At 40.4% G+C, this 57,671-nt stretch carries 50 protein-coding genes, 4 tRNA genes and 4 pseudogenes (1 of these 58 running past the window's edge); 36 read left to right on the top strand and 22 right to left on the bottom strand.

Annotated elements, in window-relative coordinates; genetic code table 11:
• Positions 1–502: the 5' end (the start) of an asparagine--tRNA ligase gene (gene asnS / locus Xbud_RS04255; protein WP_099134892.1), read on the bottom strand. 899 nt of this gene lie to the left of the window's left edge; 502 of the gene's 1,401 nt are visible here — the first part of the coding sequence; its start codon is at positions 500–502; the stop codon falls past the left edge of the window.
• Positions 503–726: 224 nt separating this feature from the next.
• The gene (gene pncB / locus Xbud_RS04250; RefSeq protein ID WP_099134891.1) at positions 727–1,941 is read right to left on the bottom strand and encodes a nicotinate phosphoribosyltransferase; all 1,215 of its coding nucleotides are present in this window, start codon (positions 1,939–1,941) and stop codon (positions 727–729) included.
• Positions 1,942–2,265: 324 nt separating this feature from the next.
• Here pncB and pepN point away from each other — a divergent pair, with 324 nt between their 5' ends.
• The 3 genes from pepN (at position 2,266) to Xbud_RS04235 (ending at position 6,843) form a co-directional block, all read left to right on the top strand.
• A complete protein-coding gene (gene pepN / locus Xbud_RS04245) occupies positions 2,266–4,884 on the top strand; it encodes an aminopeptidase N (protein WP_099134890.1) in 2,619 nt (872 codons plus the stop codon).
• 228 nt (positions 4,885–5,112) lie between these two features.
• On the top strand, positions 5,113–6,123 hold the full coding sequence (pyrD, locus tag Xbud_RS04240; RefSeq protein ID WP_099134889.1) for a quinone-dependent dihydroorotate dehydrogenase: 1,011 nt from the start codon (positions 5,113–5,115) through the stop codon (positions 6,121–6,123).
• A 168-nt stretch (positions 6,124–6,291) separates the two neighbouring features.
• A complete protein-coding gene (locus tag Xbud_RS04235; protein ID WP_099134888.1) occupies positions 6,292–6,843 on the top strand; it encodes a cell division protein ZapC in 552 nt (183 codons plus the stop codon).
• Positions 6,844–6,894: 51 nt separating this feature from the next.
• Here the strand turns inward: Xbud_RS04235 and Xbud_RS21270 are convergent.
• Positions 6,895–7,038: pseudogene (locus Xbud_RS21270) on the bottom strand (type II toxin-antitoxin system Phd/YefM family antitoxin); the annotation flags it as partial.
• 100 nt (positions 7,039–7,138) lie between these two features.
• On the opposite strand from Xbud_RS21270, the gene rlmKL reads away from it, so the two are divergent.
• The 6 genes from rlmKL (at position 7,139) to rmf (ending at position 15,229) form a co-directional block, all read left to right on the top strand.
• Positions 7,139–9,292: a bifunctional 23S rRNA (guanine(2069)-N(7))-methyltransferase RlmK/23S rRNA (guanine(2445)-N(2))-methyltransferase RlmL gene (gene rlmKL, locus Xbud_RS04225; protein ID WP_099134886.1), complete on the top strand. Its 2,154-nt coding sequence runs from the start codon at positions 7,139–7,141 to the stop codon at positions 9,290–9,292.
• 4 nt (positions 9,293–9,296) lie between these two features.
• Positions 9,297–11,207 (top strand): ABC transporter ATP-binding protein, encoded by a 1,911-nt coding sequence (locus Xbud_RS04220; protein ID WP_099134885.1) that lies wholly within the window; start codon positions 9,297–9,299, stop codon positions 11,205–11,207.
• Positions 11,208–11,316: 109 nt separating this feature from the next.
• Entirely contained in the window at positions 11,317–12,585 is a 1,269-nt protein-coding gene (pqiA, locus tag Xbud_RS04215) for a membrane integrity-associated transporter subunit PqiA (RefSeq protein ID WP_099134884.1), read from the top strand.
• Position 12,586: 1 nt separating this feature from the next.
• Positions 12,587–14,236 carry an intermembrane transport protein PqiB gene (gene pqiB / locus Xbud_RS04210; protein ID WP_099134883.1) on the top strand — a complete coding sequence of 550 codons (1,650 nt, stop codon included), beginning with the start codon at positions 12,587–12,589 and terminating at the stop codon, positions 14,234–14,236.
• Positions 14,236–14,838, top strand: a complete 603-nt coding sequence (pqiC, locus tag Xbud_RS04205) for a membrane integrity-associated transporter subunit PqiC (protein WP_099134882.1) — start codon at positions 14,236–14,238, stop codon at positions 14,836–14,838. The genes pqiB and pqiC overlap by 1 nt, the downstream gene beginning before the upstream one ends.
• Positions 14,839–15,070: 232 nt before the next feature.
• Complete coding sequence (gene rmf / locus Xbud_RS04200) at positions 15,071–15,229, top strand: ribosome modulation factor (protein ID WP_099134881.1); 159 nt, start codon at positions 15,071–15,073, stop codon at positions 15,227–15,229.
• A gap of 94 nt (positions 15,230–15,323) precedes the next feature.
• Here the strand turns inward: rmf and fabA are convergent, their stop codons facing one another.
• Both fabA and Xbud_RS04190 read right to left on the bottom strand, forming a co-directional pair.
• Positions 15,324–15,842 carry a bifunctional 3-hydroxydecanoyl-ACP dehydratase/trans-2-decenoyl-ACP isomerase gene (gene fabA, locus Xbud_RS04195; RefSeq protein ID WP_099134880.1) on the bottom strand — a complete coding sequence of 173 codons (519 nt, stop codon included), beginning with the start codon at positions 15,840–15,842 and terminating at the stop codon, positions 15,324–15,326.
• A gap of 84 nt (positions 15,843–15,926) precedes the next feature.
• The gene (locus Xbud_RS04190) at positions 15,927–17,657 is read right to left on the bottom strand and encodes an AAA family ATPase (RefSeq protein WP_099134913.1); all 1,731 of its coding nucleotides are present in this window, start codon (positions 17,655–17,657) and stop codon (positions 15,927–15,929) included.
• 206 nt (positions 17,658–17,863) lie between these two features.
• Here Xbud_RS04190 and matP point away from each other — a divergent pair, with 206 nt between their 5' ends.
• Entirely contained in the window at positions 17,864–18,313 is a 450-nt protein-coding gene (matP, locus tag Xbud_RS04185) for a macrodomain Ter protein MatP (RefSeq protein WP_099134879.1), read from the top strand.
• A gap of 97 nt (positions 18,314–18,410) precedes the next feature.
• Here the strand turns inward: matP and ompA are convergent, their stop codons facing one another.
• Both ompA and Xbud_RS04175 read right to left on the bottom strand, forming a co-directional pair.
• Positions 18,411–19,685, bottom strand: coding sequence for a porin OmpA (gene ompA, locus Xbud_RS04180; protein ID WP_099134878.1), 1,275 nt, complete (start codon positions 19,683–19,685; stop codon positions 18,411–18,413).
• A gap of 483 nt (positions 19,686–20,168) precedes the next feature.
• Positions 20,169–20,600 (bottom strand): SulA-like leucine-rich domain-containing protein, encoded by a 432-nt coding sequence (locus Xbud_RS04175; RefSeq protein WP_422645756.1) that lies wholly within the window; start codon positions 20,598–20,600, stop codon positions 20,169–20,171.
• A gap of 133 nt (positions 20,601–20,733) precedes the next feature.
• Between Xbud_RS04175 and Xbud_RS04170 the strand changes: the two genes are divergently transcribed.
• Positions 20,734–21,450: a TfoX/Sxy family DNA transformation protein gene (locus tag Xbud_RS04170; protein WP_422645755.1), complete on the top strand. Its 717-nt coding sequence runs from the start codon at positions 20,734–20,736 to the stop codon at positions 21,448–21,450.
• Between the two features lie 166 nt (positions 21,451–21,616).
• On the opposite strand, the pseudogene Xbud_RS04165 reads toward Xbud_RS04170, so the two are convergent.
• Positions 21,617–22,584, bottom strand: a pseudogene (locus tag Xbud_RS04165) (IS110 family RNA-guided transposase).
• 540 nt (positions 22,585–23,124) lie between these two features.
• Here Xbud_RS04165 and Xbud_RS04160 point away from each other — a divergent pair.
• Positions 23,125–23,421 carry a hypothetical protein gene (locus Xbud_RS04160; RefSeq protein WP_099134877.1) on the top strand — a complete coding sequence of 99 codons (297 nt, stop codon included), beginning with the start codon at positions 23,125–23,127 and terminating at the stop codon, positions 23,419–23,421.
• 86 nt (positions 23,422–23,507) lie between these two features.
• Here Xbud_RS04160 and Xbud_RS20900 read toward each other — a convergent pair whose 3' ends face one another.
• Together Xbud_RS20900 and Xbud_RS04155 are read right to left on the bottom strand one after the other, a co-directional pair.
• The gene (locus Xbud_RS20900; RefSeq protein WP_280176100.1) at positions 23,508–23,639 is read right to left on the bottom strand and encodes a nucleoside/nucleotide kinase family protein; all 132 of its coding nucleotides are present in this window, start codon (positions 23,637–23,639) and stop codon (positions 23,508–23,510) included.
• A 140-nt stretch (positions 23,640–23,779) separates the two neighbouring features.
• A complete protein-coding gene (locus Xbud_RS04155) occupies positions 23,780–24,490 on the bottom strand; it encodes a LexA family protein (RefSeq protein ID WP_099134876.1) in 711 nt (236 codons plus the stop codon).
• Between the two features lie 98 nt (positions 24,491–24,588).
• Here Xbud_RS04155 and Xbud_RS04150 point away from each other — a divergent pair, with 98 nt between their 5' ends.
• The 5 genes from Xbud_RS04150 (at position 24,589) to lldD (ending at position 27,731) form a co-directional block, all read left to right on the top strand.
• Positions 24,589–24,783 (top strand): Cro/CI family transcriptional regulator, encoded by a 195-nt coding sequence (locus Xbud_RS04150; protein WP_099134875.1) that lies wholly within the window; start codon positions 24,589–24,591, stop codon positions 24,781–24,783.
• Positions 24,784–24,893: 110 nt separating this feature from the next.
• Positions 24,894–25,334, top strand: a complete 441-nt coding sequence (locus Xbud_RS04145; RefSeq protein ID WP_099134874.1) for a DUF2335 domain-containing protein — start codon at positions 24,894–24,896, stop codon at positions 25,332–25,334.
• A gap of 102 nt (positions 25,335–25,436) precedes the next feature.
• Positions 25,437–25,643 carry an NADAR domain-containing protein gene (locus tag Xbud_RS04140; RefSeq protein ID WP_339353665.1) on the top strand — a complete coding sequence of 69 codons (207 nt, stop codon included), beginning with the start codon at positions 25,437–25,439 and terminating at the stop codon, positions 25,641–25,643.
• Positions 25,644–25,741: 98 nt separating this feature from the next.
• Complete coding sequence (locus Xbud_RS04135; RefSeq protein ID WP_099134872.1) at positions 25,742–26,344, top strand: RBBP9/YdeN family alpha/beta hydrolase; 603 nt, start codon at positions 25,742–25,744, stop codon at positions 26,342–26,344.
• A gap of 250 nt (positions 26,345–26,594) precedes the next feature.
• On the top strand, positions 26,595–27,731 hold the full coding sequence (lldD, locus tag Xbud_RS04130) for an FMN-dependent L-lactate dehydrogenase LldD (protein WP_099134871.1): 1,137 nt from the start codon (positions 26,595–26,597) through the stop codon (positions 27,729–27,731).
• 158 nt (positions 27,732–27,889) lie between these two features.
• Here lldD and Xbud_RS20355 read toward each other — a convergent pair.
• Both Xbud_RS20355 and Xbud_RS04120 read right to left on the bottom strand, forming a co-directional pair.
• A pseudogene (locus Xbud_RS20355) lies at positions 27,890–28,006 on the bottom strand (DUF1543 domain-containing protein); the annotation flags it as partial.
• A 65-nt stretch (positions 28,007–28,071) separates the two neighbouring features.
• Positions 28,072–28,851, bottom strand: coding sequence for a PhzF family phenazine biosynthesis protein (locus tag Xbud_RS04120; RefSeq protein WP_099134870.1), 780 nt, complete (start codon positions 28,849–28,851; stop codon positions 28,072–28,074).
• A 166-nt stretch (positions 28,852–29,017) separates the two neighbouring features.
• On the opposite strand from Xbud_RS04120, the gene Xbud_RS04115 reads away from it, so the two are divergent.
• Positions 29,018–29,539, top strand: a complete 522-nt coding sequence (locus Xbud_RS04115) for a hypothetical protein (protein ID WP_099134869.1) — start codon at positions 29,018–29,020, stop codon at positions 29,537–29,539.
• Between the two features lie 97 nt (positions 29,540–29,636).
• Here the strand turns inward: Xbud_RS04115 and Xbud_RS04110 are convergent, their stop codons facing one another.
• Positions 29,637–30,572: a Kdo(2)-lipid IV(A) acyltransferase gene (locus tag Xbud_RS04110; protein ID WP_099134868.1), complete on the bottom strand. Its 936-nt coding sequence runs from the start codon at positions 30,570–30,572 to the stop codon at positions 29,637–29,639.
• A gap of 541 nt (positions 30,573–31,113) precedes the next feature.
• Between Xbud_RS04110 and trhO the strand changes: the two genes are divergently transcribed.
• Positions 31,114–32,175, top strand: coding sequence for an oxygen-dependent tRNA uridine(34) hydroxylase TrhO (trhO, locus tag Xbud_RS04105; protein WP_099134867.1), 1,062 nt, complete (start codon positions 31,114–31,116; stop codon positions 32,173–32,175).
• A 91-nt stretch (positions 32,176–32,266) separates the two neighbouring features.
• Here trhO and Xbud_RS04100 read toward each other — a convergent pair whose 3' ends face one another.
• From Xbud_RS04100 to Xbud_RS04065, 8 genes are all read right to left on the bottom strand, one after another.
• A complete protein-coding gene (locus Xbud_RS04100; protein WP_099134866.1) occupies positions 32,267–32,860 on the bottom strand; it encodes a LuxR C-terminal-related transcriptional regulator in 594 nt (197 codons plus the stop codon).
• A 214-nt stretch (positions 32,861–33,074) separates the two neighbouring features.
• Entirely contained in the window at positions 33,075–33,329 is a 255-nt protein-coding gene (bssS, locus tag Xbud_RS04095) for a biofilm formation regulator BssS (protein WP_099134865.1), read from the bottom strand.
• Positions 33,330–33,515: 186 nt separating this feature from the next.
• Positions 33,516–34,571 (bottom strand): dihydroorotase, encoded by a 1,056-nt coding sequence (pyrC, locus tag Xbud_RS04090; RefSeq protein WP_099134864.1) that lies wholly within the window; start codon positions 34,569–34,571, stop codon positions 33,516–33,518.
• Between the two features lie 227 nt (positions 34,572–34,798).
• Positions 34,799–34,874: transfer RNA gene (locus Xbud_RS04085), tRNA-Asn, on the bottom strand.
• A gap of 264 nt (positions 34,875–35,138) precedes the next feature.
• Positions 35,139–35,214, bottom strand: a tRNA-Asn gene (locus tag Xbud_RS04080).
• A 408-nt stretch (positions 35,215–35,622) separates the two neighbouring features.
• Positions 35,623–35,698 (bottom strand) — tRNA-Asn (locus Xbud_RS04075).
• 224 nt (positions 35,699–35,922) lie between these two features.
• Positions 35,923–35,998, bottom strand: a tRNA-Asn gene (locus Xbud_RS04070).
• 117 nt (positions 35,999–36,115) lie between these two features.
• Positions 36,116–36,637 (bottom strand): YlaC family protein, encoded by a 522-nt coding sequence (locus Xbud_RS04065; RefSeq protein WP_099134911.1) that lies wholly within the window; start codon positions 36,635–36,637, stop codon positions 36,116–36,118.
• Positions 36,638–37,116: 479 nt separating this feature from the next.
• Here Xbud_RS04065 and cspE point away from each other — a divergent pair, with 479 nt between their 5' ends.
• The 16 genes and pseudogenes from cspE to Xbud_RS03990 all read left to right on the top strand — a co-directional run bounded on the left by cspE (position 37,117) and on the right by Xbud_RS03990 (position 55,291).
• Complete coding sequence (gene cspE / locus Xbud_RS04060) at positions 37,117–37,323, top strand: transcription antiterminator/RNA stability regulator CspE (protein WP_038265922.1); 207 nt, start codon at positions 37,117–37,119, stop codon at positions 37,321–37,323.
• Between the two features lie 822 nt (positions 37,324–38,145).
• Positions 38,146–38,843: pseudogene (locus tag Xbud_RS04055) on the top strand (MgtC family protein).
• Positions 38,844–39,541: 698 nt separating this feature from the next.
• Positions 39,542–39,712, top strand: a complete 171-nt coding sequence (locus tag Xbud_RS19745; RefSeq protein ID WP_169923022.1) for a hypothetical protein — start codon at positions 39,542–39,544, stop codon at positions 39,710–39,712.
• Positions 39,713–42,122: 2,410 nt separating this feature from the next.
• Entirely contained in the window at positions 42,123–42,473 is a 351-nt protein-coding gene (flhD, locus tag Xbud_RS04050) for a flagellar transcriptional regulator FlhD (RefSeq protein ID WP_099134863.1), read from the top strand.
• 2 nt (positions 42,474–42,475) lie between these two features.
• Positions 42,476–43,057: a flagellar transcriptional regulator FlhC gene (gene flhC, locus Xbud_RS04045; RefSeq protein ID WP_099134862.1), complete on the top strand. Its 582-nt coding sequence runs from the start codon at positions 42,476–42,478 to the stop codon at positions 43,055–43,057.
• A gap of 136 nt (positions 43,058–43,193) precedes the next feature.
• Positions 43,194–44,075 (top strand): flagellar motor stator protein MotA, encoded by an 882-nt coding sequence (gene motA, locus Xbud_RS04040; RefSeq protein WP_099134861.1) that lies wholly within the window; start codon positions 43,194–43,196, stop codon positions 44,073–44,075.
• Between the two features lie 2 nt (positions 44,076–44,077).
• Positions 44,078–45,079 carry a flagellar motor protein MotB gene (gene motB, locus Xbud_RS04035; protein ID WP_099134860.1) on the top strand — a complete coding sequence of 334 codons (1,002 nt, stop codon included), beginning with the start codon at positions 44,078–44,080 and terminating at the stop codon, positions 45,077–45,079.
• Between the two features lie 6 nt (positions 45,080–45,085).
• Positions 45,086–47,317: a chemotaxis protein CheA gene (cheA, locus tag Xbud_RS04030; protein WP_099134859.1), complete on the top strand. Its 2,232-nt coding sequence runs from the start codon at positions 45,086–45,088 to the stop codon at positions 47,315–47,317.
• A 38-nt stretch (positions 47,318–47,355) separates the two neighbouring features.
• Positions 47,356–47,853 (top strand): chemotaxis protein CheW, encoded by a 498-nt coding sequence (gene cheW / locus Xbud_RS04025; protein ID WP_047681078.1) that lies wholly within the window; start codon positions 47,356–47,358, stop codon positions 47,851–47,853.
• Positions 47,854–48,041: 188 nt separating this feature from the next.
• Positions 48,042–49,745 (top strand): methyl-accepting chemotaxis protein, encoded by a 1,704-nt coding sequence (locus Xbud_RS04020; RefSeq protein WP_099134858.1) that lies wholly within the window; start codon positions 48,042–48,044, stop codon positions 49,743–49,745.
• A gap of 56 nt (positions 49,746–49,801) precedes the next feature.
• Positions 49,802–51,433 carry a methyl-accepting chemotaxis protein gene (locus Xbud_RS04015; RefSeq protein WP_099134857.1) on the top strand — a complete coding sequence of 544 codons (1,632 nt, stop codon included), beginning with the start codon at positions 49,802–49,804 and terminating at the stop codon, positions 51,431–51,433.
• Between the two features lie 6 nt (positions 51,434–51,439).
• On the top strand, positions 51,440–52,369 hold the full coding sequence (gene cheR / locus Xbud_RS04010; RefSeq protein WP_099134856.1) for a protein-glutamate O-methyltransferase CheR: 930 nt from the start codon (positions 51,440–51,442) through the stop codon (positions 52,367–52,369).
• Complete coding sequence (locus tag Xbud_RS04005) at positions 52,362–53,414, top strand: protein-glutamate methylesterase/protein-glutamine glutaminase (protein WP_099134855.1); 1,053 nt, start codon at positions 52,362–52,364, stop codon at positions 53,412–53,414. The genes cheR and Xbud_RS04005 overlap by 8 nt, the downstream gene beginning before the upstream one ends.
• Positions 53,415–53,528: 114 nt before the next feature.
• Positions 53,529–53,918, top strand: coding sequence for a chemotaxis response regulator CheY (cheY, locus tag Xbud_RS04000; RefSeq protein WP_099134854.1), 390 nt, complete (start codon positions 53,529–53,531; stop codon positions 53,916–53,918).
• 9 nt (positions 53,919–53,927) lie between these two features.
• Positions 53,928–54,584, top strand: a complete 657-nt coding sequence (gene cheZ, locus Xbud_RS03995; protein WP_099134853.1) for a protein phosphatase CheZ — start codon at positions 53,928–53,930, stop codon at positions 54,582–54,584.
• Positions 54,585–54,874: 290 nt separating this feature from the next.
• The gene (locus tag Xbud_RS03990; protein WP_099134852.1) at positions 54,875–55,291 is read left to right on the top strand and encodes an alpha/beta fold hydrolase; all 417 of its coding nucleotides are present in this window, start codon (positions 54,875–54,877) and stop codon (positions 55,289–55,291) included.
• Between the two features lie 18 nt (positions 55,292–55,309).
• Here Xbud_RS03990 and Xbud_RS03985 read toward each other — a convergent pair whose 3' ends face one another.
• Positions 55,310–55,888, bottom strand: a complete 579-nt coding sequence (locus Xbud_RS03985) for a recombinase family protein (protein WP_099134851.1) — start codon at positions 55,886–55,888, stop codon at positions 55,310–55,312.
• A gap of 315 nt (positions 55,889–56,203) precedes the next feature.
• Here Xbud_RS03985 and Xbud_RS03980 point away from each other — a divergent pair, with 315 nt between their 5' ends.
• Positions 56,204–57,601 (top strand): alanine/glycine:cation symporter family protein, encoded by a 1,398-nt coding sequence (locus Xbud_RS03980; RefSeq protein ID WP_099134850.1) that lies wholly within the window; start codon positions 56,204–56,206, stop codon positions 57,599–57,601.
• Positions 57,602–57,671 lie beyond the last annotated feature (70 nt).

Here is a 57,671-nt window from a genome sequence, read left to right as displayed (position 1 = left end):
AAGCAGTGATCAAGGGAGAAGATACCCAAAAGAAACCTTTCTCATGATAGAAACGATGCAGAGCTTGTGCCAGAGTGTGACGAACACGGGCAACTGCGCCAATCAGGTTGGTACGTGGGCGGAGGTGGGCCACTTCACGTAGATATTCAATGCTGTGGCGTTTCGCCGCCATTGGATATGTATCAGGATCTTCCACTATACCAACGACAACCACTTTGGTTGCTTGCAGTTCGAAACTCTGGCCTTTACCTTGTGACTCTGCTACTGTGCCGGTCACTTCCACAGAGCAGCCAGTAGTCAGATTCAGAATTTCATCCTGGTAATTAGGTAAATTATTATTAACGACGGCCTGTAATGGATTAAAGCAGGAACCGTCATGGACGGCGAGGAATGAGATACCAGCTTTAGAATCTCTCCTTGTACGTACCCAGCCGCGGACGGTGACTTCGCTGCCAACCGGAACACGGCCTTGCAGTACATCGACTACAGGCGCTACGCTCATAAATTTCTCTCTTCTTTATATATAATAGTGAAATAGATAATTGGATTTATTGTAAATAGTGTCAAATGGCACTATGGCTCTTTATCTTACTTGTCATCTCACAGGAAACAAGCAGAAATTAAGGGGATTAACGGGGAAATAAAGAGAAAAGTTATTTTTCTTCCCGGCATAACCGGGATCTATCTGGTTATGCCGGAAACAATCAGTAGAAACTATACCGGAAACTACACGGCTTTTTTCATTTCCGGTATATCAAACGCTCTGCGTAATCTATTGACAAACTCAACATCTTCACAAATGGTTTTGCCGGGGCTGTCAGATAGCTTAGCCACCGGTTTACCGTTGCATTCAACAAGTTTGATCACAATATTCAGCGGTTTTATACCCGGAATATTACAGGTTAACCGTGTGCCAATGCCAAACATAACATTGATTCGCTTGTAAAAATGTTGATAGAGAGCCAGAGATTTTTGCAGATCCAGACTGTCTGAAAATACCAACGTTTTGGTCAGTGGATTGATACCCAGTGATTGGTAGTGTGCAATTGCTTTTTCACCCCATTCGATTGGGTCACCGGAGTCATGGCGCAGGCCAATATAAGCGGTAGCAAAGGATTTATCAAAATCCCGCAGGAATGCATCCATCGTAATGCAATCTGTCAGGGCAATGCCCAACTGCTCTGGGTATTCATTCAACCAAGTCTGTAATGCTGCCCGCTGGCTGTTGGCAAGTTCAGGGCTGATTTGTTGATGTGCCTGAAACCACTCATGAGCTTGTGTGCCAAGAGGTGCCAGATCCAGCTGTTGTGCCAGTTGGTAGTTACTGGTGCCAATCAGATAAGGAAAGCTCTCTTTCAGCTCCTTGACAATGGCATACTGCACTTCATGTGAAAAACGGCGACGAGTGCCGAAATCCATCAATTTGAAACCGGACAAATCGATATTTTCTGCTGTGGCGTCTTGATGGAACAGCTCGATTAATTTTCTGAGCTGACTGACAGCCACTTCCGGTTTTATTTCAGGAGAACGGTGACGGTGAACCAGTTCACTGATTAAGGCAAGCAGCGGGACTTCCCATAGAATAACGTCACGCCATAAACCTGAAATTCTGATGGCTAACTGTCCCTTATCAGTAACAGAAACTTCGACTTGTTCTGGGTTAAAACGAAAAGTTTTGAACCAGTCCAGATAATCTTGTTTAAAGAACGGTAAACTGGAAAGATATTCAGCCTCGCGTTCTGTCAGGGCTAAATCAGCCATCATGTTAATTTGATGACGTAATTCCTCGGCATATTCACCGAGTAGCTCATCACCACGACAACGAAATTCTGCAACAACAGGAATATCATTGTAATGGTGGTACACTGCTTGCTGCATATGAAATTTATAAGCATCAGTGTCAAGCAGTGATCTGATAATCGGGGTAGCGTCTAAAGTCATGGCGCGTCAAACATCCTCGCGGAGCATTTGTGTCTGCTAAATCGATAAAGTCGGAAGAGTATACCGCGATTATTTCGTTATTAAAGCCACATAATCACATATATTTTTCCGGACAAGAGATTAAGGTTGATCAATTTATAGATGATATCATGTTAAATACAATATGAGATGATAATTAGCACAAAAGCACCAATATATCGATTACATCATTTATACCTTTATTTAATAAATTATTAACATATGAAAAAAGAGATTTCAAGATTGAAAGGATGGGATCTCTGTGGCAGCGTTAGCTTCTCAATCAAGTAATGAAAAAGGTTTCTTATGACAAAACAGCGGTTTATTAAACATCGTCTGGATTATAAAGCGCCAGATTACACGATTACAGATATTGATCTCGATTTTGTTCTGGATGCAGATAAAACAACTGTAACGGCAACCAGCCAGGTAAAACGTCTGATTAATGACATTGCACCCCTCATTTTGGATGGGGAAAATCTCACACTGAAGAGTATTCATATTAATGATACAGCGTGGGAACATTATCAGGAGCAGGATGATAAATTAATCATAGAACAATTACCCGCGCAGTTTACTTTGAAAATTGTTGTTGAAAATCATCCATCTGCTAATACCGCACTTGAAGGTCTGTATGTGTCAGGTGATGCTCTGTGTACGCAGTGTGAATCGGAAGGTTTTCGTAACATTACTTACTATCTGGACAGACCGGATGTATTGGCTCGTTTTACGACCCGTATTACCGCAGATAAATCCAAATATCCTTTCTTATTGTCTAATGGTAACCGCGTCGAGCAGGGAGAGCTTGATGATGGCCGCCATTGGGTGAAATGGCAGGATCCATTCCCGAAACCCTCTTATCTGTTCGCGTTGGTGGCAGGGGATTTTGATGTTTTGCGTGATACTTTTATTACCCGTAGTGGTCATGAAGTTGCTCTGGAGCTGTTTGTAGACCGGGGTAATTTGGATCGTGCCGATTGGGCCATGACATCACTGAAAAACTCCATGAAGTGGGATGAGACTCGCTTTGGTTTGGAGTATGACCTTGATATCTACATGATTGTCGCTGTTGATTTCTTCAATATGGGGGCGATGGAGAATAAAGGGCTAAATATCTTTAACTCAAAATATGTATTAGCTAAAACTGAAACGGCAACAGACAAAGATTATCTTGGCATTGAAGCCGTGATTGGTCATGAATATTTCCATAACTGGACGGGAAATAGGATCACCTGTCGTGATTGGTTCCAGTTAAGCCTGAAAGAAGGGTTGACGGTATTCCGTGATCAAGAATTCAGTTCTGATTTAGGTTCACGTTCTGTTAACCGTATTAATAATGTGCGTGTTATGCGCGCAGCACAGTTTGCTGAAGATGCCAGCCCAATGGCGCATCCTATCCGCCCTGATCAAGTAATGGAGATGAATAATTTCTATACGTTGACAGTCTATGAGAAAGGTTCGGAAGTGATCCGAATGATCCATACATTGTTGGGTGAGGAACAATTTCAGGCGGGAATGCAGCTTTATATTCATCGTCATGATGGTAGCGCAGCAACCTGTGATGATTTTGTTCAGGCGATGGAGGATGCTTCAAACGTTGATTTGACATTATTCCGTCGTTGGTACAGCCAATCCGGTACTCCGGTAGTGACTGTCCGCGATGAGTACGATGCAGAAAAACAGCAATATACTCTGCATGTCACTCAGATGACACCACCAACTGCCGATCAGAAAGAGAAGCTGCCACTACACATTCCGCTGGATATTGAATTGTATGATGAGGATGGCCGGGTGATCCCACTGTGTCGTGATGGTCAGTTGGTTCACTATGTCCTGAATGTTATCAATGCAGAACAATCATTTGTATTTGATGTTGTTCCGTCACAGCCAATTCCTTCTTTATTACGTGAATTCTCGGCACCGGTGAAACTGGATTATCCATATAGTGATTCCCAATTGGCTTTCTTAATGAAGCATGCACGTAATGAATTTTCCCGCTGGGATGCCGCACAAGCACTATTGGCTAATTATGTAAAACTGAATGTTGCCCGCTATCAGCAATCTCAGCCAATAGAGCTGCCAATGCATGTGATTGATGCATTCCGCGCGGTATTGTTGGATAAGGAAATTGATCCTGCGTTGGCTGCCTTGATCCTGACACTGCCTTCTGAAAATGAAATGGCAGAGTTGTTTACGGTGATTGATCCACAGGCTATTCATGAAGTGCTTTATGCTATCACGCGTAGTCTGGCTAATGAAATGGTGGATGAGTTCGCTGCTGTTTATCACAGTATTCACACAGGAACATATCGTGTGGAACATCAGGATATTGCGAAACGGGCATTACGCAATATTTGTCTGCATTATTTAGCTTTTATTGAAGATAAGGGGCAGGCAGATAAATTAATCGCGGCTCAATATTATCAGGCTGATAATATGACGGATACTATTGCTGCGTTATCTGCGGCAATGGCGGCAGAATTACCTTGCAGTTATCAGTTGATGGATGAGTTTGATCAACGTTGGCATCAAGATGGTTTGGTTATGGATAAGTGGTTTATTCTTCAGGCCACTAGCCCTGCGTTTGATGTGCTTGATAAAGTGCGTAGCTTGATGAAGCATCGTTCTTTCAGTTTGAGTAATCCGAACCGGATTTATTCGTTGCTGAGAACTTTCTTTGTCAATAATGCAGTAGCATTCCATGCTGAAGATGGGCGTGGTTATCAGTTCCTGAAAGAAGTATTGACTGATTTGAACAGCCGGAATCCACAAGTGGCGTCACGTTTGATTGAACCGTTGATTCGCCTGAAACGTTATGATGAAAAACGTCAGGCGCTGATGCGTGCTACTTTAGAAGAACTGAAAGAACTGGAAAACTTATCTGGTGACCTGTTTGAAAAAATCACCAAGGCACTTGAAAGCTAAGTTATGATATTTTCCTCCGGCAATAGCCGGAGGAGATTTTGCTGTTCAGATCTTCTTCTGTCGATAACTTGCTAACACAGCGACTTGTTAATATAGCTATTTGTTAATACAGAAATACACTGAAAAATATCTTCTTTGTAACGTTTACATTTTGACAGGATCTCTTTAAGATGCTCCGCGCTTATTTCACCGTCATCATGACCTGTCATTATGCTTGCAGGAGATTACATGTATTATCCTCTTCTAAAAAAGGCATTGTTCCAGCTTGATCCGGAACAGGCACATGAACTTACTTTCCGCCAGCTCAAACTTGTTACCGGTACTCCTTTCGAATTTCTCATCCGCCAATCAGTCGCTGCTAAACCCGTCACTTGTATGGGGTTGTCATTTAAAAATCCTCTTGGTTTAGCTGCTGGTCTTGATAAGAATGGTGATTGCGTTGATGCATTTGGCGCGATGGGCTTTGGCTTTGTTGAAATTGGTACAGTAACGCCACGCCCACAAGCCGGGAATGATAAACCGAGATTATTCCGCGTTGTTGAAGCAGAAGGCATTATTAATCGGATGGGTTTTAATAATCTTGGCGTTGATAATTTGGTTGAGAATGTAAAAAGAGCAAAATATGACGGAATTATCGGAATTAATATTGGTAAAAATAAAGATACACCAGTAGAAAATGGTAAAGATGATTATTTAATTTGCATGGATAAAGTTTATTCTCATGCAGGTTATATTACGATTAATATCTCTTCACCTAATACACCGGGCCTGAGAACATTACAGTATGGTGAAGCACTGGATGATCTCTTATCTGCGATTAAAAATAAACAAAGTGAACTACAACAAAAATATCAAAAGTATGTTCCTGTTGCTGTGAAAATTTCGCCAGACCTGACAGAAGAAGAATTAGTAAAAATCGCCGATAGTTTAATGTGCCATCACATTGATGGTGTTATTGCGACTAATACCACATTAGATAGAAATATTATTGAAGGATTGAGTCACTGTCAGCAAGCTGGTGGTTTGAGTGGTCGCCCTGTACAACTGCACAGCACAGAGATTATTCGACGTCTTTCTCAGGAATTAAAAGGTGAAATACCAATTATTGGCGTTGGTGGAATTGACTCTCTGGTTTCTGCCAGAGAAAAAATGGAAGCAGGCGCTTCATTGATTCAGATATTCTCTGGTTTTATTTATAAAGGGCCAAAGTTAATCAAAGATATTGTTAATTATATCTGAGTATTCGCTGCAATCTTGTGTTGAAGGTTTTGTGTTGGGGGTTTATTTCTGCCCCCAATTCGTCTATATTTTGTCTGACAGACTAATCTTTTAAATTCTTTTGAATTTCCATGATGGTGGTACTTATTTTTTAACAAGTAAACTATTTTGAGCATAAAAGGGTAACCAATGAGAATTAGACCTGATGATCAGTGGCGCTGGTATTTTGATGCCGAGCATAATCGTGTCATGCTCGATCTTGCTAATGGTATGGTTTTTCGTTCCCGTTTTCCTGCCAAAATGTTGACTATTTATGCGACCACAATGAAAGAAAGCTGTTTTTCTGTCGATGATGCAGCACTTTATTATACTTTCGAAGAGTATTCCCGCCGTATTAATATTGCACCAGAGCTCAGGGCTGAATTAGCGCTAAATGGATTAATTGCGTTTCGCTTTATGAAACCACAAATGCCAAAAAGCTGGTATTTTTCTGTTTTTTCTTTAATTACTAAACCGGAACAAGGAGAAATTGTTCAGGTGCGTTTACAAAACGATGGAACAGAAATTCTGTTTATGGTTGCTGAAGCTGGAGATAGTGCCAGCGTATGCTTATTAGTGCAGCAAAAATTAGATCTCGGTGATCGCGTGATGAATTTTTGCGATCCGATCAAAATAATGAATGATCGTTTAATTCCTTATTTTGAACCTGTTCAGGCGCCAATATATGACAAGGTGATTTAAGGTAATCTAACGTTATTGTATTATGGGAAGACAACAAATTAACTTTATAGCTTATAGATATTGATCTACATTAACCAAGAGCTGACTTTCCCTCTCTTTCACTATCTTAACTAATATCTTATCATCGAGAGTCTCCGGCATTTTTTCGTACAGTTCCGCAGTAACACAATAAAAAACAGGTTGATTTTTGTTCAGAGTGAGCAACCTTATGACATGTTGCTGGTATTAGCTATAATGGCAGCAATTTTTTGGTGGTATATTTTCTTGATAAATAATAGTCTTGGTGAATAATAGTATGAACTCTCTCTTTGCCAGCACGGCACGTGGACTAGAAGAACTGTTAAAAAACGAACTGGAAATGCTGGGTGCGCAATCCTGTAAGATTGCCCAAGGCGGGGTTCATTTTAAAGGCGATGAACAGGTGATGTATAAAAGCCTGCTCTGGAGCAGACTGGCATCCCGTATCCTGCTTCCACTTAATGAATTCAAGGTTTACAGTGATCTGGATCTGTATCTTGGAGTCCAATCTATTGACTGGACTGATATTTTTTCAGTAGATAGTACATTCTCAGTCCATTTCAGTGGTACAAATGAAGAAATCAGGAATACACAATATGGCGCTCTGAAAGTAAAAGACGCCATTGTTGACTGTTTTATTCGTAAAATAAAGCAACGTCCTGATGTGGCTAAGCAACAGCCGGATATCCGCATTAATGTCTTCCTGAATAAAGAAAAGGCAACTGTCTCCCTGGATTTAAGTGGCGATGGGTTACATATTCGTGGTTATCGTGATTTGGCCGGACAAGCCCCTTTAAAAGAGAATTTGGCTGCAGCGATTGTCTTGCGTTCTGGTTGGAATGCGGGAACGCCGATGGTTGATCCTATGTGTGGTTCAGGAACGTTGTTGATTGAAGCGGCAATGATAGCGGCAGATTGTGCTCCTGGTTTACGCCGTCAACATTGGGGATTCACTTCATGGCTGAAATTCAATGAAACAATCTGGCGTGAAGTTGTCACGGAAGCGCAGGTGCGTTTCCGTAAAGGACTGCAAGAAACGACTTCCCGCTTTTTTGGTATAGATATTGACCGTCGGGTTATGGATATGGCGCGCTCAAATGCCAGAAGGGCTGGAGTTTCCCAATTAATCCAGTTTCAACAGGGAGATGCGAGTAAGTTGGAAAACCCATTACTGGCAGGGGTAACAGGTACAGTATTGAGTAATCCGCCTTATGGGGAACGTCTTGAAAGTGAGCCTGCACTGATTGCTTTGCACAGTGTATTTGGCCGGATCATGAAAAGTCGTTTTCCGGGCTGGCGCTTATCTTTATTCAGTGCTTCACCAGAATTGTTGAGTTGTCTGCAATTGCGGGCTGAACGTGAGTTTAAAGCGAAAAATGGCCCTTTGGATTGTGTTCAGAAAAACTATTTTATCCAGGCAAACTCTTCCATCCAGAAAAGCGAGCAGTTATCAGACAAACCTCAATCATTGGATAGTGGTATTGCCGAAGATTATGCGAACCGTCTGCGTAAAAATGAGAAGAAGCTGAGTAAATGGGCTAAGCAGCAGGGTATTGATTGCTATCGATTATATGATGCAGATTTGCCGGAATATAACGTAGCAGTTGATCGCTATGCTGATAAAGTTATTGTTCAGGAATATTCACCACCTAAATCTGTTGATGCTAATAAAGCTCGTCAACGCCTATTTGATGTGATCAGTGCAACAATGAATGTGCTCGGATTACAATCTAATCAGTTGATCCTGAAAACCCGTCAGCGTCAGAAAGGCAAAAATCAATACGAAAAACTCGCTGAGAAGAAAGAATTCTTTTTGGTGAATGAGTATGGGGCGAAATTCTGGGTTAACCTGACAGATTATCTGGATACAGGACTATTCCTCGATCACCGTATTGCCCGTCGGAAATTGGGAGAAATGAGTCAAGGGAAAGATTTCCTCAATTTATTTGCCTATACCGGTTCAGCAACAGTTCATGCCGGATTGGGAGGAGCGCGCTCGACGACCACAGTAGATATGTCCCGCACTTACCTTGAGTGGGCTGAGAAAAACTTGCAGGTAAATGGTCTGACTGGTCGTCAGCATCGTTTGATTCAGGCTGATTGTTTGGGTTGGCTTGCGCAGACACGTGAACAATTTGATCTGATTTTTATTGACCCTCCGACATTCTCCAATTCCAAACGTATGGAAGATACATTCGATGTTCAACGTGATCACATTGCCTTAATGAAACAGCTAAAATGCTTGCTTCGTCGTGGCGGAACTTTAATGTTCTCTAACAATAAGCGTGGTTTCAAAATTGATTTTGCTGAACTGGAGAAATTAGGTCTGGTTGCGGAAGAAATCACAGAAAAAACTTTATCTCAAGATTTTGCCCGTAACCGCCAGATCCACAATTGCTGGCTGCTGCGTCACGTTGGCGAGGAAAAATAATATTATGTCATTGATTAGTTTATCTGGTGCCTGGTTATCATTCAGTGATGCGCCGTTATTGGATAACGCTGAGCTGCATATCGAAGAAAATGAGAGAGTGTGTCTGGTTGGCCGCAATGGGGCAGGGAAATCTACCTTATTGCGTGTACTGGCGAAAGAACAAATGCTGGATGACGGGCAAGTTACCTATGAGCAGGATCTGATTGTCGCCCGTTTGCAACAAGATCCTCCCAGTGATGTGGAAGGAACGGTATTTGATTTTGTTGCTGAAGGCGTGAAAGAGCAGGCGGAATATATCAAGGAGTTTCATCACGCATCATGCTTGGTAGAAACGGATCCCAGCGACAAAAACCTCAACCGATTGGCTGAATTACAGGAAGTGTTAGATATTCGCGGTCTTTGGTCACTGGACAGCCGGATTAATGATGTATTAAAACAGCTTTCTTTACCCGCCGAGGCGAAATTATCTTCTCTGTCGGGAGGCTGGTTACGTAAAGCTGCTTTAGGAAGAGCTTTGGTCAGTTCACCAAAAGTTCTCTTTCTTGATGAACCAACTAACCATCTTGATATTGATACGATTGAGTGGTTGGAAAATTTCCTGAAAGATTTTAATGGCAGCTTAGTTTTTATTTCCCATGACCGTTCATTTATCCGCAGTATGGCGACCCGAATTGTCGATTTGGATCGTGGAAAACTGACTTCATGGCCAGGAAATTATGATAAATACCTTGAAGGCAAAGAAGAAGTTTTACGGGTTGAAGAACTACAGCATGCTGAATTTGATAAAAAACTGGCTCAGGAAGAAGTTTGGATCCGTCAGGGTATTAAAGCCCGCCGTACCCGCAATGAAGGGCGGGTAAGGGCACTGAAAGCATTGCGTGCAGAACGCTCTGAACGCCGTAACGTTATGGGCACGGCAAAAATGCAGGTCGAAGAAGCGACACGCTCTGGTAAAATTGTGTTCGAACTAGAAAATGTTAATTACCAGATTGGTGATAAGACATTAGTCAAGAATTTTTCGGCTCAAATTCAACGTGGTGACAAAATTGCTTTAGTTGGGCCGAATGGTTGCGGTAAAACAACACTATTGAAGCTGATGTTGGGAGATTTGTCGGCAGATAGTGGTCGAATCCATTGTGGAACAAAACTTGGAGTTGCTTATTTTGATCAGCATCGTGCAGCTCTTGATCCAGACAAAACGGTGATGGATAACCTTGCCGAAGGTAAACAGGAAGTGGTAGTGAACGGGCACCCACGTCATGTTTTGGGCTATCTGCAAGACTTCCTTTTCCATCCTAAACGGGCAATGACACCAGTTCGGGCACTTTCAGGTGGTGAACGTAACCGCCTGTTGTTAGCGCGTTTGTTCCTGAAACCCAGCAATTTGCTTATTCTTGATGAGCCTACCAATGATCTCGACGTTGAAACGTTGGAGTTACTGGAAGAACTCGTGGATGGCTATAGTGGTACAGTGATTTTGGTAAGCCATGACCGTCAGTTTGTTGATAATTCAGTAGCAGAATGTTGGATTTTTGAAGGTAATGGAGAGATCAACAACTATGTTGGAGGATACTTTGATGCTCAGCAGCAACGGGTACAAACAATCTCTTTACGCCAGCCTTCCGTGAAAAGGGAGAAAGCGGAAGCCAAACCAGTTAAAGCTAAGGAAACTACGAAACGTTCAAACAATAAGATAAGTTACCGTTTACTCAGGGAGTTAGAGCAACTACCATCATTATTGGAAACGTTAGAACAAGAAATAGAACAGCTACAAACTCAGGTCAGTGATCCAGAATTTTTTAATCAACCACACGCAATCACACAAAACGTGTTGCAAGAGTTGGCAGATAAAGAGCAAGAATTAGAAAAAGCTTTTGATCGCTGGCAGGAGCTGGAAATGATGAAAAATGGATGATATTTGCTGCATATATATCCGATAGTGTACAAATTGCCGCTAATATAGCGGCAATTTACAGGGCTAAATAAGATAAAAAGCGGCATTGATTTGTTACAGGAGAGGCACTTTGTGTTCTGACAATCATCAGCATGACAAGCTGGTTTTATGCTCCCAATGCGACATGCTGGTGGCCTTACCTGATTTGGAGGAAGGAAATAAGGCTGTTTGTCCACGATGTGATACTTTACTGACTGCAAAGTGGAAAGAACCACGTAATCAACCGACAGGCTATGCAGTAAGTTCATTATTAATGTTATTTCTTGCTTGCCTGTTTCCTTTCGTCAGTATGAATGTTGCCGGTATTGTCAGTGAAATTACTCTGACAGAGATCCCAGAGGTCATGTTCAGTGAAGATTATTCGAGCATAGCTGTATTCTTCTTGATCTTTGTACAGCTTGTGCCCGCATTCTGCATGGTTTCCATTATCTTTTTATGTCAGAACATTAAAATAGCGCACCGACTGAAAATTGAGTTGGCACGTATTTTGTTTCAGATGAAAACTTGGTGTATGGCAGAGATCTTTTTAGCCGGGGTGCTGGTTAGTTTCGTTAAACTTATGGCTTATGGAGATATTGCGGTTGGCCTGAGTTTTCTGCCTTACTGTCTTTTTTGCCTATTTCAGGTCAGAGCGTTCCAATGCCTTGACAGATATTGGATTTGGAATGATATAGATTCTGCACCCAAAGTGTGTATACCTCTGCAAGCGGGTAAACCTGGTTTAGTTCAGGGCATCAGATTGTGTCAATGTTGTACTGCTATTTTGCCTGCTCAACAACATCAATGTCCTCGTTGTCACTCAAAAGGGCATGCTCGCCGTCACTATAGTCTTCAATGGACTATGGCACTATTAGTCACATCAGCCATACTTTATATTCCGGCGAATGCGTTACCGATCATGGTGACTCAAACATTAGGAAGTCACATTAACTCAACCATTTTGGAAGGCATTATTTTGCTCTGGAATGCTGGCTCTTATCCGGTTGCTTTGGTTATTTTTATTGCCAGTATTATGGTGCCTTTGCTGAAAATGATCTCTATCTGTTGGTTATGCTGGGATGCTAAAAGTTACGGCAGATATAACTCGGAAACTATGCATTTGATTTACGAAGTGGTGGAATTTGTTGGGCGCTGGTCAATGATTGATGTTTTTGTTATTGCTGTTTTATCAACATTAGTACGCATGGGGCAGTTCATGAGTGTCTATCCCGCAACAGGAGCAATATTGTTTGCTTTGGTGGTGATTTTGACAATGTTTGCGTCAATGACATTTGATCCGCGCTTAACCTGGGATAAAGCTAATAAGAAATTTGAGTTACAGAAGAATGAGGAATCGTAAGGTGACGGATAAAGAAGAAAATCTGACTCAGGCCAGGATCAGTAAACTTAAGAGTTGGTCACCTATATGGATCGTACCGATTGTTACTGTGCTTATTGGAGCCTGGATATTATTTTATCACTTTAGCCATCAAGGGCCCGAAGTCACTCTGACAACGTCTAATGCTGAAGGTATTGAAGCCGGAAAAACGAAAATAAAAAGCCGCAGTGTTAATGTTGGTGTGGTTGAAAGAGTGTCACTAAGCGATAACTTAGGTGAAGTGATTATCAAAGCGCGCTTAAATGATGGTATGGAGAGGTTATTACATAAAGATACTGCATTTTGGGTCGTAAAACCCCAAATTGGTCGAGAAGGAGTTTCTGGCCTGAGTACATTGTTATCTGGGGTATTTATTGAATTACAACCCGGAAATGAAGGTAGTGAAGAAAGGAAATTTTCATTATTAGATGCACCACCTTTGGCATCACCTGATGCTAAAGGTATTCGGTTAGTTTTAACCAGCGAAAAAGCAGGGCGATTATCCCCCAGTGATCCGGTTTTATTTCGTGGATATCGTGTTGGTTCAGTGGAAACAAGTACTTTTGATCCTAAATCTCGCTTAGCCAAATATCAGATTTTTGTTAATGCTCCTTATGATGGACTATTGACAACTAATGTCCGGTTTTGGAAAGACAGCGGTATTGCTTTTGATGTTTCTTCACAGGGGTTAAGAGTTGAGGTAGCTGCATTATCGACTTTGTTTGCCGGAGGTGTGAGTTTTGACGTACCGAAAGGCTGGGATTTAGGTAGTCCGGTTAAAGAAAAAGAAGTTTTTAGGCTTTATGATAATGAAAAAAATATCGAAAACTCACTTTATACAGAACACAGAGATTTCTTACTATTCTTCTCTGATTCGGTCAGAGGATTACAACCGGGAGCGCCTGTCGAATTTCGTGGTATACGGGTAGGAACGGTAGCAAAAGTTCCTTTTTATACTGATGGGATCAAACAGCGCCTTGATAGCGATTTTCGCATACCTGTCTTAATTCATATGGAACCTGAACGATTTGAGAAAGAAATTGGTGATGGTTTCTATACAGATAAAGAGTTGGAGGAAATTATTTCCCGTGGTTTAAGAGCCTCTTTGAAAACAGGAAACTTACTGACAGGAGCACTGTATATTGATCTGGATTTTTATTCCGATGAGAAGGCATGGAAAGGTCCGCGAAAACTTGCCAGTTATGAAATTTTACCAACCATAAGTGGTGGATTAGCTCAAATTCAGCAAAAAGTCATCATGGCTCTAAACAAAATTAATCAAATGCCAATTGAGCCAGTTTTTATTCAGGCAACGCGAACGTTAGAAGAGAGCCAGAAAACCATCAAGGCTGCACATAAAACCATGAATGAGTTAAATAGCATTCTTGCAAGCAAAGAAGCTCAAAATCTTCCCAAAGATATACGTAATACGTTGAATAAATTAAATCACAGTATGCAGAGTATTCAACCGGGATCGCCAGTTTACAACAAACTGGTTGATAATATGCAGCGCTTGGATCAGGTCTTGCGCGAATTGCAGCCAATATTGAAGACGCTGAATAATAAGAGCAACGCATTGGTATTTGAAGCAGAAGCAACTCGAGATCCGGAACCGAAAAAGGCACGTAATTAATGAAAAAGTTGATGTTAAGATTGGCTCTTTTAATTCCTGTCAGTTTCTTGATTATGGGAAATCTATTAATTTCAGGGTGCAGTAGTAGCCAACCGAAAAAAATTTATTACCAGTTACCAGCTTCAACAATAACCTCAGAGGTAAGCAGGATAGATACCAATCAAGAGCGTCAGTTATGGGTAAAAAGGGTACACCTTGTTGATTATCTCGCATCATCTGGCATTGTTTATCAAACGGGAGATGTCACTTATAGCGATGCTTCAAATCACTTATGGGCGAGTCCGCTGGAGCAACAATTACAACAAATTTTAGTTAATCAGCTAAGTGCTGCATTTCCACAAAGGTTGGTTTCTGATCAGCCAATAGAGAAAAATGCTGATGCACTGGATGTCACAATAACAGCTTTTCATGGGCGTTATGATGGGCGAGTTATTATTCAGGGATATTGGGTTTTATCCAATCAGAAAGAAGCGGTTAAGCGAGCATTTAACTTAGAATTGAAACAAACGAAAGATGGTTATGCGGAATTAGTACGCGCTTTGGCTACGGGATATCATCAGTTGACTCAGTCCATTGCCAGCCAGATAGCTTCACAGGGTTAATCAATTATTCAGAGTAATAAAGCTATTTGATTATCAGTTAATTGAGTTTTCTTTGCTGTTTTTTTATTCTGTATTCAGCTTGTATTTTTATAGCAAAATTATGACATTTTTATGGATTTCTTTGCTTGATTTTTACCCCGTATCGGGGTATCACTAGGCGTATTCTGAATAAAAAGCACTCATTGTTTTTTATGGTAATTTTTTCTCATGGTAATTTTTGAGGAAGTAAGGCATGAAAAGACAAAAAAGAGACCGCTTGGCACGCGCCCTTTCTAAAGGTTATCAAGCTGGTATTTTGGGGCGACCACGGGAAAATTGTCCTTATCATTCATTGGATGCTCGTTCACATTGGTTGGGGGGCTGGCGTCAAGCAATGGAGGAGCGTGTTTGATGGCAGTAAATAACTTCATTTAATGGAAATCACCTCTGTGTAGTAGCGGAGGTGATTAGCATAAGTGAGGGAAGTGGTAAGTAATACAGGAAAATCAAAAGTTGTTGGTGTCTTTAAATAACCCTACTTTCAGATCTGTTGCGGTATAGATGAGTTTACCATCGACTAATACTTCACCATCAGCCAGAGCCATAATAAGTTTACGGTTAATGACACGCTTCAAATTAATACGGTAGGTAACCTTTTTAGCTGTTGGTAACACTTGTCCTGTAAACTTAACTTCTCCAACACCAAGCGCGCGGCCTTTGCCTTCACCACCAAGCCAGCCCATGAAGAAACCAACGAGTTGCCACATTGCATCAAGGCCAAGGCAACCGGGCATAACGGGGTCATTGACAAAATGGCAACCAAAAAACCAGAGGTCAGGATGAATATCGAGCTCAGCTTCGATATACCCCTTATTATAAGCGCCACCGTCTTCTGTCATCTTAATGATGCGATCCATCATTAACATATTTCCAGAAGGGAGTAGTGGCCCATTCTCACCAAATAATTGACCTTTTCCAGAGGCTAGAAGTTCTTCTTTCGTGTAGGACTCTTGTCTTTTAAACATATTTTGAAATAGCCTTATCATTGGGTAAGGCTAGAGAATAGCGTACAGTTGTACGCTGAACAACTCCGATCAGATATAGGTATATTAACCCAACCAACGTAAGAACCAAGGTAACTTAGGACGTTCTTGAATATTCACTTGCGTAATACGCTCGTATATCATAGATAACAAGTGTTCTTTTTGTGCATCATAGTAAGGAATACCGGTCAATAATGAAGCGGCTTCGGATACGTGTTTAACAGCCCAAATATGGAATTTGCCACTTTTCACAGCGCTAACAATATCCTGATGCAAACATAGGTGTTGTACATTAGTCATTGGAATAATTACACCTTGTGAACCGGTCAATTCACGGCAGTTGCACACATGGAAGAAACCTTCAATCTTTTCATTAACGCCACCAATTGGTTGAACAAAACCGAATTGGTCGACTGCACCTGTGACAGCGATTTGCTGGTCAATAGGTTGCTGTGACAGGGCACTGATTAATGCACATAATTCTGCCAATGAAGCACTGTCACCATCAACTTCACCGTAGGATTGCTCAAATACAATCGAAGCAGAGAATGGCTGTGGTTGATCCAGTTTCAATTCAGAGATCAGATAAGCCTGCATGATCATCATGCCTTTTGCATGAATATTGCCACCCAGTTCAACCTTACGCTCTACATCAATAAATTCCCCATCGCCTAAATGGGCAACACAACTGATACGAGAGGGTTCACCGATGGGGTCTGGATAGCCCGGATATTCAAGTACGGATAATCCGTTAATTTGACCAATAACAGCACCTTGGGTGCGGATCAGTATTTGGCCTTTCAGAATTTCATCTATACTACGCTCAGCCAAATACGCATGGCGCCAACGTCGATTCTCTTCTGCCTGTTGCAGAGAATAAAGTGTAATCTGATTTTCCTGCTGATAATTGGCTGCTGTTGTCAGTTTTTGGTTCAACCACTGGATATCTAAAGGCAAGCTGAATTGATCTTCAGTATAGCGGATAGCTTGTCTGAGTAATTCTGTCCATGCATCGGCACTCAAAGATGGGAATTTTTGTTGCTGAATGAGTCCGTTGACATAGCAACACCATATTGCCAGATCCGCTTCTTCATGGAATGGCATATCCAGTTCAAATTCACTGTATAAAGCGTTACTTGCCAGCTCTGGTTCAATAACGTGTAACTCTTCAAGGCTTGACCGATCTCCTACAAGAATCAGGTGTAAATCTAACGGAATTGAGGGAATTGGCAGAGGTAAGGAACGATTCTCATCATGTGATAACCAATCAAAACGGCGCTGAATGATCATTTGCTTGAGGCGAACCCACATTAGTGGTTGGGATAACAGAGTGTGCAGAGGTAAAATTAGGACTCCACCATTAACGTGATGAATAAGCCCCGGTTGTAACTGAAGCACGCCTTGATGTGTATAGATGTTACCAAACAATTGTTCCGGTTCAATCCACTCACGATAAGCAACACGCTGATTTGGTGCGAAAGGGCCTTCACCAGACGGGTGCCACGTGATGGTTTGGTGTTTAATCTGATAGTAGCCTCCAACATTGGGACGATTTTCTGGTAATAATGCAGAAATTGTATCGGACAAAAGAGCCAGATAGGCATCACTCTCCTCTGCTTTTAGCAACATAAAAGATTGACGTAAGTTGGCCTGACAAAAAAGTGTTAGCCCATTATGCAATCTGGGTTGAATTGCTTCTATAGTAATAGTAGGCAATTCAGCAACAGAATTGAAAAGTACTTGATAAGGTGCACTGTCTGGCTGTAATGATTGCCAGTCTAATTTTAGATTCGTCAAAGTGATAGCTACATGTAGTGAAAAAAGGAAACATTTATTATACAAGATTAGGCAGTGAACCAACATGTTATAATCTTTGAAAAAGATAATATTCGTGCTAACTCATTAACTGTTCATAAAATATTTCAGTATTTTGTGTTGTTATGAGCAATTTAGATAAATAATTGCTATGCTTAATTTAAGTTACGCTGTCACTGAGAGATGAAATGAAATATCAACAATTGGAAAATCTGGAATGTGGCTGGAAATGGGCTTATTTGGTGAAAAAGCATCGTGAAGGTGAGCCAATTACTAAATATATTGAAAAAAGTGCTGCTCAGGATGCGGTTAGTGAATTACTGAAACTGGAACGAGAACCGGTCAAGGTCATGCAATGGATATCACAGCACATGAATCAGGATTTATCTAATCGCATGAAACAAACCATTCGGGCACGACGCAAACGCCATTTTAATGCTGAACATCAGTATTCGCGTAAAAAGTCTATCGATTTGGATTTTCATGTCTGGCAGCGTCTTTCAAATCTCTCCCAGCGCCGAGGTAAGACGTTATCAGAAACAATAGTGCAACTATTGGAAGATGCCGAATATAAAGAAAAATATACTCACCAGATGTTGAGCTTGAAACAGGATTTGGTTGCTATTTTAGGGAAATGAATCCAACAGCTTATAGCACGATGACAGACGAAGTTTACTGCCAAATAAAACCCCATGCTCACGCATGGGGTTTGCACTTCTATTACTAATGAGCATATTACAGAGATACTTTGGATTGAGTCTGATTAATTTCCTGAGTACCTTGAATATTGATGATTACACGGCGGTCTGGTGCCAGGCAATCAATCAATTTAGCGCGAGCTTTGATGTTATTACATGCTGACCCAGTAACAGGATCTTCTTTACCGCGACCTTCAGCTTGAATACTGTTTGCAGGGATACCTTTTGCTACCAGGTAGTCTACAACGGATTGAGCACGTTTTTGAGACAGAGGCAAATTATAGCGTTGACTACCAATACGGTCAGTATAACCGATTACCAAAACATGCCCCTGAGTTGGATCAATTTTCGTTAGTTGGTTATAGAGATTATCCAGCTCATGCTTGCCTTCAAGTTTCAATGTTGATTTATTGAAGTTGAACAGAACATCAGAGCGTAGGGTAAAGCTCTTTTTCTCGATAACAGGAGTTGGAGCCGGAGTAACAGGTGCAGCAACCGGGGTTGCTTCATCCTGACCAAAACGGTAAGAAATACCAACAGTTAGCAGGCCAATATCCGGTCGGGCACCGATAGCAGCCTCACGGCCATCCAGACGTGAGTTACCATCCCCCCCTCGACCTACTTTTGGGGTCCACTGATAATCCAAACGAGTTGCCAGATTTTTGGTTAGTGCGTACTCAGCACCAATAGCTATTAATGGAGAAATGCCTGTACTACTGGTTTTCACATTTACCTTGTCTGTAGTTGGCGACCAGGCTAAGTCTGGATACGTACCATCAGCTCCCTTAATATTGAAAAATTCACCTGTATAAGATATGTCTTTAGAATTATAATGGGCTGAAACCTTTGAATGCCATACCATCCCTCCCAGGCGGGTATAAACATCTAAATCATTCGTAACCGGAACGCTTAATTTTGCTGTCAACTGTACACCCTGAGCACGAAAATCCCCATTATTGGCGGAGCTTTTATATTTTATGCTCCCTAACCAGTCATAACCCAGTTCGAAACCCAAATATGGAGTTGCCTGATAACCTATATAAGCTCCAGCACCCAATTGATTTTTGTCTGTTGCATTACCTGTTGCGGCAAACGGCTGAGTAGGGCGATAATTTGGTTGACTTTCATATGATACCCCTTTCTTGAATATTCGATACGATATTGCTGCATTAGAACCGAAATCAGTAAATTTTGTTTTATTAAACTGGGACCAACCTAACTTAGCACCAGCATACCAGGTATTCTCTTTGGGAGCTGCTTGAGCAACAGTTGCGAAAGTTGCTACTGCCACTGCGATAGCTGTCTTCTTCATTGTACGCCTCGTTATCATCCAAATAAGCAGTTAGCCTTAAAAGTTTTATTATTGGCCATTAGTTGAGATATTTAGTTGGGTATATGCACTTCTACCAATAGATGGCTCCTGAAATATAAGATTAGCAAGTACAATCCCAACTTTGTTAAAGTCTACAACGAACTTTAAAACTTACAAGTACACTATGATTCGTGACGCAAATTTTTTAAATATACAATTACAATTGCTAAATGTTACTGACGGTAATTTACGATATTTACTGTTATAATACGTTGAATTTTCTTATAAATAAGAGCAGATATTAGTGGCGGGTTGTTTACTATAAAAAATATTGAGATAAATCCTAATTTAATTCAATGATAGTAAATAGAATGAACTTTTATTGTGCTTGATAATATCTTGAGTTGGCCGGATAAATTCTGTGGACGCATAATCAAACCTAATGCTGTACCTTTATGAGCTGCCAACTGTAGTTTTTGCACCTCATATTTCAGACAATTCTGGTAGCCATCCTAAAACTACACTGTAATTGCCACTTGCTAGTGCTTTCTCCATGGCATTAGGAGAGGCAATGGGAAGGATTTGGTTTAACTGAATAATTTTACTTAAAGGTAAGCCTGAATTTATTAGCCATTGGCGGCTTAGTTTCCTATTAGGTGTAATCCAGAGTAACCATCTATTTTCATTCCCAGATTGATGTAATAAAGGGAGAAGGATTTGATTGATCGTAGGTTGTTGCTCATTGTAGAGCAATTCTCTAACCATAGAATTTGTCGCTGGTAAAGTGGACTGACCAGATTCAATAGAGAATTGTAATTTTGGAGATGTGATATTTGTCACATTATCTATTTTTTGAGCTCTATTACGGTTAATTTTATTCTCAATAAGATATTCCAAAATTAATTGAATATTCATAGTTCACCCCACCATGGATGCGTGTATATTTATACAGTACTCGGTTGTTTGTCTAAAAGCAAGGGTATTTTTTTCAAAGCGCTTCGCAAAAATTTACATAAAACAGTTTTTTTCTAACTTAATGATTGGCAGGTTGGAACAGATTGAGTATGGTTTTAATTACTTGTTCTTGTTATCTATTTCATTAATGGCAAACATGGATATAGCATATAAAATATTTAATCAGGATATAATTCATGGAGTGATAAAAATGATTTTATCTGGGACTCGTTTTGATCAATTGGAACATAGTGTATCTTCACTGGGAAAACTTAAAAAGAAGTCTCAATTTGGTGGAGTTGGATTATCAATTGATGGAGTCTTGTTCGCCCTGAGTTCTGAGGGAGAGCTTTATTTACGAGGAAATAGTCATGCAGAGGTATTATTTAAAGTCATAGGCATGGAGAAGTTTATCTATTTAAAAAGGGGCATTCCAGTGGCTTTGCGGTATTACCGAGTCGGTGAGTCGCTTTGGCAGGATCAAAAGCAATTATTTGAATATATCAACTTGGCTTATCAATGTACATTAGCAGATATCATCAGCAGGCAGAAAATACCTCTCAGGTTAAAGGATCTTCCCAATCTGGGGATAGTTCTGGAGCGTCAATTATGGAAAATAGGCATATCTAAAGTAGAAGAATTGCGCGTGTTGGGAGCAAAAGCGACTTATCTTAAATTGCAGCGAAATAGGAAAAAGATGAGTGTTAATGTATTGCTTGCGTTGGCTGGTGCAATAGAAGGTTGTCATGTCGCTGTTTTACCAGAAAAATTACGACATGATTTGTTGCTCTGGCATAAAGAATTAGAATGAAGTAATTAATTACCCTTCAGGGTAAAAATTAAAAGGGGCATAGCCCCTATCTTCAGACCGCTGACAAACCTCGTTGAAAATAACGGGGTTTGTCAGCGGTCTGAGCTTTGATCAAAGCTTACATTGTGTTTGACAGGAAACACAGTATCTGTCTTGAACGATATTTTTATGAGGTAATTTGATGGTACGGTTCATCCCATTCCTCGTTCTTTTTGACCATGGCATTCAGGATAGTTAGAAGCTTACGCATACAGGCAACGAGTGCTACTTTTGGGGCTTACCTGCCGCCAACAGGCGGTTGTAAAATATCCTGATCACCGGGTTAAAGCGGGTTGCCACAAGTGTCGACATATACAACACAGTACGCACTCGCGCTCACCCACCAAAGAGGGTTTCGTCGGCCTCACATCGTCCCTGAGTCACGGTTAACAGGAGCAACACCAATAAGGGCGCTGATATCGCGACGCGAAAGCTTACCCAGCTCAGGCACTTCTGCCAATAAAACGGCGGTTGTCGTCGTGCCAATCCCCTTAACGATGCAGAGCCTGTCAGCGAGTACTTTAAAATACGTTCTGATATGGTTATTCATATCCTTGTCGATGCGCGACAGCTCTTTTTCCAGCACTTCAATAATCACGTTAATACTTTTGTGGTTCTGTGGATAAGAAGGATGTAGACGGTTACACTCAGCGACCAGCATGGTAGTCAACGGGTGTCAGTGCACACCACCATCGCCGCCAGGACCTGACTCTTTTTCAGGCATCGCACGAATAAAACGTTCCCGCTCGGGATGACGGTTTATCACCTCCGCCATCTGAGCCAGCATTTTGGCATCAATACGGTCGGTCTTCACCTAGATACCTCATGGCACGCGCAAAGTCACGGGCTTGTCTGGAGTTGGTGACAACGACATCAAAACTTTCAGCCTGAAGCGTACAAGCGACAGCGGCTTCCAGCCCTCCGGTTGCCTCCATAAGAACCAGTGATACTGTGTGGCTTCAGTACGGACAAAATGGCATCAAAGCCATCAATGTCATTACTGGCGGTGAATTCCTTTGCTCCCGTGTTGATGGCGATGTCCAACGAAGCTTTGGCAACATCAATGCCCACACAAAGTGGATTTGGCTGACTCATATTACCCTGCCTTGCAAATACGTGATGGATGACGGACAACTGTTCGGGTTTCAGATGAGTGGCTCAATGAATGCGCCGGTTGCTCATTAACGGGCTTTAAACCCCGAGGCTCATCAGGCTGCATACACTTGTCAAATCTAATTGTATTTATTCTAACTCACTTTCAAGATACAAGAGGCTTCTGCCTCTCTCCGGAGGCCTGCCTTTGGCTGGGTAAATTCGTTCCCGACGAATTTGTCATTCCCTTGCCGCCGCGATGCAACTTGAAATCCATTTGGTATATAAGCCAATTGATATTATGGCTTGTAGTGTTCTTCCTCATCTAAAAGTGGTGCTAAAAAAGAGGGCATCCATCACGTTACTACAGTCACTCTTAATTTTTCTGTATTTTTTGATAAGTTGGCTATATTTATTAATGTCCTATCCCAAATATGTGTTCATTTTGTGTTTTGATTGAGCTCAATTCAGGCTCAAGATAGCAAATAGAACAATCTGAAGAGATAGGGGCTAAGTCTGGTTAATTTAAAACAAGGTAGTAATATGAAATATCGTCATTTCTTTATTTTTGTAGTGTTGCTGTTTGCATCTTTACCAGTTATGGCTAATGAAAAATATTGGTATTATGGGTGCCCTAAGTATTCGGAAAAGGGAGTGGAAGAGATAATGCAAAAAATAAAAAATACTTCTTTTAGAACGATTAGTGAATTGCAGGGGTATAGCAAGGGCGAAGCTGAAATGTATATAAAAAAAACAAAATGTGATTTGCGTAATTTAGATGAGTACGCACAGGAATTAAAAAAACGGATAAAAGAGGGTAAAAAATATACAGGTCGTTGAAAGACATTTTTGACAGAGTGTTTTGCGGTTTTGTGTAATCGCCATTTTATACTAAATATGACCGTTTTGGCGGTCACTTAAAAAAATTATAAAACATAATCATCAGGATATTTTGATATAGGGTCGAAATCATCCCAAGACAGCATGGCAGCATTCAGCAGGGTTGATAGCTGTTTTGATAAAGATGTTTTGCCTGAAATGGCAATGATTTTGTTCATATCTACCTATTTGATGATATTTCTCTATTAAAAGTCTATTTATCATTCTATTGGATATTTGTAGCTTACTAAAAATATCCAGCCAGCTCCTAATAAGAAATATCACAAAAAGTGTAGCAGATTCGCTGGCTGGTGGTTTTTTATGGCAACCGAGCTATTTTGGCCTCGACAACGACACCCAGAATATGAATTTTATCACTGAGAGGTATCATATTATATTGGGGATTCAGAGGTTTAAGATAAGTATCATACCCTTCTGTAATCAATTGCTTGAAAGTCAGTTTCTTTTCCCCTTCAAGCTTTGCGACGACCAAATTGTTGGCGATAGGTTTTACTTCCGGATCAACCAAGATAATCATTCCTTGCGGTATGCTCAAGCCATTTGGTGAATTCATTGAATCATCTTTTACTTCCAGCCAAAAGGCACGGTATGAACATTCAACAGAAGTGTCGTACTGTTTAATATTATTTCTATGGTATAGCGATATAGGTTCTTCGCACCAATTTCCAGCATCAGCCCAGTTGAGTAGTGGGTATTGCTTATAAGAGGTTACATCGTCAACCAAAGTCATATTATCGCCATAGACTGCGGTGAGCAGTTTCCTTGCTTGTTTGTCTAATGATGGACTGAAATCATTAATTTTAACCCCTAATTTGTTGGCGAAATCGGCTGCTATCTCCAAATTAAGGGCATTTGTGCCGTTAAGATAGTGTGAAATAGCCCCCTGACTTTTGTCAAGTTCGTCCGCGAATTTTTCCTGAGAGATACCTAACTGTTTTTTCTTTGACTCATATATGTCTTTCAAACGTTTGGCATCTGCGAGTTGTTCTGTTGTAAGTTTCTTTTTCATGAACGCATTTTAATACCAATGCTATTGAAATGATAAATACTAAAAATATTGAAATATTTAATACTTTGGATATTATTTGAGAAATACAGGAGGAAAATATGGAAAAAATACCATTATCAGAATATGTGAAACAGAATGGTCAGGCTAAAACAGCAAGTCTGATTGGTGTTCATCAAACTGCTATCAGTAAGGCATTACGGGCTGGTCGTAAAATATTTTTGATTCGTCAGGAGGATGGTAGCTATAAAGCGGAAGAGTGTCGGTCATTTCCCAGCCAGAAACATACTGTATAGCGAAGAGAAAGAACCTTAGACGGAATTAGGTAATATCAATTACTGATTAACTTTAATTATTTCATTGATTTTATTCTTATACATTTTGTGTATATTGTCTCGGAGAAAATATGGAATATCACTTTCGTCATTATATTAGTGCAATGGGGAGTATTTTAGATATTATGCCCGCGAATGATTACCAAGGAATTTTGAACGATAAACAAGGTTTAAAAAATCAAATTGGTTCTGATTGTTTGGGGCCTCTTCCTCCCCCTGATGTTTTGAGGGACTATGAGTCCATTCTTTCTGGCAGCACAGAGAGAATATTATTGCTCAGGGAAAAAGAGCAAAAATTTCAGTATGATAATCAAAAGTTGGCACTGGATGGCATGATAAAAAAGGATAGAAGAGGGCAATGGATGGGTTTTTCTATTGCAATGTTTATTTTGATTATCGCTACGTTTTTTGCACTCAGAGGTGAAATGGTGTTTGCAGGAACACTCATTACAATTGATTTAATTGGGTTGGTGGCAGTATTTGTTATAGGAAGAAAGTTAGGTGCTAAGTGATCTTGTAATGCCAGTTATGATCATTTAAAGATGAATTTTTTACTTAGTGGCTTTATAGTTTGCTATTTTTAGTATTCTTATTGCATATTAATATATTGAGTAATTTATATATTTTCTCAAAATCCATCAATGGAAAGATTTTTATTGCAGACAGGCGATAAAGTATTGGTAGAAGCCAGTCCTGTTGATCGGATTTGGGGTATTGGAATGGCAGAGGACAATTCTAATATTTGTAATCCGTTAACATGGGATGGATTGAATTTGTTAGGTTTTGCTTTGATGACTGTGCGTGAAAAATTAAAAAAATAGGATATATGTTGGAAACAACAATATGACTATGTTAGAAAATTCTCTGCTATTAGACTTCTCTCTATAAACTGAAATTGTTACTCACTAGGATAAGATAAATGACACAGCTAACAGCAAAGGATCCTGATTGGTTTTCTGGTAAGAAAGTTATCATTGTTCATGGCTATACTGCTTCACCTTCATCGCACTGGTTTCCCTGGTTAAGTGAAGTGCTGACTGAACAAGGTGCAGAAGTGATTGTGCCAGAAATGCCCGATTCGTTATCACCTAAACCTGAAGCATGGGCCAAAAAATTGATTGAGGTTGCCCCCAAAGCAGACGATAACACAATTTTTATTGGCCACAGTCTTGGTTGTGTGACTTTACTTCGGTATTTAGAGGCAATATGCTCCACAACCAATCAAATTGGTGGGTATATTTTAGTCTCAGGATTTGATTCTGTGCAGTGTACTTTGCCAGAGTTAGAAAGTTTTACTCTTCATCCATTGAATTATGCCTTCTTGCGTGAAGTGACAAAACACCGTATTTCCATTATTTCTTCCAATGATGAAATTGTTTCTCCTCAATCATCCTACTCCCTTGCCAATTCGTTGCAAACTGAAATCATTAATATTGAAAATGCAGGCCATTTTCTTGATAGAGAAGGTTTTACCCGTTTGTTTCCTGTTTATGATGCACTGAAAACTATCGTATCAGGATAAATACCAAGAACTCAGATCTTAGTAATGTTCTTAGCTTAGTGGGCGATATTCGCCCACTATATTTCTCTTTAGATCACTAACCTTTTGTTGTTTCACCTGAATTATCATCAAATAAAACGGATGTTTTGTGAAACAAGTTTATGTATTTTTAAGCTTCTTATTGCGTTGTTTGATGCATTAGTCATGGGCAATATGATTAACCAGAACAATACTATTGCCGTCCACTCCATTTTGGGTAGAGGTACAAATCATGATTATTTCTGCTTCAACTGATTATCGGGCTGCTGCACAGGCTAAGTTACCCCCTTTCCTGTTCCACTATATTGACGGTGGAGCTTATGCAGAGCATACCTTGAAACGCAATACCGAAGACTTATCTCACATTGAACTGCGTCAGCGTGTACTGAAAGACATGTCTGAACTGAATCTGGAAACCAGTTTATTTGGGGAAAAAATGTCAATGCCCGTGGCATTGGCTCCCGTTGGATTAAGTGGGATGTACGCTCGTCGTGGGGAAGTACAGGCTGCACGAGCTGCTGCTAAAAAGGGTATTCCATTTACGTTATCGACATTGTCAATATGCCCGATTGAAGAAGTTGCTTCTGCAATTGAGCGTCCAATATGGTTCCAGCTTTATGTACTGAAAGATCGTGGTTTTATGCGTAATGTTCTGGAAAGAGCAGAGGCAGCCGGTGTTAAAAATCTGGTATTTACTGTTGATATGCCTGTACCCGGTGCTCGTTATCGTGATGCACATTCAGGTATGAGTGGCCCGAATGCTTCTATACGGCGTTTTTTGCAGGTGATAACCCATCCTCAGTGGGCATGGGATGTTGGCTTGATGGGTAAACCCCATGATCTCGGCAATATATCTAAATATCGCGGTATACCTACCAAATTGGGGGATTATATTGGTTGGCTGGGAAACAATTTTGATCCATCCATATCGTGGAAAGATTTAGAGTGGATCCGCGATTGCTGGAAAGGACAAATGATTATTAAAGGTATCCTCGATCCTGACGATGCTAAGGATGCTGTCCGTTTTGGCGCGGATGGTATTGTGGTTTCTAATCATGGAGGACGCCAGCTGGATGGTGTTCTTTCAACCGCCAGGGCTTTACCGACTATTGCGGATGCTGTCAAAAATGATACTACTATTCTGGTTGACTCCGGTATTCGTACCGGATTGGATGTAGTACGAATGATCGCATTGGGTGCTGACAGTGTTTTATTGGGGCGTGCTTTTGCTTTTGCATTGGCAGCAGCTGGAGAAGCAGGAGTTTCTAATTTATTGGATCTGATTGATAAAGAAATACGGGTTGCAATGACATTGACGGGAGCAAAGTCTATTGCAGAAATTAATTTAGATTTGCTGGTCGATAATTGAAAGTAAAATTAGCGAGTTTGGGGAGTTATATGTTCTGATTGATAGTCAGCAGAAACTGAATTGTTCTGCTGACTATTTTTCATCAGATCCCGATAGGGCGGTATCCTTGCCATTCTGGTTTGTCTGGCTGACCGTGAGGGTTTTCAGTCAGATGAACAATCACGTAATACAGGGTATGCTTCTTCAATTTTATTCACTGCAACAAACTGGACATCATGAACTTCAATATTGGATTTTCCAGCGTTCCCACCAAGATAAAACATATATAGCTGAATCATATCTTTCCTTAATACTTGAATGCTTCTGAGTCGCTACTTTTGAAAATAAGAAACTGATTGATTTAAAAAACTATTTTTCCAAAAGAAAATAGTTTTGCTTTTCCTGTCAGATAAACACGTTTTCCTTGTATTTCGCATAATATATCGCCGCCCCTATCTGATAATTGACGGGCACGAAGTGTCGATTTATTGAGTCTTGCTCCCCAGAAAGGGGCCAGAACACAATGGGTCGAACCCGTGACAGGGTCTTCATTAATGCCTTTTGCTGGAGCAAAATAGCGCGAAACAAAGTCCGTAGATAAATCGCCAAAGGCAGTAATGGCAAGTCCCGGTAGCGGAAGGGCGGCTATTTTATCAAAGTGTGGTTGAGCATGAAGAACTTGATCGGCAGAATCTAGTACACAGATATAACGATCGTGGGAAGCAAATACCTCGCTGATATCTTGCCCTAAAGCCTCTTGTATGATGGGAAGAAGTGTTTTTTCTTCTTGGTAATCAGCGGCAGGGAAATCTAACGTGAAAACGCTATCCTGATGGGTGACACGAAGTTCTCCAGAACGGGTTTTGAATGTAATTGGATTATTTTGATAAGAATGCTGTTCAACGAGAACAAAAGCTGTTGCCAGTGTTGCATGCCCACATAAGTTTACTTCTATTTTGGGAGTAAACCAGCGTAGATGATCGTCAACTAAAAAAGCAGTTTCTGAGAGGTTGATCTCAGCAGCGATCGCAATCAATGTTTCATCTGATAACCATTCGTCCAGTAAGACAACAGCAGCGGGATTACCGGAGAAGTTTTTTTCTGTAAAAGCATCGACATGATAAATAGGGTATGAACGCATCAAGAACTCACTTTGCTTTTAAAAAATGTTACCTAGCATGTTGAAATTGCTATTGTTTGTAAAGGGTTATTTGTTTTGGCTCTGGAACTACCCATTACTGGTAGTTGATCTAAGGTGGTAATGATTATTAAATAATAATACTTGTAATAGTTACACTAGGGGATTTATGAAAATAAAAGGGATCCATAGCCTGTTTTTTCTTACAGTAATTGGCTGTTTTCAGGCATTGGCTTACGACTTCAGCTACAAAAGTGATATACCTGCTGATAACAAACCTTCAGGAGAATATCTGAAAAAAAGGGAAGAACTTGGCGCCAATTATTGGAATGTTAATAAGTTAGCGCAAGACAACGCCCTGGCTGAGAAACGAGAAGAAGAGTTGAAGGAATACACCAAAAAAAACGATTCGAATATGTATGTCGAGATTTCTCCTAGTTGGGATTATGCCAAAGAAAGGCACTTTATGAACGAATTGTCCCTCTTATCTCAGCACAAAGAGCGTGTCGGGCTTTCTTATAGCTGGAATAACAAAGACCTGCAGTTTTATCAGATCAAGGAAGCTCGTTTTATGAGAGAAATAATCCGTTCAAACCGACGCAAATGTTATCGTGAAACCAGACAGAAATTGGAGAAAGAACGAGGGAATCTCTATTCCGAGATGGAGATCTCCGATGCTTGCGGGAGATAGTGATGGTTATTTTATGATTTAATAGATAACTTTCATTGCTAAAACTCAGGCGGTCACGTAAAAAATGGCCGCCTGAGAGTTTGCTAATGATGACTGACTAATGAATATTATCACTATATAAAGACGGCATATCTTTAGGACGTGTTTTAAAACGGCGGTGTAACCACATGTATTGCTCCGGAGCTTGCATAATTTCCCGCTCGATTACCTTATTCATAAAGGTTGCCGCCTCGACTTCATCTTTTTCAGGAAAATTTTCTACAGCGGGTTGAATAATCAGCTCATAACCTTTTCCATCAGGTAATCTGCGTGGGGTAAAAGGTAATAAAGCTGGATTGGATAATCTAACCAAAATTGAAGTCCCGGTCGTTGTTGCGGCATGTTCAACAGCAAATAATGGGGCAAATACACTTTTACGTGGACCATAATCATGATCTGGTGCGTACCAGACAATTTCACCGTTTTTCAGGCAACGGATCATTCCCTTGACATCTTTTCTGTCCAGCATGTATTTGTTGGAACGTAAACGTCCCCAGGTTTGTAGCCAATCGATAACCGGATTATCATTCGGGCGATAAACCCCGATGCCCGGATTGAGCATACCAAAAATGCGGGCTCCCAATTCCAGTGTCAGAAAATGGATCCCAATCACGATGATCCCCTGACCTGTGGCTTGCACTTTTTGGATGTTCTCTCGTCCTGTAATTTTGAACCAGCGTTTAATTCTCCAGTCAGGCCAGAACCAAGCCATGCCAGTTTCAAATAACCCCATACCAACAGATTCAAAGTTTTTGACCAGCCATTTATTCCGTTCCTCTGGTGGCATATTAGGGAAGCAGAGAGCCAGATTGCGTTCAGCGATTTTGGCTCGTTTTTTTAAAAAACGCTGTGATAACCGACCAAGCCGGGTTCCTATCCAGTAAATCACGGGGTAAGGAAGTAAGACCAGTAGATAGAGTATGCCGATACCCAGCCAAGTCAGCCAGTAGCGGGGATGTAAAAATAAACAACGAAAAGAGGATGCTTGTATCATGTGTTTTCAGTGTATTAAAGATAATAATCTAACTATAAAAAACCTGTCTTGTAAGGTTTTAAGAGTAATAGGGGTATTGTGACACTTTTTAGTGGAATATCGAAATACCGGGGCACTAAATGATTAATCAACTGATAACAAGTAAGAAGTTGTCCCCCATGCTTTGGCTATGCAGTGTTAGGGCATGATTATGATGTTCTTCAGCATCATATTCAAATGATTGTTTTATTCCGGTAGAAACGGAACGGCAGAAAGAGGCGCCGTGATGCGTTGTGGCTGCGGATTAAGAATATAGTGAAATGAGGGAGAAATGGTAATTTCTAAATGTTTAAGCTAGTTCGGGGGTTAAGTTGATTCAGAACAGGGATTGATAGATCTGGGCCACAGAAAAAAGTAATATTGCAGGGGATAAAAAACCTCAAGTGTAGAGCGTGGGGTTTCTGGTTAAAATTGTCGATAATGATCTAGTGTAAACACTCTGCGGACACAGACAGACATAAATGTATGAATATCAACAAACTATAAGGGTATTTTGAACACCATGCCAGTGTTACATAACCGTATTTCTAATAAAGAGCTGAAAGAGCGTATGTTGGCTGAAACAGAGCCGCGTACAACCATCTCTTTTTATAAATATTTTACTATTTCTGAGCCACAGGCTTTTCGCGATAGCTTGTATCAAAAATTCACTGAGTTATCAGTCTTCGGGCGGGTTTATATCGCCAAAGAGGGTATCAATGCGCAAATCAGCATACCTTCCAAAAATGTTGATGCCTTGAAAACATTATTAGATGCAACTGATCCTGCTTTGTATAACCTGCGACTCAATATTGCGTTGGAAGATGATGGCAAGTCATTTTGGGTATTACGTATGAAAGTGCGTGAACGCATAGTTGCTGATGGTATTGAGGATGAAACTTTTAATCCGTCAAAAACCGGTGAATATCTGAAAGCCGCTCAGGTCAACCAAATGCTGGATGATCCTAATACCGTGTTTGTCGATATGCGTAACCATTATGAATATGAAGTTGGCCATTTTGAGAACGCGATTGAGATCCCATCAGATACATTTCGTGAGCAATTGCCGATGGCAGTAGAAATGTTGAAAGATGATAAAGATAAAAATATCGTTATGTATTGTACTGGTGGGATCCGTTGTGAAAAAGCGAGTGCCTACATGCTCCACAATGGTTTTAACAAAGTTTACCATGTAGAAGGTGGAGTTATTGAGTATGCTCGTAAGGTGAAAGAGCAAAGTTTACCTGTTCGCTTTATTGGTAAAAACTTTGTTTTTGATGAGCGTATGGGAGAGCGTATTTCTGAAGACGTTATCGCTCATTGTCATCAGTGCGGCGCAACTTGTGATAGTCACACTAACTGTAAAAATGATGGATGCCATTTGTTGTTTATTCAATGTCCATCTTGTGCAGAGCGGTTTGAGGGATGTTGTAGCGATGTTTGTCGGGAAGAAATGTTACTCCCTGAAGATGAACAACGTGCTCGCCGGGCAGGAAGAGAAAATGGGGCTAAGATTTTTAATAAATCCCGTTATCGGTTGAATGACGGTCTAAATATTACCTCATTGCAATCCAACAAACAATAAATTTATCTTAAGTATATTTCTAGCAAGCAGATACAAAAATTGGCGTAATAATACTTAAATTATTACGCCAATTTAGTTATTTTTTGCGGCGTTAGCAGAGATATTTAAAAATATTATAAACAAAAAGTAGTTCTATTTTGTTGGTTACTCCTATTTTTTCTATGATATGCCGTTTATGTGAATAAACTGTACTACTACTTATATTTAGTATTCTGGCAATTTTATAGGTATCTATTTCCAGCATCCAATAATAGATGATCCTGTTTTCTTGTTGACTAAAAATAGAACTTTTTATATTAAAATTGGCAAAATAACGTTGAATATCATGTGATGCCAACTCTTTTAGCCGCGCTAACAATAAGCTAAGATTCCTTTTGGGTAAGATAAAATCTTTATTTGTCAATTGGATATAATTCTCTATCCATGGATATAGTTTATCAATATAGATATATATACGGGTATTACGAACCAATGAAATAAATAGTTTCATTTGTTCACAATATGAACTGTGATGACCATAATATGTCAGGTTAATCAGAATAATATCAGGCGAAAATATCGACAAAATATTTATCGCCTCCTGAATTGAATGAGCCGCTGTTGAAAGGATATCTGTATTTTCTTTTAGAGATTCAATGATCCCAAGACGTGTATAATGGCACTCATCAATAATTAATAATTTCATTAACTGAACATCCTTGTTCTATAGCGGTTATTATTAAATGAATTAGGTCGCTTGATACTTAAAAATCAGGCGAACGAACATAGCTGTATGATACAGTATTGTACAGAATAATAAACTATATGAATGATTTTGTCGGCTGATATTCGTTTTGATACTCATGTTGGACACTCAGTGTATTGAGTGTCCAGATGTGTTTGAATTTTCAAGTTTGTTGTTAATGTTTCGTATAGTCAAGTTGAGTGTATTCCGATGACTCAATCTTCTCGATTCCAGCCTGCAAGATTAGGATCAGTTGTTTTGCAACCCCTGTCGTTAACCACAATGTTTTGTCAATGCTAACATTATCTGTGGTTTGATCTTGGGAGGATAAGTAATGAAGACGAATCATCATAGCGTCATAGGTATCTACAATACTGATGTCCCAACCTACAACTGGATGGGTTTGGATTATTTCATTTTTTTGTCCCATATAACCCCCTAATCAGACTACAGCATCTTTATTGATATAATTGACTAAGAGCAGTGGACTCATCCAGGATGAGCAGTTGCAGTATAAACCTTTTTATCAATCTAATACTACAACCAGTTGTAGAAACCAGATATTGGTCATTTTATCTGATAATAAGAAACTAGAACTTCTATAACTTAAACTTGCTTATGAATGAATTACTGTTACTTCCCACCTTGCATTTTCTCCAGCCAGGAATGGGATCAGTTTTTCACCAGCATGTTCGATATATTCGGTAACTGGTGTAGTCTTGCGTATAAGCTCAATAAATCCTTTATTAACAGGCAAATCATAAAATTTCGGGCCATTCAGAGAGCAGAATGCTTCAAAGTGATTCATTGCACCCATTTTTTCAAAAACAGTGGCATAGGCAGCCAAAGCAGTAGGCGCGTTGAAGACACCAGCACAACCACAGGAAGATTCTTTACGATGCAACAAATGAGGGGCGGAGTCTGTTCCCAAAAAGAAACGGTCACAACCACTGGCGACGGCTGAACGTAACGCTTCTTGATGAATATTACGTTTTAATACAGGCAGGCAATAGAGATGAGGACGGATACCACCGACCAACATATGATTACGGTTAAACATCAAGTGTTGTGGTGTTAGTGTCGCTCCTAATTTATCGTTGCCTTCAAGAACGTATTCGGCAGCTTCTTTAGTCGTAATATGCTCGAAAACAACTTTCAGATCAGGGAACTGTTTACGTAAGGGTTCCATCACTTGTTCAATGAAGCGGGCCTCCCGATCAAAAATATCAATATGAGCTGCGGTAGCTTCACCATGAATTAATAGAGGCATGCCCAATTTTTCTATCGTTTCCAATAAAGGATAGATCTTTTGTATGTCAGAAATACCATGGCTGGAATTAGTTGTTGCATTTGCGGGGTAGAGTTTACAGGCTGTGAAAACGCCCTCTTTATAACCGATTTCAATTTGTGAGCTATCTGTTGAATCTGTGAGATAGCATGTCATCAGTGGTTCGAATGGATGCTCTGACGGAATGGCTGCCATGATTCGCTCTTTATAAGCTCTGGCGCTGGCAACATCTATTACAGGAGGAACAAGGTTGGGCATGACAATAGCTCGGCCAAAAAAGCGGCTGGTATGAGGGACAATGGTCTTCAATATATCACCATCGCGAAAATGAACATGCCAGTCGTCAGGGCGGCGGATTTTAATAGTATAAGATTCAGTAGTCATGGAACCGGCTCCAGAATATAGATGAAAAATGACGGATGCTGATTCAGCATTCCTTAAGCCGATGGAAGATGATAAAGAGAAAATAGTTAAATAGCTATTAATAAGTGATAAAATTCCACATTTTCGCAGAATTAAGTTTTTAATTTTACACAAGCTAGGGTATTCAGAGGAAATTAATCGTATCAAAAAAGAAAAAATAGAAGTAATAAACGAGGGTGAATTGAAGTTGGCTCCTCCAACTGGACTTGAACCAGTGACATACGGATTAACAGTCCGCCGTTCTACCGACTGAACTATGGAGGAACTCCTTCAAGACGGGGAGAATATTAATGGCTCTTTTTCTATTTGTCAAAGAGGAAAATCATAATACTGGTTTGTTTGTTGTAAATATGTACTTTAAGCGCTTTTTTCAGCTTTTTTCAGCTTTTTTCAGCTTTTTCGGGTTATTTTTGGGAAAATATTCAAAATTTTACAGAAATAAAATTAACAAACAAGGATAAGTGGAAAACATGATAATTGGAAGGTAAAAAGCCCGATTAGCAAAGCTAAAATCGGGCTTTTAGAATTTGGCTCCTCCAACTGGACTCGAACCAGTGACATACGGATTAACAGTCCGCCGTTCTACCGACTGAACTATGGAGGAATTGCTGTGTTCCTGAGAACGAGGCGAATAGTAGGTGAATGTAGAAAGGTTGTAAAGCAGAAAAATAAAAAAATAAGTTTAAGTGGTTGATGGTTGTTCAAAGTGATGATGTTTTATCATTTTTTGTGACATAATATCACCAATACTGTAACTTTTTATATCTTGTACATGAGATTAAGATTTCATTGTATTCTCTGACATGAGATCGCAGAGAAAATTATCGGGAAAACTGACAGGAAAGATTTTAGCGAAAAACATCGTCAACCCTCATCCGATACAATAGGGATATAAGTGATGATTAGATAGTTGGGGGAAAATGTGTCTGGGGAAGGGCGATGTGGTTATTAGCATAAGTGATAGATGGTAAAAAGCCCGACTAGCAGAGCTAAAACCGGGCTTTTTAGAATTTGGCTCCTCCAACTGGACTCGAACCAGTGACATACGGATTAACAGTCCGCCGTTCTACCGACTGAACTATGGAGGAATTACTATGTTCCTGAGAACGTTGCGAATAATAGGGGAATACAGAAGAGTTGTAAAGCGAAAAAATAGAAAATAAATTTAAATGGTTAAGTAGTGTTCAGAGTGGCAATGTGGAGAAAGAAAGCGTATATGAGCAAGATAGGAAATTATTCGTTAGAGATAGCCCATAGGGGATAGACAGCAAAAAACCCGACTAGCAGAGCTAAAGCCGGGCTTTTTAGAATTTGGCTCCTCCAACTGGACTCGAACCAGTGACATACGGATTAACAGTCCGCCGTTCTACCGACTGAACTATGGAGGAATTACTATGTTCCTGAGAACGTTGCGAATATTAACGATGAACTCAGGGAGTGTCAACGCCAAAATTCTATTTTTCTATTGTTTGTTCATCATATGAGCGCATTGTGCTATGAATATGCTACTTTGCTGAAATTACATATTTTTGTTCAACCTTGGGAGGTTGTAAATAAGGCGATTGTTCTGAACACGCAATCATAAATACATCATAAAAACAAATTCCATCTTTTCGTCTGATGATTCGTTTGATTTCATTCTTTATTTCGCTGGGTACATTCGGATGAGCAAGTATTGTGTTGATAGCATCCTGAGATACTTTTTCATCAACGAACCATTCACCGTTGTAGCATACGCGTAAATCTAATACATCAATGTCTTCAAAATGATAAACCGGTTTGATATCGAACAGTAAAACGGCAGCCATGGTGAAAAAAAGTATGGTAAATAGAATAAGTGACCAAACGCCAAAATAGGGGGCATACCACATCAGTACAGCGAGGAAAGCATAAGCAACGATCATCGCCAAAAACAGGTATGGATGCTGGTGAATAAAGATGCTATTAAAATGCACCTTACCATCTCGATGCTCCGCGAGATTGATCCGCTCAAGATCCTGTATCAATATCTGTTTGATGATATTCATAATACTAGCCCGATTATTGTAGAAATCTGTTTTCGAATTAAAAGTGTTAATATTTTCAAGGTTATCATGCTCAGAGCATCCATCTGTATAGCAATTACTTTTTTTTATTTGCAAAACTGTTATTGTCCGGAAAGAACACGAGTATTTTTTCTTAAGATAAAAGTTGAATAAATCAAATAAAATCATAAATGCATCTATTTATTCGGTTATTCTGTTCTAATATTGAGCGTATGGATTTTTTTTAGATCGATAATACATAAAAAGGTTGCTATTCCTGTGCAGTCATGCGTTAATGCGTCTGGCCTGATAAACAGACCTACTTTATGTACGACATCTTGAGTTAATGCGTTATGTGTAAAAGTGCTATCCTAAGTAGCCTTTGTAGACCGTTTCCTTCTTAGTGCCTCCATAAGTAATAGCTGATACTGGCCAACACATGCCCAAGGTGGCGAGTTTTTTTTGATATATAGGAAAGTCACATGAAAATGACAGGTCAAGTGAAGTGGTTCAACGAGTCCAAAGGTTTTGGTTTCATTACTCCAACCGATGGTAGCAAAGACGTATTCGTTCACTTCTCTGCCATTCAAGGTAACGGTTTCAAAACTCTGGCTGAAGGCCAGAACGTAGAATTCACCATTGAAGATGGTGCCAAAGGCCCGGCAGCAGCAAACGTAACTGCTATCTAATTTAGCTTTTATGTCTTATTAAGCTCGCCATGCTAAAATGCCTTGGCGGGCTTTTTGCTTATAGAATGATTTTTAATAAAAAAATAACCACAATATATTATAAATTACAGTAATTTTTTATTGAACAGACGATAAAAAGAGCATTTTTTAAAGCTCATTTATTAATTAAAGCCTTTACTTGTCAATTTTACCTGTTTATACACCCGGCCAAATTCTATTGGAGTACTGATAATTGAACAGTCAAAGTTTTAGGTTTAATAAAAAATAATCCGGTAATCTGTTCATTTACGTTCAATTTACTGCTTACCTGAGATGGCGGGCGGTATTACTTAAATTTCACAAGTTGTACTATCCCGAAAAATTACGCAATAATACTGTAGAGCTGCTATTTTAAATCCTTAAAGATAGTATCAACAGATGTGTCGGGATATCTATAATGCAACTTTATACTCATTCCTTATTCCCTCCGGGAACATATCAATAACCAAATCGAATTTCTATATTCTGCCTTATTCCTATTGTACAAAATAAAGAAATTATTTCTTTAGGCTATCCATTGAGCTTTAGCCCAATACAGAAAAATGAGTAGCGATTAAAAATCGTACTTGCAAAACGTAAGATCATTTTCATTGCAGGCTTGAGATTATCTGAAACCTCGAAGCCAATAAGCACTCAGCCATAAAAGTCCTGAATCAAGCCGGATCCTATACCTATAGATTTTGGGTTGCATCGTAGAGGCTGTAAATGAGCTAAGCCAATGAATAAGTAACCTGGTAGATAAAAGGGATAATTTATCCATTTTAATATTATGGGGAGAGTGTCATGCTTTTGACATCTATTGCTATTCATTTACTATCTGCTACGTGTTTCGGGGCACTAATTGGTGCAGAACGTCAGTGGCGTCAACGTATGGCAGGATTGAGAACTAATGCCTTAGTTGCTACTGGTGCTACGGTTTTTATTCTTTGCTCAATATCAACTTCGCCTGATAGCCCCGGACGTATTGCTGCGCAGATTGTATCTGGTATTGGTTTTCTTGGTGCTGGTGTGATCATGAGAGAAGGAATGAATATTCGTGGTTTAAATACAGCGGCAATTTTATGGTGTTCGGCAGGTATTGGGGTTTTGTGTGGGTTAGGACAATATTGGTCAGCGAGTATTGCAACTGCAATAATTCTATCCGCAAATATTTTGTTGAGAGAAGCGGCTCAGAGAATTAATGCCCAGCCTCAACAACAATCCTTAGATTTAAAGCAGCGTTATAAAATCCGAATTATCTGTGATATTAGTGATGAAATCTTAATCAGGACGCTGATCCGGCAAGCAATTAATGGATTAAACATTCGGCTACATCATTAAGTAGTGCTGATACCCACCAGCCAAATAGACTTGAGATCTGTGTAGAAATATTGGCAACACCTGCTAAGCAAAAAGAAATCGAATCGATTGTTTGTCGAGTGAGTTTAGAAAAAAGTGTTAGCTCAGTTAATTGGGAAATTGCTGCTGAGTTACCTACTTAGAATAATTTTATATAAGTAATTCAATTATTTTATAAGGAGATTATGTGGGAGATCCTCCTTCATCTCTTAGCATGAATAAGGTGTTGCCTATGAAATAGCGTCATTATATTAATAATATGGAATGGTATTGATTATTAATACTTTCATTAATGATAATGAACATTATTCTCAGTTATGCAACACCAAAAACTTTATAAATTCTTCTCTATTAGCAAAGAAGAGATAACCACTATGATGGGAAATTGAATATAGTGTGTATGATTAAGTGGGCCGTCACAAAACTAATTAATCATTTCAGAAAAGAATTTACCATAGTTCAACACTTCATTGGAACGGGATAAATAGTTTTCATCAAAGTGGATTTTAGATATGGAAGTAAAAGAAAGTAGAGATTAGTTTTCTTCACGGCTACAGAAAAATTGATGAGTTACTTTTTAGTTGTGTCAGTTGGAGATCGTCAATTTTTGTGTATAACCCACAGCAAAGCTACCAAGTGATTCGCAAAGGTACAGCAGAAGGGATGTGATCTGTTTGCTGTCATACATAGAACTTATTCCTCTTACTGAAGAAAGACGCAACAATATCATGTAATTGGTTAGTTGCTATAACGAACAAGGTTTCAGGGTGTTAATCTTAGTAATATGTGAATTAAATATTGATGAAGTGAAACATCTACTTTCTGTTACTAACGAAAAGGAGTGAGTATTTCGGTTAAGGTGTTTGCCGAAGATAATTCTGTCATTATAGTTAAAATTTGTCATGATATGGATTTAGATACTGAGAGTATTCTTAGTTACCTTGATATTAAATGTATGAATGATGAAAACCTTTCAAAAGAAGTGGAATTAAGACCTGTTTTTGTAACTTAATCCTTCGGCAAAAATCATACATTTTAAAGGCACTACAAAATAATACGTATGCAATAAATATTCCTGATGATGGAATAAATGATGCACCGACATTGCAGGATGTTGGCGTATTTGTGTGGATATTGGGATTGGGATCGCAAAAGAATTTGCAGATATCATTTTGCTTGATAAAAATCAGATGGCATTAGAAGAGGGCGTAAAAAGATAAGGAAAACGTTTGGAAATATCATGCAGTATTTAAATATGACAGTCAGATCGAATTTTGGGATGTATTTTCTGTATTGGTTGTCAATGCATTTATTCTATTTTTAGCTATGTTAACCATTCATTAGCTTGTACAAAACCTAATGTACGATATTTCACAATAGTCTTTGCAGTGGAATAAAATGGATAAAAGTTTCTTGAGAAAACCATTACAAATGGGATGTGAAAAATATCGGATATTTTATGCTCTGGTCCTTTCTATTTTCTATAACCTTGTTTGCGATTTTGTGTAATCGTTTTCTATATTACAACATATTTTATATGGTATTTATTCGAACTAATAGTATATAACATTAAGCCGTATTACAGTCTGGTGAGTGGTGGAAGAGGTGTTATCACAAAACTAGGTGTACATATGTTATGCAAAAAACCTGGTTGTATAAAGTACCGTCGCTTTACCTGTATTATTGATGACATTAATAACAATGATATTAGGTAGTTACATATCATGATCATCATTTGCTACTTTCATAAGGATTAAAATCGTTACCTTGGAAATATTTTCCTTGGTTAATTGGGGAGTTTATAAGCTACTGCATTGTCATTCATGTGATAAAACGATTTTATATTCATAGTTTTGGTGAATGGTTGTGAATAATTCTCATTAATTAATATCTTATTCTATCTTGATTAAGAAAATAGCCATCGCAATTTTCACATCAATAACTCTGGCCATTAATGATTTTTGGCAGATATTTTTGATAGGTATTGATGTTATTCTTTAACTACGAACCTACTATCATAATAATGATAAGCTTAACGGGATAATAGAATTATATTTGTATGCTATTTTTTTATTTTAATCATTTTGTTACATGACTCGTTATTATTTGTATTTCAAATTAAGAAGAATAAGACACTATTTGTTTTTATTTCATCTATTATTTTGTTCGCAGTCTATTTAAACTGTAAATTACTTTTTAAATTTAGTTCTGCGTTGTAATAATTTATTGGTTAATTTACATTTGGGAATTATTTTGTTTCTGAATTTATCGTATTTAAGGAAATTAATTTTAGGTCAATAGGTTATTTTGTACTTTGTATGTCAGCTAATCAACTGGTCAGATGAGCATCATAATCATCGATTATCCTTAACATTTTTAAAGTCATGGAAGATGTGTATTATAATTTTTTCTTATGTTTTTGGCTTATGGAGTGCTCAGTGGCTGTAAATAACCGCCAATGAGGTTTTCGTTAAGAGAATGTCAAAAGCTATCATTCTGTGCACTATATTTGATAAGTAAAAATTATTAATTTTAATGACTGGGTAAAGTGGTGCTGGCTTTGTCCAGTGATAGGATTTGTTGGAGTATCGGAGACTTATTGATTGCGATTGCTCTGGGATAAAGATGCAGATATTTTTTTATTTCAACATCATACTGTATTTTATCTTATTTTTGTGATCTGTGTGATACTTGTATTCTAAGTGATGTCGATGTTACCTCAGTAACTGTGTGAAAATAGCACAATCGTAAACTAAAAATGATCAGACTGGTATCTTTTTAATGACTAGTATTCACACATTATTAATAAATTTGGCATAACTATGATCCAAATCGACTAATAGTGGAAGATGAGTGCCTACCCACATTATCAGGAAACAATTTTTAATAATATTTTTATAATTTAGCTAAAGAAAGGATTTTTTCTCGTTATTTTAAATTTATAAGTTTAATAGATCGTATAAAACAAAAAATGGTCTCTAATATTTTTATTTAAATAATTTAACTTATTAATTATAGGCTATTTTGTGTTTTCTTTTGCTTGAATAGTTAATGAGCTAGAATCATAATAAAAAAGGTGGTTTTGTGATATATGTCACATAGTATTTAAAATGACATATATTCTCCGTTGTATAAATTGATGATTCAGGAGTAAAGTTAATTAGTATTAAGAATATTCTTAATCAATTGTGGCAAGTTCATTATCCAGATGATGCAATAATATTTTTACAATTCATTACCGAAATATTTTAGAAATTGGGCGATCCCAAGAGTAATACAAAGGACAGTTACTGCTCTGGCTAAAGATGTATATTTCAGTTATGTCGGAGATTATTGAATCTCATGCTACTGGTAATTTTGTCGTGAGTGATTCTTTGATCACTTAATTGATTTTTTCATATAATCGGACGGGATATATAGAAATGAGTACGGTTGAATTGCTCAAACATATTTATGACATAAATTTATCGTATTTGCTTTTAGCACAACGGCTAATTAACCATGAGAAAGCGTCTGCGATGTTCCGTTTAGGTATTAGTGAATCTATGGCTGATACGTTGGCCAAGCTGGCATTGCCTCAGTTAGTAAAATTAGCTGAAACAAACCAACTGATTTGCCATTTTCGGTTTGAAGATCACGAAACTGTACAGCAGTTGACGAAGGAATCACGGGTGGATGATTTGCAACAAATTCATACAGGTATCTTGTTGTCTACCCATCTTTTTCAACAGTTATCCACTCAGGATGACGCTTCAATCAAAAAAAGAGCATAAAGATGGTTGAGAAAAGTATTGTCCAGGAAGCTAAAGATATTCAATTGGCAATGGAGCTCATCACCTTAGGCGCACGGTTGCAGATGCTTGAAAGTGAAACGCAATTAAGCCGGGGAAGGTTGATTAAGTTGTATAAAGAGTTGCGGGGAAGCCCTCCGCCTAAAGGGATGCTCCCCTTTTCGACGGATTGGTTTATGACTTGGGAACAGAATATTCATTCTTCAATGTTCTACAACGCTTACCGTTTCCTGCTAAAAAGTGGACATTGTGCTGGTGTTGAAGCTGTAGTAAAGGCTTATAGGTTATATCTTGAGCAATGTCCCCCGGCGAGTAAAGATGGACCAGTTTTGGCCCTAACCAGAGCTTGGACTCTTATTCGTTTTGTCGATAGTGGGATGTTGCAGCCAACCGAGTGTCGCTGTTGTGGTGGAACTTTTATCACACATGCTCACCAACCGGTAAATAGTTTTGTTTGTAGTCTTTGCCAGCCGCCTTCAAGAGCGGTAAAAAAACGTAAACTTTCCGCTCAACCTGCCGATACTAATTCACAACTGCTGGATGGATTTGCTCAGCAAGCTATGTGAATTTAAATGGGAAAGTGAAAACTAGATTACAGGTTTTGGTTACTCTGGCCTGTAATCTACAGCCATCCTCTTCCTCATTGGCTAATTCGCCCTGTTCAAATCCCATCTGCTCACCAACTTAGCTAAAGGATATCGCGTGTTAGTACTTTTAGGATATATGATGGTTTTTGGTGCGGTAATTGGTGGCTATCTGCTTGTCGGTGGTCACATGGGCGCACTTTATCAGCCAGCGGAATTTTTGATTATTGCAGGTGCGGGCATTGGTGCTTTTATCGTGGGCAACAATGGCAAAGCGATAAAGGCTACATTGCGCGTTTTACCAAAAGTATTGCGTAGATCAAAATACAATAAAGCGATGTACATGGATCTGATGGCTTTACAGTTTCGTCTGCTATCTAAATCCCGCCAGCATGGGCTTTTGGCTCTGGAGCGGGATATTGAGAATCCGCAACAGAGTGATATCTTCACACAGTATCCCCGCTTACTAAAAGATCCTTATTTGATGAACTTCATCACGGATTATATGCGCTTGATCATCAGCGGTAATATGAATCCACATGAAATCGAAGCTCTGATGGATGAAGAAATCGAGACTTATGAGCAGGAAAGCGAAGTCCCTGCAACCAGTTTGACAATGGTGGGAGATTCATTGCCGGCATTTGGGATTGTCGCGGCCGTGATGGGGGTAGTTCATGCGTTAGGTTCGGCAGATCGGCCAGCAGGAGAACTTGGGGTATTGATTGCTCACGCAATGGTAGGAACATTTCTGGGGATCTTACTGGCTTACGGTTTTGTTTCGCCTTTGGCGACTTTGTTGCGTCAGCGCAGTAGTGAGCAGGTAAAAATGATGCAATGTATTAAGGTTACCCTGCTTTCCAGCATGAATGGTTATGCTCCACAAATTGCGGTTGAATTTGGTCGTAAAACATTATTTCTCACAGATCGTCCTTCATTTACAGAACTTGAAGAGCATGTTCGTAGGGTTAAGGTCCCTGTACAACAAGAAGCTGAAGACTAATTATGAGAGCGAATAATGTTTCTGTTATCAGAATAAAAAAGCGCAAAAAACATGGTCATAGTCATAATGGCGGTTCATGGAAAATTGCATATGCTGACTTTATGACTGCAATGATGGCTTTCTTTTTGGTTATGTGGCTGGTATCTATCGCCAGCCCGCAGGAATTGACCAGCATTGCAGAATATTTCCGTACCCCTTTGCAGGTTGCAATAAATAAGGGGAAACAGAGTAGTGATAATACAAATCCTATCCCTGGGGGAGGGGATGACGTTTTCCAGCAGGATGGAGAAGTTTTCCGTCAGAACAAGCAAGTTGAAACCAGTGAAGAAACCCGTCGTTTGGATCGGTTGCGCCAACAACTTGATCAACTGATTATCACGGATCCTCATCTCAAAGAACTGCGTCCGCATTTATTAATTGACATGATGGATGAAGGTTTACGCATCCAGATCATCGACAGGGAAAATCGTCCGATGTTCATGGTTGGTAGTGCGAAAGTTGAAAATTATATGAGCGATATTTTGCGGGCAATTGCGCCGATCCTGAATAGCATTCCAAATAAGATCAGCCTGTCTGGACACACTGATAATTTGCAATATATCAATGGACAGCGTGGTTATAGCAACTGGGAACTCTCTTCAGATCGTGCAAACGCATCAAGACGAGAGTTGCTCATTGGTGGTTTGGATGAACCCAAAGTTCTGCGGGTTGTTGGCATGGCATCCACCGTCAGTATGCAAAAAGGTATTGCTCCTGATGCTCCTGTTAATCGCCGTATCAGCATTATTGTTTTGAATAAGGAAGCAGAAAAACGGATTGAACAGGAAAACAGTGGCGGTAATGTCATGACTGCTAGCAGTAGTATGGATATGCAAGAAGTCATCAGAATGGATTCGAATGAGGGAACGCCTTCTCAGCAACCCACCGGACAATCCAATGAAATCACAATGCCCGAACAGCCAAAAGTGGAATCGGCAAGTGATACTAATAAGGTGACAGAGTAAGTAACGATGGATATTACCGCGTTTTATCAGACTTTTTTTGATGAAGCAGATGAACTATTGGCGGATATGGAGCAGCATTTATTGCTGCTCAATGCCGATGAACCTGATCATGAACAGCTAAATGCCATCTTTCGCAGCGCCCACTCTATCAAGGGGGGCGCTGCGACATTTGGTTTTACCAAGCTACAACAAACCACGCATGTTTTGGAGAATCTGCTGGATAGTGCCAGACGTGACGAAATACGCCTGACAACTGACATTATCAACCTGTTTTTAGAAGCGAAAGATATTATGCAGCAACAATTGGATGCCTATAAAAGTTCTCAGGAGCCAGATGAAGATACATTCAATTATATCTGCGAGACATTGCGTCAGCTTGCATTAGAGCTACAGGAAGATCGGCAGCAGGAAGAACAGCAAAAACAGCAAAATGTAGAAGTTTTTACTGCAATATCTGAAGCGGCGCCTGTAATGGAAGAGACTATCCAACATGCAGCAGAAAGTCAGGAAGAGAAGGAAGCACAAGCAGTAACAACAGAGCAACCTGAGCAATCAGAAGAAAAAATCTCTCCGGCTGTAGCAATCGATCAGGGCAGGATCCGTGTTCATCTGTCTGGGTTGAAAGAGCGTGAAGTTGCTTTGATGAAAGATGAACTAGGACATCTTGGAGAGGTTTATGATGTTGAACAAGCCACCGATAGCCTTGAGGCTTCATTAATCACATCTGCAACAGAAGATGATATTACTGCGGTATTGTGTTTTGTGGTTGAACCTGAGCAGATAACTTTTTTGCCTGTATTGGACTTCCAACCGACAGAATCAAAAACTGAAGAAAGTACTACATCATCTGATACTACAACGACAAATACCGTCATAAATAATGTGGAATCTGGCACGGTAGATATACCACAGTCTGTTAATGCGAATAATGCAAATAGTACAAATAGCGCGAAGAAAAAAGCAGATCTACATGAAGTTGGCCGTCCGGCACCGCGTCCGGTGGCAGGATCACCGCGTCAACGTGTGGAATCTTCCAGCATTCGTGTGGCTGTGGAGAAAGTGGATCAACTCATCAATCTGGTAGGTGAGCTGGTGATCACCCAATCTATGCTGGCGCAGCACTGTGATGCTTTAGAGCCGACAAAACACAGTGAACTGTTGAGTTGTATGGCTCAATTGCAGCGCAACTCTCGTGATTTACAAGAGTCTGTCATGTCGATCCGTATGATGCCGATGGAATATGTTTTCAGCCGTTATCCACGTTTAGTCCGGGATTTGGCGGGAAAATTGAATAAAAAAGTAGAACTGACATTAATCGGCAGCTCAACAGAATTAGATAAAAGTTTGATTGAGAGAATTATCGATCCGCTTACGCACTTAGTTCGCAATAGTCTTGACCATGGTATCGAAACCCCGGAAAAACGTCTTGCAGCAGGTAAACTGGAAACAGGTAACTTGACTCTTGCTGCGGAACATCAGGGCGGCAATATCTGTATTGAAGTTATTGATGACGGTGCAGGGCTGAATCGAGAAAAGATCTTAGCAAAAGCCCAGTCTCAGGGGCTGGCGGTCAGTGAAAACATGAGTAATGAAGAAGTTGCCATGTTAATTTTTGCTCCCGGATTTTCTACCGCAGAAGTGGTCACGGATGTTTCTGGCCGTGGAGTAGGTATGGATGTGGTTAAACGTAACATTCAGGATATGGGAGGACAGATCCAGATCAACTTCCAAGAAGGAAAGGGGACCGTCATTCGTATTTTGCTGCCGCTGACATTGGCGATATTGGATGGTATGTCTGTCAAAGTTAACGATGAAGTCTTCATTTTACCGTTGAGTGCTGTTGTCAGTTCCTTACAGCCACAAGAAGCAGATATTTATCCATTGGCGGGAGATGAAAAATTGTTGCAGGTACGTGGCGAATATCTGTCGCTGCTTGAACTGTACCGGATATTTGACATTCCAAATGCAGAAACGGCACCAACGAAAGGTATTGCTGTGATCGTTCAAAGTGCAGGGCGTCGTTATGCACTGTTGGTAGATAAACTGGTGGGGCAGCATCAGGTTGTTGTTAAAAATATTGAAAGCAACTACCGCAAAGTACCGGGCATTTCGGCTGCCACCATTATGGGGGATGGCTGTGTTGCCTTAATTATTGATATTCCTGCTTTGCAGAAACTTAATCATGAGCAGTTGGCCATGCGTAAGGCTGAACTTGCGGATAAAAAAACAACCAATTAAGTTAGGCCCAATTTCAAGTCACAGTAAAAGGTAACATCATGCCAGCCATAGACGAATTTAGTAAATTATCGGGGGAAACAGCCGGAAAGGAATATCTGGTTTTCACTTTGGGTGATGAAGAGTATGGAATTGAAATTCTGAAAGTGCAGGAAATACGTGGTTATGATCAGGTTACCCGGATTGCCAACACCCCAGCTTTTATAAAAGGCATAACTAATCTGCGTGGAGTGATTGTTCCTATTATCGACCTGCGGATCAAATTTTCACAAGAAGATGTCACTTACAACGATAACACCGTGGTCATCATTTTGAATTTGCTTAATCGCATAGTCGGGATCGTGGTTGATGGTGTATCTGATGTGTTGTCTCTGAAAGAAGAGCAAATTTGTCCTGCGCCAGAATTTGCCGTCACTTTGTCAACTGAATATCTGACCGGGCTTGGCTCTATTGAAGAGCGTATGCTGATCCTGGTAGATATTGAAAAATTGCTCAATAGTGAGGAAATGGCATTGGTGGATTCTGTCGCCAGAGATTGATATTTCAGGGCTGCCATCATTCTCGCTCTTTTTGCTAAGGGAATGCGCAAAATTGTAGCGTGAAAAGGCAGCCTGATTTGTTGTAGGTCAAAAAACACAGTAAAGACTCAATTTTTTGTATTACGCGTAAAGTTCCCTTTAAGGATGCCGATAACACAGGCATAGCAATTTATTACACAAGGGAAGTCATGTTTAACCGAATGAAAATAGTGACGGGACTCATCTCAGTCATCATATTATTTGGTGCTCTGCAATTTATCTCTGGAGGACTGTTTTTTAATGCGTTAAAGAATGATACCAAGTCCTTTGATACATTAGATGAAATGCGGCAGCGGCAAAAATTATTGGACGAGAGCTGGAGCAACCTGCTACAAGCCCGTAATAACCTGAACCGTATTGGCATCATCTATATCATGAAAGAGCATGATGGGGAGAGCGAGTACAAAATTGAGGATGTTTTAGCAGAAGCTAAGGTCAACTTAGCGCGTGCAGAGCGTCGTTTCCAGCAATTTGAGCAATTGCCAAGCACAGTTATACGCGAGCCAGAGCGTATGCAGAGCTTAAGACAAACCCACCATGACTATCTCAATGCACTGAAAGAACTAGATGTGTTGCTGGTAAAAAAACAGTTTAAAGAATTTTTTGTTCAGCCAACCACTACGTATCAGAACGCATTTGGTGCTGAATACGCTTTTTACCTGGATCAAAATGAAAAACTGTATCAGCAATTGTCAGATGAAGCTGATGCCGCCTACCACAATATTATCATTAGTCTGATTTTTATATTTGTATTGCTGATTGCCGTCATGGCAGCAAGTTGGGCTGGTTTGCGTAAATCATTGATCGATCCGCTGAACAAATTGTTGGATACCATTAAGGCTTTTTCGAAAGGTGATTTGACTAAAACTGTTGATGTCTCAGGCACCAATGAAATGGGAATGTTGGCGGTTGGCCTGAAAAATATGCAAGACGAGCTGATTCATACCGTCAGCAGTGTGCATCACAGCACTGAAACCATCTATACCGGCACCAGCGAAATCGCTGCGGGTAACAATGATCTCTCTGCCCGTACTGAGCAGCAAGTGGCTTCATTGGAAGAAACTGCGGCCAGCATGGAACAGTTGACGGCAACGGTAAAACAAAATGCTGACAACGCTCGCCAAGCCAGTAATCTGGCTGATAACGCCTCTGATATCGCTCGTCAGGGGGGTAAAGTGGTAGCAAATGTAGTGCAAACTATGCACGAAATTGCTGATAGTTCACGCAAAATTTCAGATATCACTGGTGTTATTGATGCCATCGCTTTCCAGACTAATATTCTGGCTCTTAATGCTGCGGTAGAAGCGGCTCGTGCAGGTGAACACGGTCGTGGTTTTGCTGTGGTTGCCGGTGAAGTCCGCAATCTGGCACAACGCAGTGCAGAAGCAGCGAAAGAGATCAAATCACTGATTGAAGATTCCGTCAACCGTACTGACACAGGCTCTGTGCTGGTGGAAAGTGCTGGTGAAACAATGAACCAAATTGTCGATTCTGTTACCCGTGTGACTGACATCATGGGAGAAATAGCATCAGCTTCTGATGAACAAAGTCGGGGAATTACACAAGTTGGTGTCGCTATCTCTGAAATGGATCGAGTCACACAACAGAATGCATCATTGGTTGAACAGTCTGCGGCCGCAGCAGCGGCGTTGGAAGAGCAGGCCATGATCTTGACCAAAGCAGTATCATTATTTCAGTTACCGGAGCAGGCAGAAAGGAAGCAGCCTGAGAAAAGAAAACATGAAGTTTTACCGACGATAAAATCGCCGACTCCTCCAGCTAATAAAACGAATCCTCCCGTGCTGAAAAAAAGCAGCGATGTGGAAGACCCATCTAATTGGGAAACATTCTAAAAAAATAATAGCGATAACTACGGCTGCATTATGCAGCCGTTAAACGAGGTGATTACATGTTAGGCAGGTTTCGCATATCAACCAGTTTGTATCTATTACTGATGATGTTTTGTGTTATGCAGATTATTTCCAGTGGCTTATCTTTGGGGATAATTCATACAGACCAGTCATATATAGAAAGAATTGATTTGGGAACTCAACGGAGAGATACCCTTGGATTGAGTTGGGCGGCGTTGCTGCAAACGCGTAACACCTTGAATAAGATCGCGATTGCTCATAAAGTCGGGCAACCGAGAGAGCAAATAGATGAAATGGAAGCATTGCTCAAAAGTTCACTGAATGAAGCTGAAAGGAGCTTCGCACGTTTTAGTGGATTACCTCTGATGGAGCAGAGTGATAATGGAGCGGAATTATTGTCGGCTGTTGAGCATGCATACCAAGAATACATTAATGCATTGAAGGAATTAAAAATCTTCCTTTACGAAGGTCACTTTCAAGAATTCCTCGATCAACCAACAGAGAGTTACCAGAGTAAATTAGAGGTTGCATACAATAACTATATGCATTATCTCGGTGCCCATATCAGTAAAGCGGTTTCTGATGGCGCATTTTATTATAAAGTCTCCATTGCCATGTTCTTTGGCTCTATCCTGATGGTGTTTGTTGTTTCCCTGTCAGCTCATTGGTGGCTGAAACGTAACCTCCTCAGACCTTTTGCAAACATGAGAGCTTGTTTTCAGGATGTGGCTGAAGGGCGGCTAAATAAAGAAGTGGCCGTCACCACCAATGACGAAATTGGTAACATATTCAGAAAACTGCGTGATATGCAGAATTCACTGATCAAATCCATTTCGTCGGTGCGGGATAATACCAACCAAATGTATGCCGGTATCCAGGAAATCACGCAAGGTAATACAGATTTATCCTCACGTACTGAGGAACAAGCGGCATCACTGGAAGAAACTGCGGCCAGTATGGAGCAGTTAACAGTTACTGTTAAGCAGAACGCAGAACATGCACGTCAGGCCAGCGCACTTGCGGTAGCGGCTTCTCAAACGGCGACGAAAGGCGGCGAACAGACCAGCAGTGTTGTTGCGACAATGGATGAAATTGCCAATAGTTCGAAGAAAATCAGCGCGATTATCAGCGTGATTGATGGTATCGCCTTTCAGACCAACATTCTGGCCTTGAATGCAGCGGTTGAAGCCGCCCGTGCTGGTGAGCAGGGCCGAGGATTTTCTGTAGTGGCCGGAGAAGTTCGTGATCTGGCGCAACGCAGTGCTGACGCCGCAAAAGAAATCAAAATATTGATCGATGAATCCGTCCATCGTGTTAATCAAGGCTCTGAGCTGGTGAATAATGCCGGAAGAACAATGGATGAATTAGTCAAGTCAGTGAATCAAGTCACTGATCTTATGTCTGAAATTGCGGCAGCTTCCGACGAACAAAGCCGTGGCATTCATCAGATAGCCCAAGCCGTTAGTCAGATGGATCAAGTCACACAGCAAAATGCGGCATTGGTGGAACAATCTGCGGCTGCTGCATCCGCGCTTGAAGATAAGGCAGATATATTGGTGAAAACGGTTGCACAATTTGAATTACCGACAGATTTGGAGCATGAGCATGACCATCAGGTATATCCAGCATCAAAAATGACCGATGAGTATGTTGTAAGTCAAGTACACTGAGGTCAGATGAAATCCAATTTAGCAGCTTCAGACGTTGAAGCTATTGTACCGCTGAACTTTATGTTTCAGCGGCATACGTTGTCGGATGCGCAATTTCAGCGCATCTGCCAGTTTATTTACCAACGAGCTGGCATTGTATTGGCAAAAAATAAACGTGAGATGGTTTACAACCGCCTGATCAGGCGTTTGCGTGTTCTGGGGCTCAATGATTTTGGTCAATATCTGTCGATTCTGGAACAGGATAGTTATAGCAAGGAGTGGGAATTATTTATCAATGCATTAACGACCAATCTCACCGCATTTTTTAGGGAAGCCCATCATTTTCCTATTCTGGCGGCACATGCCAGCAGAAAAAACGGAGGAACTTACCGTGTCTGGAGTGCGGCTGCGTCAACGGGAGAAGAGCCGTATTCCATTGCAATGACACTGTATGACACTTTGTGTGGTAGAGAGGCTTTGTGTGGCAGATCGTGTGATGTATTGGGACACCACTCAAACCGGATAAAAATCATTGGCAGTGATATTGATACCCAGGTGTTGGAAAAAGCTCGCCAAGGTGTTTATCGATTGGATGAATTACAGCACCTGAGTGAAAGCCAAAAGAAAAAATATTTTTTCAAAGGCGTTGGTTATTTTGAAGGGTACGCCAGAGTTCGTCCAGTGCTTACTGAGCTGGTTAGCTTTCAGCATCTGAATTTACTTGATTCTGAGTGGGCACTGGAAGGTAAATTTGATGCAATTTTTTGTCGTAATGTCATGATTTATTTTGATAAAAAAACGCAGGAAAGAATTCTGCGTCGCTTTGTCAATTTCTTAAAACCCGATGGTCTGCTCTTTGCAGGGCATTCCGAAAACGTCACTCAAATTAGCCGAGAGTTCTACTTGCAAGGACAGACCGTTTACGGTGTAGGCCGGGCAAGGAGGGGTCATGAATAAAATAACAGTTCTTTGTGTGGATGATTCGGCGCTGATGCGTCAAATCATGCGGGAAATAATCAATAGCCACCCTGACATGGAAGTGGTGGACTGTGCGCCTGATCCATATGTTGCCCGCGATTTAATCAAAAAATATAACCCGCAGGTATTGACATTGGATGTCGAGATGCCACGGATGGATGGTATTGATTTTCTTGATAAATTAATGCGTTTGCGACCTATGCCTGTTGTGATGGTTTCATCTCTGACGGCAAAAGGTTCGGAAATTACATTGAAAGCACTGGAATTGGGGGCTGTGGACTTTGTAACCAAGCCGCAATTAGGTATTCGTGAAGGCATGTTGGCCTATAGTGAGCTGATTGCGGAGAAAATCCGTGCGGCGGCACAGGCAAAAATCAGCACAGTAAGACCAACACAAGAAATTGTAGCTCCGCTGAATTTTAAGCCACTTTTGTCCAGTGAGAAATTGATCGCGGTTGGTGCTTCAACCGGGGGTACCGAGGCAATCAAGAACCTGTTACAACCGTTACCTGTTACCAGCCCGGCTTTGCTTATTACACAGCACATGCCATCCGGCTTTACCCGCTCATTTGCAGAACGGCTAAATAAATTGAGCCAGGTTACTGTCAAAGAAGCGGAAGATGGTGAGCGTGTCTTACCGGGACATGCCTATATCGCACCGGGAGATCGCCATATGGAACTGTGTCGTAGCGGAGCTAACTACCAAATTATGACTAGTAGTGCTCCACCGGTTAATCGTCATCGTCCTTCTGTCGATGTCCTGTTTCGTTCTGTTGCTAAATACGCAGGGCGCAACGCGGTGGGCGTTATCTTAACGGGTATGGGCAGTGATGGTGCGGCGGGGTTGTTGGAAATGAAACAAGCAGGAGCGTACACATTAGCACAAAGTGAATCGAGTTGTGTGGTCTTTGGTATGCCGCGGGCTGCGATCCAGTTGGGGGCCGTCGATGAAGTTATGGATCTACAAAAGCTGAGTAAAACTATGCTGGCTAAAATCAGTACCGGGCAATCGATTCGGATTTAATCGTTGTTATATCTGATATATTTCAAGTTGCTGCACCTTGAAAGATAAAGAGGATATTGTTGTTAACTTTTACAGCACGATGCTGTTGGATGAATAAAATTTCAAGGAGTTTTTATGGCAAGTAAGGATCTAAGGTTTCTGGTGGTTGATGACTTTTCAACCATGCGTCGAATTGTGCGTAATTTGTTGAAAGAACTGGGTTTTAATAATGTTGATGAGGCACTGGATGGAGCAGAAGCGCTGGCAAAGCTTCGTGCAGCCGAATTTGATTTTGTCATTTCTGACTGGAACATGCCTAACATTGATGGTCTCGAATTGTTGAAAACAATTCGCAGTGACGAAAAATTGGCTGCTTTGCCAGTTCTGATGGTGACGGCAGAAGCAAAAAAAGAAAACATCATTGCAGCAGCACAAGCCGGAGCTAGTGGTTATGTTGTGAAACCATTTACTGCGGCGATTTTGGAAGAAAAGCTCAATAAAATATTTGAAAAATTGGGGCTCTAAGGAGACAAAATGAGTGGAAATCCAGTCATGCCGAGAGATGAGGCGGTTACAACCAGTGAAATAATCAGTCGTATCGGGCAGTTAACAAGAATGTTGCGCGATAGTCTACGTGAACTGGGATTGGATCGAACCATTGCTCAGGCGGCTGAGGCGATCCCTGATGCGAGGGAGCGATTGAATTACGTTGTCCAGATGACAGCACAGGCGGCTGAAAGGGTATTGAACTGCGTTGAAGTAGCTCAGCCTCGCCAAAATGAATTGGAAACCTCGGCAAAATCCTTAACCCAACGTTGGGATGAGTGGTTTGCGAACCCGACTAATTTAGAACTGGTTGATGCGCGCTCTTTGGTAACGGACACGAGAGATTATCTCAAACTCGTGCCAGAACATGCTGCATTTACCAATACCCAATTGCTTGAGATCATGATGGCCCAAGATTTTCAGGATCTCACCGGGCAGGTAATTAAACGGATGATGGAAGTCATTCAGGAACTGGAAAAACAACTGGTCATGGTATTAATGGAAAATATGCCTTCTGACCAGGTGACCAAAACTAAAAAAGAGAACGAAAGTCTTCTTAATGGCCCTCAGGTCAACCAGAATGGGATCGGCGTCATTGCCAACCAGGAACAGGTTGATGATTTACTGGATAGTTTAGGTTTTTGATAACGAGTGATAATACTTTAACGAACAACATTTATTCTTAAATAAGTTTGATGTTTGGGCGAGTCAGGCGGCTGCCCAAACGTTATTTTCAATATGCCGGACTTTCGGTTAGATCACAGTGTTATCTGGTTGATTTGATGTATAAAACGATATCATTATTCAGACCCTATAAAAGGAAAACACAGTGCAGTCGATTGAAAAAGTCATCTATTTGGCAGATTCATTTGTTTCCTATCGTAAAGACTCTAATGAAAATCAAGCAAACCATCAAAATCCGGTGATGTTTCTCCATGGCACAAGATGATCCCTATTTCCAGTTGATGTTTACGACCTGGTTAAAATTGGAAAACAGCGATCAAACTTTAGCAACTGCTTTTGGACTTTCCCATGTTCTCAGCCCTGAATTTATTTCATCATTGGGGCAGGAAACGCTCCGTCAAATTTGTGCCAGACCATCAGAAAAAGAGGCGAACAGGCGGATAGCTTTGGGATTATCGATAAACATCAAAAATTACCTTTCCCGGATAAATAAGGACACATTAATTATTGGGCTAAGTCACGATACGCTGATTCCGCCTTATCTGGCACGTGAAGTCCATAAAAGTATAAAGAACAGTCTGTACATGGAGGTGAAGAGTGGTCATGCGGTACAGATGGAAAACCCGGCAGAGTGGGTAAAGGTTATCAAAGATTTTTTGCAAAAATAGGTAATTGGGAACAGCGTTTTATTCTGAAGAGGCAAGGCTAACGGTTAAATTCGCTGGTAAATATTTATAAATGGTTGACAGCGATACATTATAAATAATTGAGAGTTGTTTTCTGCTGTGGCCTTTACTCAGCAATCTGGCGGCTTGTTGCTGGTCTTCTTCGGTAAATCTGACAGGCCGCCCGCCAATTCGTCCCTGTTCCCGTGCTGCGGCTAAACCTGCGTTAGTTCTTTCAACAATCAATTCACGTTCCATTTCCGCCAATGCACTCATTACATGAAAGAAAAACCTTCCCATAGCTGTGCTGGTATCGATACTGTCAGTCAGACTTTGAAAATGAATTCCTCGTTCATGTAGTTCTGAAATGAGTGTCACCAGATTTTTTACACTGCGCCCCAAGCGATCCAGTTTCCAGACAACGAGCGTATCACCAGATTTGAGGTGCTTTAACGCACGTTTTAATCCCGGGCGATTGGCGGTTTTCCCACTGATTTTGTCTTCAAAAATCATTTCGCAGTTAATGCTGACCAATGCATTTTTTTGTAAATCACTATTTTGGTCATTTGTTGACACTCGGATATAACCAATTCTTGCCACGGATAATCCTTTAATTACATGGGAAACTATTTGTCAGTGAATAATACCTATTTTTTTGTTATAAAAAACCCCAAATTTGCCAGATCACACGATAAAAATTTGCCTAATGGCCTTTTATCTTTGATTTTGTGATGTATGAAGATTTGCTATAAGCGAAATTATTAAGATATTACTAGAGTCGGTGATCACACTCACAGTATTAAGTTTTCTTACCAGTAAGGTCGAATTAGTTCTTTCTTATTTCCTCAAAATATTCTTTTATTTAATTGAAGCATTTTTGTTACTAACTTGTTACGTAGAATTCCGAGGGTATATATGGAACTGATCACACAATGGTTAGGTGCAATAAACGGGGTTGTATGGGGAGTACCAATGCTGATTGGTCTTCTGGGGATAGGTATTTTCATGCAGATCCGCCTGTCTTTCTTGCCGATACGCAAGTTAGGGACAGGGTTCAAATTACTCTTTCAAAAAAATACACAACGTGGTGAAGGGCAAGTTTCCCCTTTTAATGCATTAATGACCGCATTGTCCGCAACGATAGGCACAGGGAATATAGCAGGGGTTGCAACGGCGATTGTTATGGGTGGGCCGGGAGCATTGTTCTGGATGTGGATGACTGCGTTGGTGGGAATGGCAACTAAATATTCCGAAGCTGTGCTGGCAGTACGTTACCGTGAAACAGATAAGAACGGTAACTATGTTGGTGGCCCCATGTACTATATTAAAAATGGATTGGGGGAAAAATGGGTATGGCTGGGAACATTATTTGCTTTCTTCGGAAGTATAGCTGGCTTTGGCATTGGTAATACGGTACAAGCCAACTCAGTTTCTGAAGTACTGCAAAGTAGCTTTGGTGTTGATAAAACTATAACTGCGGCGGCACTGGTTCTTCTGGTTGGTGCGGTATTGATTGGTGGTATCAAACGGATTTCTGATGTTGCAGGTAAACTGGTGCCTGTTATGACTGTAGGTTATCTGGGGGCCGGTATGGTCGTTTTAGGACTCAATGTGAGTGCTATTCCAGATGCGTTTGCCTTGATTATCAAATCCGCTTTCACTCCTGTTGCAGCACAAGGAGGATTTGCTGGAGCAGCAGTCTGGGCTGCAATCCGTTTTGGTATTGCCCGTGGTGTGTTTTCTAACGAAGCAGGTATGGGTAGTGCTCCTATTGCTCACGCTACAGCGAAAACCCAAAACCCGATCCGCCAGGGTTTAATTGCCATGTTGGGGACTTTCATTGATACCATTGTGGTATGTTCCATTACCGGGTTGACCATCGTTATTACTGGCGGTTGGTTGACAGGCCAGACAGGAGCAACATTAACAGCGGCTGCTTTCTCGTCAGTTATTCCGGGAGGCCATTACGTTGTTGCAATCGCACTGGCAATCTTTGCTTTTACAACTATCTTAGGATGGAGCTTCTATGGTGAAAAATGTATTCAGTATTTACTGGGAACAAAAGCCATTATTCCTTTCCGTATTATTTGGATCATTGCGTTACCGATTGGCGCAACTCAATCACTGAACTTTGTCTGGTTACTGGCAGATACACTCAATGCCATGATGGCTATCCCTAACTTAATTGCGATTGCGCTGTTAAGTCCGGTTGTGTATCGCCTGACGAAAGACCATATCTATGATGTTAATGCGGATAGCATTGAGATTAAGGCAAGTAGTGTTGAGATTAAAACCGCAATGAAAATAGATTAATAATTATTAAACCAATATAAATTGGAATAGTTTCCATGTCTCAAGCAGAGCGTTATCGTCCTGAACGCAC

This window comes from Xenorhabdus budapestensis, from assembly GCF_002632465.1.
Taxonomy (GTDB): Bacteria; Pseudomonadota; Gammaproteobacteria; order Enterobacterales; family Enterobacteriaceae; genus Xenorhabdus; species Xenorhabdus budapestensis.
This window is presented reverse-complemented; position numbering and strand designations above follow the sequence as displayed.

Excerpts from the sequence above, each read along its gene's own strand:
- Xbud_RS04160 (WP_099134877.1), top strand. The coding sequence starts at position 23,125 with ATGAAATATCGTCATTTCTTTATTTTTGTAGTGTTGCTGTTTGCATCT.
- pncB (WP_099134891.1), bottom strand. The coding sequence starts at position 1,941 with ATGACTTTAGACGCTACCCCGATTATCAGATCACTGCTTGACACTGAT.
- cheY (WP_099134854.1), top strand. The coding sequence starts at position 53,529 with ATGGCAAGTAAGGATCTAAGGTTTCTGGTGGTTGATGACTTTTCAACC.
- Xbud_RS04110 (WP_099134868.1), bottom strand. The coding sequence starts at position 30,572 with ATGATACAAGCATCCTCTTTTCGTTGTTTATTTTTACATCCCCGCTAC.
- flhD (WP_099134863.1), top strand. The coding sequence starts at position 42,123 with ATGAGTACGGTTGAATTGCTCAAACATATTTATGACATAAATTTATCG.
- Xbud_RS04115 (WP_099134869.1), top strand. The coding sequence starts at position 29,018 with ATGAAAATAAAAGGGATCCATAGCCTGTTTTTTCTTACAGTAATTGGC.
- Xbud_RS04100 (WP_099134866.1), bottom strand. The coding sequence starts at position 32,860 with ATGAAATTATTAATTATTGATGAGTGCCATTATACACGTCTTGGGATC.
- Xbud_RS04015 (WP_099134857.1), top strand. The coding sequence starts at position 49,802 with ATGTTAGGCAGGTTTCGCATATCAACCAGTTTGTATCTATTACTGATG.
- motB (WP_099134860.1), top strand. The coding sequence starts at position 44,078 with ATGAGAGCGAATAATGTTTCTGTTATCAGAATAAAAAAGCGCAAAAAA.
- flhC (WP_099134862.1), top strand. The coding sequence starts at position 42,476 with ATGGTTGAGAAAAGTATTGTCCAGGAAGCTAAAGATATTCAATTGGCA.
- Xbud_RS04135 (WP_099134872.1), top strand. The coding sequence starts at position 25,742 with ATGACACAGCTAACAGCAAAGGATCCTGATTGGTTTTCTGGTAAGAAA.
- Xbud_RS04020 (WP_099134858.1), top strand. The coding sequence starts at position 48,042 with ATGTTTAACCGAATGAAAATAGTGACGGGACTCATCTCAGTCATCATA.
- Xbud_RS04220 (WP_099134885.1), top strand. The coding sequence starts at position 9,297 with ATGTCATTGATTAGTTTATCTGGTGCCTGGTTATCATTCAGTGATGCG.
- fabA (WP_099134880.1), bottom strand. The coding sequence starts at position 15,842 with ATGTTTAAAAGACAAGAGTCCTACACGAAAGAAGAACTTCTAGCCTCT.
- cheA (WP_099134859.1), top strand. The coding sequence starts at position 45,086 with ATGGATATTACCGCGTTTTATCAGACTTTTTTTGATGAAGCAGATGAA.
- trhO (WP_099134867.1), top strand. The coding sequence starts at position 31,114 with ATGCCAGTGTTACATAACCGTATTTCTAATAAAGAGCTGAAAGAGCGT.
- Xbud_RS03990 (WP_099134852.1), top strand. The coding sequence starts at position 54,875 with ATGGCACAAGATGATCCCTATTTCCAGTTGATGTTTACGACCTGGTTA.
- Xbud_RS04065 (WP_099134911.1), bottom strand. The coding sequence starts at position 36,637 with ATGAATATCATCAAACAGATATTGATACAGGATCTTGAGCGGATCAAT.
- bssS (WP_099134865.1), bottom strand. The coding sequence starts at position 33,329 with ATGGGACAAAAAAATGAAATAATCCAAACCCATCCAGTTGTAGGTTGG.
- pyrD (WP_099134889.1), top strand. The coding sequence starts at position 5,113 with ATGTATTATCCTCTTCTAAAAAAGGCATTGTTCCAGCTTGATCCGGAA.
- Xbud_RS20900 (WP_280176100.1), bottom strand. The coding sequence starts at position 23,639 with ATGAACAAAATCATTGCCATTTCAGGCAAAACATCTTTATCAAAACAG.
- Xbud_RS03980 (WP_099134850.1), top strand. The coding sequence starts at position 56,204 with ATGGAACTGATCACACAATGGTTAGGTGCAATAAACGGGGTTGTATGG.
- Xbud_RS04175 (WP_422645756.1), bottom strand. The coding sequence starts at position 20,600 with ATGAATATTCAATTAATTTTGGAATATCTTATTGAGAATAAAATTAAC.
- lldD (WP_099134871.1), top strand. The coding sequence starts at position 26,595 with ATGATTATTTCTGCTTCAACTGATTATCGGGCTGCTGCACAGGCTAAG.
- cheW (WP_047681078.1), top strand. The coding sequence starts at position 47,356 with ATGCCAGCCATAGACGAATTTAGTAAATTATCGGGGGAAACAGCCGGA.
- Xbud_RS04235 (WP_099134888.1), top strand. The coding sequence starts at position 6,292 with ATGAGAATTAGACCTGATGATCAGTGGCGCTGGTATTTTGATGCCGAG.
- cheR (WP_099134856.1), top strand. The coding sequence starts at position 51,440 with ATGAAATCCAATTTAGCAGCTTCAGACGTTGAAGCTATTGTACCGCTG.
- rlmKL (WP_099134886.1), top strand. The coding sequence starts at position 7,139 with ATGAACTCTCTCTTTGCCAGCACGGCACGTGGACTAGAAGAACTGTTA.
- rmf (WP_099134881.1), top strand. The coding sequence starts at position 15,071 with ATGAAAAGACAAAAAAGAGACCGCTTGGCACGCGCCCTTTCTAAAGGT.
- Xbud_RS04155 (WP_099134876.1), bottom strand. The coding sequence starts at position 24,490 with ATGAAAAAGAAACTTACAACAGAACAACTCGCAGATGCCAAACGTTTG.
- Xbud_RS04145 (WP_099134874.1), top strand. The coding sequence starts at position 24,894 with ATGGAATATCACTTTCGTCATTATATTAGTGCAATGGGGAGTATTTTA.
- cheZ (WP_099134853.1), top strand. The coding sequence starts at position 53,928 with ATGAGTGGAAATCCAGTCATGCCGAGAGATGAGGCGGTTACAACCAGT.
- matP (WP_099134879.1), top strand. The coding sequence starts at position 17,864 with ATGAAATATCAACAATTGGAAAATCTGGAATGTGGCTGGAAATGGGCT.
- ompA (WP_099134878.1), bottom strand. The coding sequence starts at position 19,685 with ATGAAGAAGACAGCTATCGCAGTGGCAGTAGCAACTTTCGCAACTGTT.
- Xbud_RS04005 (WP_099134855.1), top strand. The coding sequence starts at position 52,362 with ATGAATAAAATAACAGTTCTTTGTGTGGATGATTCGGCGCTGATGCGT.
- Xbud_RS04120 (WP_099134870.1), bottom strand. The coding sequence starts at position 28,851 with ATGCGTTCATACCCTATTTATCATGTCGATGCTTTTACAGAAAAAAAC.
- pyrC (WP_099134864.1), bottom strand. The coding sequence starts at position 34,571 with ATGACTACTGAATCTTATACTATTAAAATCCGCCGCCCTGACGACTGG.
- Xbud_RS04150 (WP_099134875.1), top strand. The coding sequence starts at position 24,589 with ATGGAAAAAATACCATTATCAGAATATGTGAAACAGAATGGTCAGGCT.
- pqiC (WP_099134882.1), top strand. The coding sequence starts at position 14,236 with ATGAAAAAGTTGATGTTAAGATTGGCTCTTTTAATTCCTGTCAGTTTC.
- cspE (WP_038265922.1), top strand. The coding sequence starts at position 37,117 with ATGAAAATGACAGGTCAAGTGAAGTGGTTCAACGAGTCCAAAGGTTTT.
- pepN (WP_099134890.1), top strand. The coding sequence starts at position 2,266 with ATGACAAAACAGCGGTTTATTAAACATCGTCTGGATTATAAAGCGCCA.